This is a genomic window from Methanobacterium sp. (assembly GCF_038562635.1).
Lineage (GTDB): Archaea > Methanobacteriota > Methanobacteria > Methanobacteriales > Methanobacteriaceae > Methanobacterium_D.
In genome coordinates, this window is sequence record NZ_JBCFBO010000003.1 from 1 (window position 1) to 57,671 (window position 57,671).

Annotated in this window: 57 protein-coding genes, 2 tRNA genes and 1 rRNA gene; 18 read left to right on the plus strand and 42 right to left on the minus strand. The window is 33.1% G+C overall.

The window, feature by feature from the left end; translation table 11 throughout:
- Nucleotides 1-113 (minus strand): 16S ribosomal RNA (locus tag AAGU07_RS14760); the annotation flags it as partial.
- 752 nt (nt 114-865) lie between these two features.
- Here AAGU07_RS14760 and mer point away from each other — a divergent pair.
- Complete coding sequence (mer, locus tag AAGU07_RS14765; protein WP_342459860.1) at nt 866-1,831, plus strand: 5,10-methylenetetrahydromethanopterin reductase; 966 nt, start codon at nt 866-868, stop codon at nt 1,829-1,831.
- A 393-nt stretch (nt 1,832-2,224) separates the two neighbouring features.
- Nucleotides 2,225-3,289: an archaeosine biosynthesis radical SAM protein RaSEA gene (locus AAGU07_RS14770; protein ID WP_342459861.1), complete on the plus strand. Its 1,065-nt coding sequence runs from the start codon at nt 2,225-2,227 to the stop codon at nt 3,287-3,289.
- A gap of 23 nt (nt 3,290-3,312) precedes the next feature.
- Here AAGU07_RS14770 and AAGU07_RS14775 read toward each other — a convergent pair whose 3' ends face one another.
- The 8 genes from AAGU07_RS14775 to AAGU07_RS14810 all read right to left on the minus strand — a co-directional run bounded on the left by AAGU07_RS14775 (nt 3,313) and on the right by AAGU07_RS14810 (nt 15,660).
- Complete coding sequence (locus tag AAGU07_RS14775) at nt 3,313-3,615, minus strand: GNAT family N-acetyltransferase (protein WP_342459862.1); 303 nt, start codon at nt 3,613-3,615, stop codon at nt 3,313-3,315.
- The gene (locus tag AAGU07_RS14780; RefSeq protein WP_342459863.1) at nt 3,585-3,761 is read right to left on the minus strand and encodes a hypothetical protein; all 177 of its coding nucleotides are present in this window, start codon (nt 3,759-3,761) and stop codon (nt 3,585-3,587) included. The genes AAGU07_RS14775 and AAGU07_RS14780 overlap by 31 nt, the downstream gene beginning before the upstream one ends.
- Nucleotides 3,762-3,929: 168 nt before the next feature.
- Nucleotides 3,930-5,255: a sensor histidine kinase gene (locus tag AAGU07_RS14785; protein ID WP_342459864.1), complete on the minus strand. Its 1,326-nt coding sequence runs from the start codon at nt 5,253-5,255 to the stop codon at nt 3,930-3,932.
- A gap of 173 nt (nt 5,256-5,428) precedes the next feature.
- Entirely contained in the window at nt 5,429-10,087 is a 4,659-nt protein-coding gene (locus AAGU07_RS14790) for a PAS domain S-box protein (protein WP_342459865.1), read from the minus strand.
- A gap of 297 nt (nt 10,088-10,384) precedes the next feature.
- Entirely contained in the window at nt 10,385-12,373 is a 1,989-nt protein-coding gene (locus AAGU07_RS14795) for a PAS domain S-box protein (protein ID WP_342459866.1), read from the minus strand.
- Nucleotides 12,374-12,468: 95 nt separating this feature from the next.
- Nucleotides 12,469-14,157, minus strand: coding sequence for a thiamine pyrophosphate-binding protein (locus tag AAGU07_RS14800; protein ID WP_342459867.1), 1,689 nt, complete (start codon nt 14,155-14,157; stop codon nt 12,469-12,471).
- A 342-nt stretch (nt 14,158-14,499) separates the two neighbouring features.
- Nucleotides 14,500-14,823 (minus strand): hypothetical protein, encoded by a 324-nt coding sequence (locus AAGU07_RS14805; protein WP_342459868.1) that lies wholly within the window; start codon nt 14,821-14,823, stop codon nt 14,500-14,502.
- Between the two features lie 267 nt (nt 14,824-15,090).
- Nucleotides 15,091-15,660, minus strand: a complete 570-nt coding sequence (locus AAGU07_RS14810) for a class I SAM-dependent methyltransferase (RefSeq protein ID WP_342459869.1) — start codon at nt 15,658-15,660, stop codon at nt 15,091-15,093.
- Nucleotides 15,661-15,861: 201 nt separating this feature from the next.
- Between AAGU07_RS14810 and AAGU07_RS14815 the strand changes: the two genes are divergently transcribed.
- Nucleotides 15,862-17,148, plus strand: coding sequence for an adenylyltransferase/cytidyltransferase family protein (locus AAGU07_RS14815; protein ID WP_342459870.1), 1,287 nt, complete (start codon nt 15,862-15,864; stop codon nt 17,146-17,148).
- Between the two features lie 19 nt (nt 17,149-17,167).
- Here the strand turns inward: AAGU07_RS14815 and otsB are convergent, their stop codons facing one another.
- The 4 genes from otsB to AAGU07_RS14835 form a co-directional block, all read right to left on the minus strand.
- Nucleotides 17,168-17,974, minus strand: a complete 807-nt coding sequence (gene otsB, locus AAGU07_RS14820) for a trehalose-phosphatase (RefSeq protein WP_342459871.1) — start codon at nt 17,972-17,974, stop codon at nt 17,168-17,170.
- A 252-nt stretch (nt 17,975-18,226) separates the two neighbouring features.
- The gene (gene rnc, locus AAGU07_RS14825; RefSeq protein WP_342459872.1) at nt 18,227-18,880 is read right to left on the minus strand and encodes a ribonuclease III; all 654 of its coding nucleotides are present in this window, start codon (nt 18,878-18,880) and stop codon (nt 18,227-18,229) included.
- Nucleotides 18,881-19,052: 172 nt separating this feature from the next.
- A complete protein-coding gene (locus AAGU07_RS14830; protein WP_342459873.1) occupies nt 19,053-19,259 on the minus strand; it encodes a hypothetical protein in 207 nt (68 codons plus the stop codon).
- Between the two features lie 294 nt (nt 19,260-19,553).
- Nucleotides 19,554-19,778: a hypothetical protein gene (locus AAGU07_RS14835; protein ID WP_069581798.1), complete on the minus strand. Its 225-nt coding sequence runs from the start codon at nt 19,776-19,778 to the stop codon at nt 19,554-19,556.
- Nucleotides 19,779-20,061: 283 nt separating this feature from the next.
- On the opposite strand from AAGU07_RS14835, the gene AAGU07_RS14840 reads away from it, so the two are divergent.
- Nucleotides 20,062-22,260, plus strand: coding sequence for an ATP-binding protein (locus AAGU07_RS14840; protein WP_342459874.1), 2,199 nt, complete (start codon nt 20,062-20,064; stop codon nt 22,258-22,260).
- 3 nt (nt 22,261-22,263) lie between these two features.
- Here AAGU07_RS14840 and AAGU07_RS14845 read toward each other — a convergent pair whose 3' ends face one another.
- The 7 genes from AAGU07_RS14845 to AAGU07_RS14875 form a co-directional block, all read right to left on the minus strand.
- A complete protein-coding gene (locus AAGU07_RS14845; RefSeq protein WP_342459875.1) occupies nt 22,264-23,103 on the minus strand; it encodes an NAD(P)-binding domain-containing protein in 840 nt (279 codons plus the stop codon).
- Nucleotides 23,104-23,140: 37 nt separating this feature from the next.
- Nucleotides 23,141-24,001, minus strand: a complete 861-nt coding sequence (locus AAGU07_RS14850) for an ARMT1-like domain-containing protein (protein ID WP_342459876.1) — start codon at nt 23,999-24,001, stop codon at nt 23,141-23,143.
- Nucleotides 24,002-24,091: 90 nt separating this feature from the next.
- Entirely contained in the window at nt 24,092-25,105 is a 1,014-nt protein-coding gene (locus AAGU07_RS14855; RefSeq protein WP_342459877.1) for a site-2 protease family protein, read from the minus strand.
- A 134-nt stretch (nt 25,106-25,239) separates the two neighbouring features.
- Nucleotides 25,240-25,440: a MoaD/ThiS family protein gene (locus AAGU07_RS14860; RefSeq protein ID WP_342459878.1), complete on the minus strand. Its 201-nt coding sequence runs from the start codon at nt 25,438-25,440 to the stop codon at nt 25,240-25,242.
- Nucleotides 25,441-25,444: 4 nt separating this feature from the next.
- Complete coding sequence (locus AAGU07_RS14865; protein ID WP_342459879.1) at nt 25,445-26,374, minus strand: TIGR00269 family protein; 930 nt, start codon at nt 26,372-26,374, stop codon at nt 25,445-25,447.
- A gap of 67 nt (nt 26,375-26,441) precedes the next feature.
- Nucleotides 26,442-28,010 carry a dihydropteroate synthase-like protein gene (locus AAGU07_RS14870; RefSeq protein WP_342459880.1) on the minus strand — a complete coding sequence of 523 codons (1,569 nt, stop codon included), beginning with the start codon at nt 28,008-28,010 and terminating at the stop codon, nt 26,442-26,444.
- A gap of 243 nt (nt 28,011-28,253) precedes the next feature.
- Complete coding sequence (locus AAGU07_RS14875; protein ID WP_342459881.1) at nt 28,254-28,769, minus strand: hypothetical protein; 516 nt, start codon at nt 28,767-28,769, stop codon at nt 28,254-28,256.
- Between the two features lie 812 nt (nt 28,770-29,581).
- Between AAGU07_RS14875 and porC the strand changes: the two genes are divergently transcribed.
- The 7 genes from porC to AAGU07_RS14910 all read left to right on the plus strand — a co-directional run bounded on the left by porC (nt 29,582) and on the right by AAGU07_RS14910 (nt 34,141).
- Nucleotides 29,582-30,112, plus strand: a complete 531-nt coding sequence (porC, locus tag AAGU07_RS14880; protein WP_069581777.1) for a pyruvate synthase subunit PorC — start codon at nt 29,582-29,584, stop codon at nt 30,110-30,112.
- A gap of 8 nt (nt 30,113-30,120) precedes the next feature.
- Nucleotides 30,121-30,363 (plus strand): pyruvate synthase subunit PorD, encoded by a 243-nt coding sequence (gene porD / locus AAGU07_RS14885; protein ID WP_048082852.1) that lies wholly within the window; start codon nt 30,121-30,123, stop codon nt 30,361-30,363.
- A gap of 1 nt (nt 30,364) precedes the next feature.
- The gene (gene porA / locus AAGU07_RS14890) at nt 30,365-31,516 is read left to right on the plus strand and encodes a pyruvate synthase subunit PorA (protein ID WP_342459882.1); all 1,152 of its coding nucleotides are present in this window, start codon (nt 30,365-30,367) and stop codon (nt 31,514-31,516) included.
- 1 nt (nt 31,517) lies between these two features.
- Nucleotides 31,518-32,384, plus strand: a complete 867-nt coding sequence (porB, locus tag AAGU07_RS14895; RefSeq protein WP_069581773.1) for a pyruvate synthase subunit PorB — start codon at nt 31,518-31,520, stop codon at nt 32,382-32,384.
- Nucleotides 32,385-32,396: 12 nt separating this feature from the next.
- On the plus strand, nt 32,397-32,888 hold the full coding sequence (locus AAGU07_RS14900) for a 4Fe-4S dicluster domain-containing protein (protein ID WP_342459883.1): 492 nt from the start codon (nt 32,397-32,399) through the stop codon (nt 32,886-32,888).
- Nucleotides 32,889-32,898: 10 nt separating this feature from the next.
- The gene (locus tag AAGU07_RS14905; protein WP_048082856.1) at nt 32,899-33,330 is read left to right on the plus strand and encodes a 4Fe-4S binding protein; all 432 of its coding nucleotides are present in this window, start codon (nt 32,899-32,901) and stop codon (nt 33,328-33,330) included.
- Nucleotides 33,331-33,562: 232 nt separating this feature from the next.
- Nucleotides 33,563-34,141: an MEDS domain-containing protein gene (locus AAGU07_RS14910; RefSeq protein ID WP_342459884.1), complete on the plus strand. Its 579-nt coding sequence runs from the start codon at nt 33,563-33,565 to the stop codon at nt 34,139-34,141.
- Nucleotides 34,142-34,238: 97 nt separating this feature from the next.
- Here the strand turns inward: AAGU07_RS14910 and AAGU07_RS14915 are convergent, their stop codons facing one another.
- Nucleotides 34,239-34,592 carry a hypothetical protein gene (locus tag AAGU07_RS14915; RefSeq protein ID WP_342459885.1) on the minus strand — a complete coding sequence of 118 codons (354 nt, stop codon included), beginning with the start codon at nt 34,590-34,592 and terminating at the stop codon, nt 34,239-34,241.
- A gap of 205 nt (nt 34,593-34,797) precedes the next feature.
- Nucleotides 34,798-35,877 (minus strand): acyltransferase, encoded by a 1,080-nt coding sequence (locus tag AAGU07_RS14920; RefSeq protein WP_342459886.1) that lies wholly within the window; start codon nt 35,875-35,877, stop codon nt 34,798-34,800.
- 380 nt (nt 35,878-36,257) lie between these two features.
- Between AAGU07_RS14920 and AAGU07_RS14925 the strand changes: the two genes are divergently transcribed.
- Nucleotides 36,258-37,097 carry a fumarate hydratase gene (locus tag AAGU07_RS14925; protein ID WP_342459887.1) on the plus strand — a complete coding sequence of 280 codons (840 nt, stop codon included), beginning with the start codon at nt 36,258-36,260 and terminating at the stop codon, nt 37,095-37,097.
- Nucleotides 37,098-37,509: 412 nt separating this feature from the next.
- Here AAGU07_RS14925 and AAGU07_RS14930 read toward each other — a convergent pair whose 3' ends face one another.
- From AAGU07_RS14930 to AAGU07_RS14950, 5 genes are read right to left on the minus strand one after another with little or no spacing between them, the layout of a single operon-like run.
- Nucleotides 37,510-37,896 (minus strand): roadblock/LC7 domain-containing protein, encoded by a 387-nt coding sequence (locus tag AAGU07_RS14930; RefSeq protein WP_342459888.1) that lies wholly within the window; start codon nt 37,894-37,896, stop codon nt 37,510-37,512.
- Nucleotides 37,897-37,941: 45 nt separating this feature from the next.
- Nucleotides 37,942-38,292 carry a roadblock/LC7 domain-containing protein gene (locus AAGU07_RS14935; RefSeq protein ID WP_342459889.1) on the minus strand — a complete coding sequence of 117 codons (351 nt, stop codon included), beginning with the start codon at nt 38,290-38,292 and terminating at the stop codon, nt 37,942-37,944.
- Nucleotides 38,282-38,803 carry a GTP-binding protein gene (locus AAGU07_RS14940; protein ID WP_342459890.1) on the minus strand — a complete coding sequence of 174 codons (522 nt, stop codon included), beginning with the start codon at nt 38,801-38,803 and terminating at the stop codon, nt 38,282-38,284. The genes AAGU07_RS14935 and AAGU07_RS14940 overlap by 11 nt, the downstream gene beginning before the upstream one ends.
- Nucleotides 38,804-38,863: 60 nt before the next feature.
- Entirely contained in the window at nt 38,864-39,373 is a 510-nt protein-coding gene (locus AAGU07_RS14945; RefSeq protein ID WP_342459891.1) for a hypothetical protein, read from the minus strand.
- A gap of 13 nt (nt 39,374-39,386) precedes the next feature.
- On the minus strand, nt 39,387-39,761 hold the full coding sequence (locus AAGU07_RS14950) for a roadblock/LC7 domain-containing protein (RefSeq protein WP_342459892.1): 375 nt from the start codon (nt 39,759-39,761) through the stop codon (nt 39,387-39,389).
- Between the two features lie 415 nt (nt 39,762-40,176).
- On the opposite strand from AAGU07_RS14950, the gene AAGU07_RS14955 reads away from it, so the two are divergent.
- Nucleotides 40,177-40,719 (plus strand): hypothetical protein, encoded by a 543-nt coding sequence (locus tag AAGU07_RS14955; protein WP_342459893.1) that lies wholly within the window; start codon nt 40,177-40,179, stop codon nt 40,717-40,719.
- A 74-nt stretch (nt 40,720-40,793) separates the two neighbouring features.
- Here the strand turns inward: AAGU07_RS14955 and AAGU07_RS14960 are convergent, their stop codons facing one another.
- The 10 genes from AAGU07_RS14960 to AAGU07_RS15005 all read right to left on the minus strand — a co-directional run bounded on the left by AAGU07_RS14960 (nt 40,794) and on the right by AAGU07_RS15005 (nt 48,940).
- Nucleotides 40,794-41,030, minus strand: a complete 237-nt coding sequence (locus AAGU07_RS14960) for a PRC-barrel domain-containing protein (protein WP_342459894.1) — start codon at nt 41,028-41,030, stop codon at nt 40,794-40,796.
- A gap of 281 nt (nt 41,031-41,311) precedes the next feature.
- Nucleotides 41,312-41,527: a helix-turn-helix domain-containing protein gene (locus AAGU07_RS14965; protein ID WP_342459895.1), complete on the minus strand. Its 216-nt coding sequence runs from the start codon at nt 41,525-41,527 to the stop codon at nt 41,312-41,314.
- A 741-nt stretch (nt 41,528-42,268) separates the two neighbouring features.
- A complete protein-coding gene (phoU, locus tag AAGU07_RS14970) occupies nt 42,269-42,952 on the minus strand; it encodes a phosphate signaling complex protein PhoU (RefSeq protein ID WP_069584174.1) in 684 nt (227 codons plus the stop codon).
- A gap of 2 nt (nt 42,953-42,954) precedes the next feature.
- Nucleotides 42,955-43,407 (minus strand): DUF2226 domain-containing protein, encoded by a 453-nt coding sequence (locus tag AAGU07_RS14975; protein ID WP_342459896.1) that lies wholly within the window; start codon nt 43,405-43,407, stop codon nt 42,955-42,957.
- 46 nt (nt 43,408-43,453) lie between these two features.
- On the minus strand, nt 43,454-44,122 hold the full coding sequence (locus AAGU07_RS14980; protein ID WP_342459897.1) for a phosphate uptake regulator PhoU: 669 nt from the start codon (nt 44,120-44,122) through the stop codon (nt 43,454-43,456).
- A 63-nt stretch (nt 44,123-44,185) separates the two neighbouring features.
- Complete coding sequence (pstB, locus tag AAGU07_RS14985) at nt 44,186-44,941, minus strand: phosphate ABC transporter ATP-binding protein PstB (RefSeq protein ID WP_342459898.1); 756 nt, start codon at nt 44,939-44,941, stop codon at nt 44,186-44,188.
- Nucleotide 44,942: 1 nt separating this feature from the next.
- On the minus strand, nt 44,943-45,797 hold the full coding sequence (gene pstA / locus AAGU07_RS14990) for a phosphate ABC transporter permease PstA (protein ID WP_342459899.1): 855 nt from the start codon (nt 45,795-45,797) through the stop codon (nt 44,943-44,945).
- Between the two features lie 39 nt (nt 45,798-45,836).
- Nucleotides 45,837-46,709, minus strand: coding sequence for a phosphate ABC transporter permease subunit PstC (pstC, locus tag AAGU07_RS14995; protein ID WP_342459900.1), 873 nt, complete (start codon nt 46,707-46,709; stop codon nt 45,837-45,839).
- A gap of 455 nt (nt 46,710-47,164) precedes the next feature.
- Complete coding sequence (locus AAGU07_RS15000; protein ID WP_342459901.1) at nt 47,165-47,974, minus strand: phosphate ABC transporter substrate-binding protein; 810 nt, start codon at nt 47,972-47,974, stop codon at nt 47,165-47,167.
- 141 nt (nt 47,975-48,115) lie between these two features.
- A complete protein-coding gene (locus tag AAGU07_RS15005) occupies nt 48,116-48,940 on the minus strand; it encodes a phosphate ABC transporter substrate-binding protein (RefSeq protein WP_342459902.1) in 825 nt (274 codons plus the stop codon).
- Nucleotides 48,941-49,130: 190 nt separating this feature from the next.
- On the opposite strand from AAGU07_RS15005, the gene AAGU07_RS15010 reads away from it, so the two are divergent.
- Both AAGU07_RS15010 and AAGU07_RS15015 read left to right on the plus strand, forming a co-directional pair.
- On the plus strand, nt 49,131-49,916 hold the full coding sequence (locus tag AAGU07_RS15010; RefSeq protein ID WP_342459903.1) for a citryl-CoA lyase: 786 nt from the start codon (nt 49,131-49,133) through the stop codon (nt 49,914-49,916).
- A 259-nt stretch (nt 49,917-50,175) separates the two neighbouring features.
- Complete coding sequence (locus tag AAGU07_RS15015; protein ID WP_342459904.1) at nt 50,176-50,463, plus strand: 2TM domain-containing protein; 288 nt, start codon at nt 50,176-50,178, stop codon at nt 50,461-50,463.
- Between the two features lie 48 nt (nt 50,464-50,511).
- Here the strand turns inward: AAGU07_RS15015 and AAGU07_RS15020 are convergent, their stop codons facing one another.
- The 5 genes from AAGU07_RS15020 to AAGU07_RS15040 form a co-directional block, all read right to left on the minus strand.
- A complete protein-coding gene (locus AAGU07_RS15020; RefSeq protein ID WP_069584184.1) occupies nt 50,512-51,429 on the minus strand; it encodes a phosphate uptake regulator PhoU in 918 nt (305 codons plus the stop codon).
- Between the two features lie 8 nt (nt 51,430-51,437).
- A complete protein-coding gene (locus tag AAGU07_RS15025) occupies nt 51,438-52,106 on the minus strand; it encodes a hypothetical protein (protein WP_342459905.1) in 669 nt (222 codons plus the stop codon).
- A gap of 582 nt (nt 52,107-52,688) precedes the next feature.
- Nucleotides 52,689-53,495: a metallophosphoesterase gene (locus AAGU07_RS15030; RefSeq protein ID WP_342459906.1), complete on the minus strand. Its 807-nt coding sequence runs from the start codon at nt 53,493-53,495 to the stop codon at nt 52,689-52,691.
- 144 nt (nt 53,496-53,639) lie between these two features.
- Nucleotides 53,640-53,712: transfer RNA gene (locus tag AAGU07_RS15035), tRNA-Thr, on the minus strand.
- Between the two features lie 234 nt (nt 53,713-53,946).
- Nucleotides 53,947-54,029, minus strand: a tRNA-Leu gene (locus tag AAGU07_RS15040).
- Between the two features lie 346 nt (nt 54,030-54,375).
- On the opposite strand from AAGU07_RS15040, the gene AAGU07_RS15045 reads away from it, so the two are divergent.
- The 3 genes from AAGU07_RS15045 (at nt 54,376) to AAGU07_RS15055 (ending at nt 56,967) form a co-directional block, all read left to right on the plus strand.
- Nucleotides 54,376-54,552: a 4Fe-4S binding protein gene (locus tag AAGU07_RS15045; RefSeq protein WP_342459907.1), complete on the plus strand. Its 177-nt coding sequence runs from the start codon at nt 54,376-54,378 to the stop codon at nt 54,550-54,552.
- Entirely contained in the window at nt 54,549-55,724 is a 1,176-nt protein-coding gene (locus AAGU07_RS15050) for an NAD(P)/FAD-dependent oxidoreductase (RefSeq protein ID WP_342459908.1), read from the plus strand. Before AAGU07_RS15045 ends, AAGU07_RS15050 begins: the two co-directional genes overlap by 4 nt.
- A 94-nt stretch (nt 55,725-55,818) precedes the next feature.
- Entirely contained in the window at nt 55,819-56,967 is a 1,149-nt protein-coding gene (locus tag AAGU07_RS15055) for an NAD(P)/FAD-dependent oxidoreductase (RefSeq protein WP_342459909.1), read from the plus strand.
- Nucleotides 56,968-57,671: the final 704 nt, after the last annotated feature.

Genomic DNA, 57,671 nt, shown 5'->3' on the forward strand with positions numbered 1-57,671 from the left:
GGTTATCCACGTGTTACTGAGCCGTTCGCCACGAACCACCGAAATGATTCGTTCAACTTGCATGGCTTAATCGAACCCCAAAAGCAGTGGCCTCCGCCAGGATCAAACGGATTTACACGTTCAAATCACAAACGAAGAATATTTGCATTTCGGAAGTAAACAATAATAAAAAAACCTTATTCAACTTAAATTGAAAAGGGGGTACATTTTTTCTAGTAGCAACCAAAAATCACCACAAATCTACCAAACCAACATCAAACTCAAACAATCTTACAATTTCTTGCAACAAGTTTTTGAGTCCTCATATATTATAGCCACAATTGGAAAAACCAGTCTTCACAGAGTGATATTATCACACTCCAACCGACGCCTTAAACCATGGCACATTATAAGCGTAACAGCCGAAAATTTCTTTTCAAACCAACGCATACTATACTCAAAGGTTGTAGATTAACAAACATATTAGAAAATATTGCACAAATATTAATTTTATTAAATTTGTTGTGACACTTTAATTTATGAACCATCCCCTATATATTTTTTCTACATTTTATTAAACAGGATCATAATCTCCATAATTATATAACCAAATTCACAAGATTATGACTTTAAACTTATAAAATAATAATTGAAAATCCTACTTCACATAATTAGACATTTTTAAGTTAAGATGGCAAAAATTAGCCACAAATACTTCCATATTACATAGAAATACCCCTACTTTTAAATAATAGATACTATATATAGTGTATTTCCAAATAAATCTGCTAACATGGTTTTAAATCCACTATTTAAACCTTTCGATTGCAATTAAAAACACAAAGTATTTTTATAGTTCTGATAGATTTAAATGCGGTGATAAACTATGAAGTTTGGTATTGAATTTGTTCCAAATGAACCTATAGACAAAATAGTTAAATTAGTCAAACTAGCTGAAGATGTAGGTTTTGAATACGCGTGGATTACAGACCACTACAACAACAAGAACGTATACGAAACCCTGGCATTAATTGCCAACGGAACTGAAACTATAAAAATGGGCCCTGGTGTAACTAACCCTTACGTAAGAAGCCCAGCAATAACAGCATCTGCTGTTGCAACTTTAGATGAATTATCAAACGGAAGGGCCACATTAGGTATTGGTCCTGGTGACAAAGCAACCTTCGACGCATTAGGAATTGAATGGACAAAACCTGTCAGCACAATTAAAAATGCAATCACTATGATGGAAACTCTCCTCTCAGGCGGAAAAACAGAAAGCGGTGCAAGCTTAATGGGTACAAAAGCAGTCCAGGAAAAAGTCCCTATTTACATGGGTGCACAAGGTCCTATGATGCTTAAAACCGCTGGTGAAGTATCTGACGGTGCATTAATCAACGCATCAAACCCAAAAGACTTTGAAGCTGCAGTTCCTCTCATAAAAGAAGGAGCAGAAGCAGGCGGTAAAAGTATAAGCGACGTAGATGTAGCAGCATACACTTGCTGTTCCATAGACGATGATAAAGGTAAAGCTACAGGCGCAGCAAAAATTGTTGTTGCTTTCATTGCTGCTGGTTCACCACCACCAGTATTCGAAAGACACGGCCTACCTACCGACACCGGTGCTAAATTCGGAGAATTCTTAGGTAAAGGAGACTTCGGAGGAGCAATCGGAGCTGTAAACGACGATTTAATGGATGCATTCTCTGTTGTCGGAACTCCTGATGACTTCATACCAAAAATCGAAGCTCTCGGAGAAATGGGCGTAACCCAGTATGTAGCTGGTTCCCCAATTGGACCTGACAAAGAAAAATCCATAAAATTACTTGGAGACGTAATTAGCTCATTCTAATTCTCCATACTTATTTTATTTTTCATTTTTAAGTCATTAAAGCTATTTTTTAAGTGTGCTATTTTTCAACAAATTAATACTATACTTCAACATATTTAATTCAAGTACAACAAATTCAATGTTATCTACGTATTTTATGATAAGTTACACACCTCCAAAAATTTTTTAAATTTACAAAGGTGAAAATCAACCTTTCAAAAATTTAAAGAATTTTTGATGCCCGAAAAATCTTAGATTTTCGAGCGCAGTCGAAAATTGGAAATTTTCGTGCTTACAAAATCGAAGCATGCAAAAATCTGTGATTTTTGCTGCGTCAAATCAAAGATTTGACAGATTTTGTAAAGGTTGATAAAAACATACTATAAGCCAAATAAAAATAAACCCGTGAAAATTATGGAAATTCAAAACTTAATGTCAGACATCAGAAAAAATGCCATTAAAAGAATGGATAAACAATCACCATCTGATCTTGCAGTAACCTGGACCTCAGAAGACCTGCTCTACTCTGGAAAAGGAAACGCTGTTTTTATAATTATACCAACTCCCGGATGTGCCCATGCACTTTCAGAATCTGGCGGATGCACGATGTGCAGTTATATTGCAGATTCACCTCTTGAAGAAGTTTCTTCAGAGGAGTCAGTTCAAATATTCAAAAATCTCATGGAAAGACATGAAATAAAGCCAAAAACAGCTGTTAAAATCTTCGTTTCAGGAAGTTTTTTAAATGAAGAGGAATTGCCTAAAGAGGCACGTGATGACATCCTTACAATTTTAAATAATGAAGAGAATGTAGAAGAAGTTATAGTTGAATCTCGTCCAGAGTATGTAACTGAAGAAGTAATCAGGGAGTGCTGCAGTTTCCTGCCGGATAAAATATTTGAGGTAAGTATGGGGCTTGAAAGCAGCAGCGACTACATTAAAAAATACAGGATAAATAAAGGCTTTTCCAATGAAGACTTCGAAAGAGCCGTTGGTGTCATTAAAAAGATGAAAAATGATTACAAAGTTACATCCAAAGCCTATCTTTTTGTTAAACCAATTTTAACATCTGAAAAAGAAGCTATTGGTGACGCAGTTGCTTCAGCACAATATGCAGAAGAAGTTGGTGTTGACAGGATATCATTCTGCCCAGCAACAATTCACAAAGGAACTCTTATGGAACTTCTATGGCGCAGAGGTTCATACCAGCCGCCATGGATATGGAGTGTACTTGAAATCATAAAAAGAGTTCGTAGTTCATCTAAGATTCCTGTGATAATGGATACTTCTGGTTTTGGAACACGGAGAGGACCTTTTAACTGTAAAAAATGCAATAAGAAACTCAAAAATTTAATAATTGAATCCAATCTTAACCAGAGCATTCCTGAAGAATTTGAATGTGAATGTAAAAACAGATGGGCTGCAAATGTTGAATTTTGTGATGTGACTAGATCAACATGCAATATAATAAACAGATAGTTAAACTTTTTAAATTACTTTCTTCATTTTATAGTTAACAAAATTAACACCATAAAATTTTTAACTTGTTTTTTTATTACTTTAAAACCCTGCTTCAAAAAAGGTTTAGCTGTTATACTCGCTTCAGTAAACACTTCAGTAAAATTGAGTTTTTTGGCTTTTTTAATAAGACATTCCAGTAACATTTTCCCTATTTTTTGCCTTAAATAATCCATATGGACATAAATCATATCAATACAACCTAAAGGAGATAATTCAGCGAAGCCGACAATTTTATTTTTATATTCTGCCATAATTACAAAGTTATTTTTAATTCTATTTTCCATTTTTCAATGTCGATTTGCAGAGGGGCCCATGTATCCAGTTGGTTCTTTATATAATCATCTGCATTTACAGAATGGACAACTTCCCAAAAAAGACTGGTTAAATCTGAAAAATAATCTTCATTATATTCTCTAATTTCAATTTTCATCTTATCATCTATATAAATTCCACGAGAAAACAATGACAGGAATACCTAACACAAAAATATTTATAGCCGCTTTTAAAAACCATGTATCTGCAGATAATATAATAAAATAAATCCATAAATAAATATAATGAACGTTAATCCAGCTGTTCCTGTTAAATATTTATTCTATTAAATTCTTTCACGGTATTTTAACTCCTCAAACTCAATTCTAAATTCAGTTCCAGTTTCCGAGTTAAGTTCTATAGATCCATCTACCTGATTTATTAAGAGATTAACTAGTTGTAGGCCCAAAGATTCAGTATTTTTAAAATTTAATCCTTCAGGGAAGCCAATACCATTATCTTTTATTATAATGCGGAATTTTCCATTATCAGAGTATACTTTTACCCAAATTTTGCTTTTTTCATTTTTTTCTGTATCGAGAACTGTAAATCCTTCAAATCCATATGTCCTCAAAACCGGAGATTTTGACACTTCAGAAATACAATTTCCCTTTGCCTTGAATCTGTAATCTTGTTTTTGTTGTAAGTGCTGAATTTCATTCTTGAACCGCGAATCAGAGATCTGCAAACCACCATTTCCAAATTCGCTGTTTTCAGTTGTTAAAATAGTAGATTCAGAACATGTCCCATAATCTGTTGGAAACGCGTGCTTAATCGAATTAGTTACAAGTTCCGTTATAATAAGACCGCAAGGAATGGAAGTTTCAATGTTAAGTTTTATACTATCTAACTTCAAATCATATTCAATTAAATTTTGATTTACATCGTAGGTCTGAAATAAATTAGTTACAATATTAGAAATATAACTACCAAAGTCAATTTTATCAAGATTTTTTGATTGATAAAGTTTTTCATGAACCATTGAAATAGATTTAACCCTGTTTTGACTTTCTTTAAAAAATTCAACTGCTTGTTCATCTTTGATATACGGAATCTGGAGATTAAGAAGACTGCTTATTATCTGCAGGTTATTTTTAACACGATGATGAATCTCCCGCAGAAGCAGTTCCTTCTCTTGAAGCGTTGATAAAAGTTCACTGGTCCTTTCCTGAACTTTAACTTCCAGTTCATCGTGTGCGTTTCTTAAATATTGTTCAGCTTTTTTCTGTTCTGTAATATCCGTTGTAAGTGTTACATACAAATCATTAGCAGGTGCAAAAGCTGAAAATGAAAAATAGCTATCTATGGTTGGAGAATAAGTCTCATACTTTTTAATTTTTCCAGTGGAGACTATTTCATTCACTTCCATTATCAAAGAAGAAACAGCATTAGATCCATAGAGTTTAGTAATGCTTTTACCTCTAAAATTTTTATTAATGAACACTCTACTGGTTGAAGACGCAGGATTAGCGTACTTAATAATTAAATCAACTACTTTTCCATTTCTATCATACACTATCCTGTAAACAGTTATGCCTTCCTGCATATTTTCAAATATTGTATAATAATCTTCACTGGTAAGTGAAAATATATCTAAACCCGTATTTTTCATAAAAATCATTGTAATTTATTCATATTATTTTCTAAATATGTATTAGAAGAAGGTATAAAAAAAGTTTTCTTTAAGAAGTTTTGGAGACATAAATAATAGCTCAAAATACACTAAAATATTTAATAACAACCCAATTATTTCACTTTAAATTGCTATTATAAAATAGATCTTGATTAAAAACTAGATATTTCAGCCAATCTAATTGGTAAAGTGAAATAAAACGTAGAACCCCTATCTAATTCAGATTCAACCCAAATCCTACCCCCATGACGTTCAATAATTCTTTTACTAATTGCAAGACCTATCCCTGCTCCTTTATATTCATCCATGGTGTGCAGCCTTTTGAATACCTCAAATATTTTGTCTTTATACTGAGATTCTAATCCGATTCCATTATCTGAAACCGAAAATATAAATTCTCCTTTTTTTTCATCTTTTCTTGCAGATATATGAATTTTTGGAGTAACATCCTTCCTTTTAAATTTAATTGCATTTGATATCATATTCTGGAATAGTTGAATTAACTGGTTTCTATCAGCAATAACTGTTGGAAGTTTATCATAAGTAATTTTAGCTCCACTTTCAATAATTGCAGCATGGAGATTAGATAAAACAGTTATTAATACCTCTTCAATATCTGTAAAATTAAATTCACCGCCCTTTGTGCCTATTCTAGAATAATCAAGCAATCCCTGAATCATTTCTTTCATTCGTGTTGCAGCATCAATTATAAACTCAATAAATTCATCGGCATCAGTATCAAGTTTGTTTTTATAACGTCTTTCTAAAAGCTGTGTGAAACTTGCAATGGTTCTAAGCGGTTCCTGTAAATCATGGGAAGTAATATAAGCAAATTGTTGTAATTCATCATTGGAACGTTTCAATTCATGTATTGTTTCTTTTAATTTTTCTTCGGATTTTTTACGCTCGCTTATATCTCTGGCCATTCCCAGAACTAATTTTTGACCCCTTATTTCTATTGGATATCCAGTTATCTCAACAGGTACTTTTTTACCACCTTTTATAGTGAGAATAAATTCTTCAGGACCAGTAGCACGACCTTTAATGTTCCTACTCAATAAATCAAATGCTTTAATTATTTGTTCTCCAGTAATTAAGCCTAATTCAACAAGATTTTTACCTATAATTTTCTCCTTTTTAAAATTTATAAGTCTTTCAGCAGCTCTATTACCATCTAAAAAGTTTCCTTTCATGTCAGTGAGGAAGTATGGATCAGGAGCATATTCAAATAATATTTTAAGCCTTTCTTCACTTTCTTTAAGCGCTCCTTCAGCATTTTTACGTTCAGTAATATCTTCACATACAACATAAACTATTATATTCCCATTAGGTCCTTTAACAGCATGCAAAATCTCTTTTACCCACATTAAACTGCCGTCTCTATGGATTTTACGGATTTCCCAGTAAAACACCTTTCCATAGTTTTCTATACTGTATCTCAAATTACGTGCTGCATATTTCCGGTCTTTCTCGTAGAATACCATTGATATCAATGATTTACCCGTTAATTCCGAGACAGTGTAACCAAGTCGCTCAGCTCCAAACGGGTTTACAGATAGTATAGTGCCCTCAGTATCCACTGTAAAATACATAGAGGGATTATCATCATATAAAGCACGATAACGCTTTTCACTTTCTCTTAGCGCTTCCTCTGCCTTTTTACTCTCAGTAATATCCCTTGAAATTACAGATATTCCAGTAACTTTTCCCTCAACGTTTTTTACAGAGAATAGATTCATAGATACGTATATCTCAATACCATCTTTTCTCAGCCTTTTGGCTTCATAATGCATTATATTTTTTCCTTCTTTAAGTTCAGATATATATTCATCTACTTTTTTAAACTGCGAAGGATCAAATAAAGGAGAATATCCTTTTCCAACCATTTCTTCGGCAGAATAACCATATACTTTTTCAGCTCCCCTGTTCCAGCTTGTTATAATTCCATCAAGTGTTAAACCAATTATTGCATCATCTGAAGATTCAACAATATTTGCCAATCTCAGGATCTTCTCTTCTGCTTTTTTACTTTCAGTAATATCCTCTCCAGAAATAAGTGCATTTATGAAATTACCATCATCATCTCTAAGTACAGCAATATTCCATGAAATAAGTCTTTCTTCACCATTTTTTGCCAAAATAGGGCCTTCATAATACGTAAATTCTTTTAAATCGCCAGATATTATGCTGATAGCAATATCTGTTAATTCAGACTTAACTCTTTCTGGAATAAAATCAATAAAGCTCTTTCCTATAATTTCATCAGCACTATACCCCACAATTTCAATACCCTTCTTATTTATTAAAGATATAGTTAAATCCCTATTTATCGCGACCAGAACAACCCCTGCGATATCAAGATACGTCTGCGCCCTTACTTTTTCTTTATATAATGCCTTTTCTGCCTTTTTACGCTCTTCTATTTCCTGTTTTAATTGCTTATTAGACTCTTTAAGTTCTTTTGTTCGTTCCTGGACTTTAAGCTCCAGAGTATCATGTGCATCTTTTAACTCACTTTGAGCCTTTTTCTGTTCAGTTATATCAGCTGCAACTGAAAGTACTGATTTTACATTTCCATTTTTATCAAATTCAGGGATATTCCGAGAATCATAATATTTTAACCCTTTATAACCCAGTATTATAAATTCTAGATTTTCAGGCTTTCCAGTTTCAAAAATTCTTTTTAAGAGGGATTCAATGGTATTAGATAGCTCTTCAGGTATTCCAATTTCTGCAGGAGTTTTACCAATATAATCTTCCTGTGGTAATCCCATTACTTCAGCCCCAGCAGGATTAATGAAAACATGCCTCAAATTCTGGTCGTACCTTGTTATACCTAAAGGTGAATTTTCAATCAGGGTTTTGAATTCTTCCCTACTGTCTTTCAGGGCATTTTCAATTTTTTTACGGTCTGTAATATCTAAAAATGATGCTATACTCATTTTAGAGCCAGGGATCATAGATACAGTACCAAAAACGTTCCTAATATTCCCTTTTTTATTAACAGCATGAAATTCATATTCTTTGGGGGCAGATTCCGGATTTTCCCTACGAATTCGATGGTACATTTTCATTCGTTTTAAGTCATCATCACTGGCTACAAATTCTGTCCATTTCTTTTTACCCTCTACCTCTTCCTTTAAAAAGCCGAAAATTTTCTCAACTTCTTCATTTATCAAAGATATGGTCATATCTTCTTCAATAAGCATGAATGCAATGCCTGTATTTTCAAAAATAGTACGATACCTGGCTTCTGACTCCTTCAAAGCCCTTTCAATATTTTTACGATCTGTATTATCTAAAAAGGATGCTATAGTCTTTTTTGTACCTGGAATCATAGAAATAGTGATGATTATGTCTTTAATACTGCCCCCTTTAGTAACAGCTTGAAACTCATATTTTTTGGGCACTGCATCAGGAACAGCTCTCCGAAGCCTGTGATATTCTTCCATTTTATTTAAATCATCCTTTTTAGCTATAAATTCTATCCATTTTCTTTTTCTTTCTATTTCATCCTTGGAATATCCCATAATTTTTTCAGCTTCAGTATTCATTAAAGATATTGTTGTATCATCTTCCATAATTGCAAAAGCAATTCCTGTATTTTCAAAAATAGTACGATATTTAGCTTCCGATTCCATTAATGCATTTTCCGCTTCTATACGTTCAGTTATATCTTTAGCTATACCAAAAAGGCCCGCTATCTTTCCATTATGATCCCTGTAAACTCCTTTAGTTGACAGATAAATTGTTTTTTTCCCACCAGAAATGGTAAATTCGTCATAAGTTTTTGTCTGCCCACTTTCGATAACTTCCATATCATCTTTAATAATATTTTCAGCAGTTCCAGATGAAAATAACGCCCGATCGTCCTTACCAATGATTTCTTCTACAGATTTATTAACTAATTTAGCTCCTGCAGAGTTAATCATCAAATAATTGCCATTTAAATCTTTTAAAAAGACAGCATCAGTGGTATTTTCAATAATTGAATTAAAAATATTATAGCTGTCTTTTAATTCTTTTTCAGCTTTTTTACTTTGGGTAATATCGGTGTTAATTTCCATAAAACCCCGTGGTTTATTATTTTCATCCTTTTGCAGCGCCCACCTGCTTGAGACAATGATCTTTTCACCACTGCGCTTTGTATGAATTAATTCACCTTCCCAGTATCCATTCTTAATGAATTTTTCACAGGTTTCTTTTAGTGAATCTGGAAATTCAGTTTTAAGTAGATCATGAGTAATTTTTCCCAAAACCTCTTTTTCACACCATTCATATCTCTTCTCAGCTCCACGATTCCAAAAAGTAATTTTATCATCCATATCATGGACAATGATTGCATCATGAGTGAGATCAAGTAAATCAGCCTGTTTCTTTAATTGCATTTCAGTTTCTTTTTTTCGTGTAATATCTACGTCTATAGTTACACACAGGTTTTTATGTGGAGAAAAAGCAGTTATTAAATAGTATTTATTAAATTGTTGAAAGTGAAATTCATACTGCATGCTTTTTCCTGTTAAAACCACATCTTCAGCCATTTTCAAATAAGATGAAACATTATCAATTCCACATAGTTCAATTAATGTTTTATCAATAATTTCCTCGCGAGATCCAAATTTATTAAATATAGAGGAAAGATTTAGGTATATAAAGCGTAAATCAGAAATTTTATCTTCCTTGTTTAATATTACTTCAAAAATAGAAACTCCTTCACCCATATTTTCAAATATATTACAGTAACCATTAGTTAAATTACATATGGGTGGTGCAAATATACTATTTTCTTTTTTTTGTTCTTTGTATCCCATAAAATGCTTCCTTTACTTTTTAAATTTAAGATAGAAGCTCACAAAGATCGATTATTCCAGATATAAGTATTATTACTTTATTTAGTTAATTTATTATAAATATTTATTTTAAAATTAAGAATTATTCCCGATTGTAGTTTAAGCTTTTAAAAAAATAGATTATTAAAAATTAAAGATTTAAAAGTATCATGATATACGAAATTATTAAAGTTACACATTCATAACTGCATATCACATATAAAATCGCGTTTAATCAAGTATTTTCATTATCTAGAGAATTTAATTTAAGACAGACATTTATTGTTTCACATTGTTAATTGGTAAAGTGAAATAGAAAGTCGATCCAACATATGGCTCTGATTCAACCCATATCCGTCCACCATGGCGTTCAACGATCCTTTTAACCACGGATAATCCAATACCAGTTCCTTTATACGATTCCATTGTATGCAGTCTTTGAAATATTACAAAAATACGTTCCATATACTGTTCTTCAATTCCAATACCATTATCTTCAATAGAAAACATGTATTCTTCTTTATTTTCACGTGCCGAAATATCAATTATAGGAGAAATATCCTGTTTTCTAAATTTAATTGCATTCCCAAGCAGATTCTGGAAAACTCTTCTAAGCTGATCATAATCCCCCATTACAGTAGGAAGAGGACCATGATTAATCACAGCCCCATTTTCCTCAATTAAAGATCTTAAGTTTTCAATTACTTGATTTAAAACTATATCTAAACTTACAGGTTGAAATCCACTTTGATCTGTTTTAACCTTAGAATATTCAAGAAGGCCCTCAATTTGTTTCTTCATTCTAAAAGATGCACCTATAACATAATCCATAAACTCATCTGCATCTTTATCAAATTTACCCTTATAACGACGTTCTAAAAGCTGAGTAAAGCTTGCAATAGTTCTAAGAGGTTCCTGAAGGTCATGAGAAGCCACATAAGCAAACTTTTCTAATTCTTCATTGGAACGCTTCAAATCTTTAACAAGTTTTTCAAGTTCTTCCTCATGCTGTTTGCGTTCAGTAATATCCCTAGAAATAGCAAGGGATACCCTTTTCCCTTTTAAGGTAAAAACGTGATTAACAACCTCAACAGGTATTCTTTTACCTGTTTTGGTTTTATGGACTATTTCAAATCTTACACAGTCATCTTTGATCAGTTTAGCTGCATTTTCTGGGATTTCCATTAACTTTTCAGGGGCAACTATATCTGCAGGAGTCATATCCACAAATTCTTCCCTTGTATAACCTAATCTTTGACTTGCAACATTATTTACCTCAATAAAGCTACCTGGAATTCCTTTTTCATTCAATTCTACCAGAGTAATCATATCATCTGCCTTGTTGAATAATTCACGGAACTTTTCTTCACTCTCAGCCAATGCCTTGTTGACCTCTTCAAGTTCTTCTGTTCTTTTTTCTACAAGCTCTTCAAGATGAGTCCGATATTTCTCTAATTCTGCTTCATCTTTCTTAATTTCGGTTATGTCCATAAATGAGACTATACTCCTATTTCTTTCTGAAATAAGCCCAATAGTCATATAAACATCCATTATTTTTCCATTTTTATGTACTAAATGGGCCTCATATCTTCTTGGAGCAGCATCTTGTTTTATCCTTCTTAAACGGTGATATTTCATCATCTTGCCAATATCTTCTGTAGCTATCATTTCAGTCCAGCTAGTACCTTCTATTTCTTTTTTTAGATAACCTGAAACTTTTTCAAATTCATCATTTACCATGGATATAGTCATATCTTCTTCAATTATCATGGTGGGATTTATTGTATTTTCAAAAATAGTCCTGTATTTTTCTTCACTTTCTTTTAAATCATGTTCTAATTTTTTTCTTTTACTAATATCATGAAAATAAACAGATGCACCGTCTTCAAAAGGGTGAATATGCATTTCAAACCATTTATCTGAAATAGGAGAATACGCCTCAAATTTTATATGTTTCTTTTCCTGTTGGGCCCTACGAAAATTATCCCAAATTGGCTTGTTTGGAGGAAATTCATTCCAAAAAACTTTTCCAATTAATTCTTCCTTTTTTTTATCAAATTCAATCTCTGCATTATGATTTAAATCTAAAATATGCCATTTGTTATCCATTTCAAAATAGGATTCCATTATATTTTCAAGAATTTGTTTAATTCTTCTTTTAGATTCTTTTTCAGTTGTTATATAATACTTGAATTCACTAACTAAAGTTTCATTAACTTCTTCAAGCTTTTCCACTTCTTTAAGTAAATCCTTTTCTTTAATTTCCACCACGCCATATTCTAATTTTATACAAATTCATTAAACTGGATTTATTCCTGCTAATCCATTTAGTCTTCAAGTTTAACCTGTAATAAAAAATTACATTAATGCATTGGCGGGCGTTGATTTGCAATGCCTACCTTAGTTCCCCATTCCAAAAGTTCACGGCTGCAGTCTTCATGTTCAATCTGGCACTCTATTAATACAGAACCACCTTTATGGGCCTTCGCCTTTTTAATTGCTTCAGCAAGCTCACCGCCAGTACTGGCAGTTAATCCTAACCCCTGACCATCATCAGCGTTCAATACTTTAATTAGTCCCGCATAATCCCAATTTTTGAAGTAATTGTATGGGCCCTCGTGGATTTCAGATTCAACAACGTAACCATGATTATTAACTACAAAAAGAATCACATTGTCAAGTTCATAGCGGATCATGTTAGCAACTTCCTGTGCAGTAAACTGAAATGAACCATCCCCAATTAAAGACAACACCTGTTGATCTGGTTCAACAGCTAAAGCATAACCAAATGTAGACGGCACGGACCAACCAATGGATCCCCACTGCATTTCAATCTCAAAGTTCGCATTTTCGGGTAGCTCCATGAACATTCCGTTGAACCATGAATCCCCACTTTCAACAAATAATGTTGTTTTTGGGCTGAGTAAATCCTGAATTTGCCTTATCATTTCCATACGTGTCAGAGGTTTCTTGGGATTAGCCTGTTTAATTGGTTTTTGATCACGGCGAGTTTTATTAAATTTCATCAATGAAAAATCATTCTTCTTAACCTGTTTAGCAAGGGCATAAAGAAAATCACGTAAATTTAGTCCATTATGATCAAAATTAGGAGAACGTACCCTATTTGGCTCAATATTAATTGTTTTTCCATCAGACGGCTGTGCAGTCCAGCCAACAGTGGAGTAATCTGTGTATACAGCACCTGCAGCAATAATCAAATCCCCCCAGTCTACAATCTCTTCGCAGCCAGGACTGCTTACTGAACCCCAGTAAATGCCAATGAATTGAGGGTGATTTTCAGGGAAAAAACTTTTTGCACTTGGTTGAACTGCAACAGCGCAACCTACTGCTTCGGCTAGTTCTCTAAATGCATTGATTGCCCCATATGATCTTAAGTTTGGCCCTGCAAGAAGAATAGGCTTATTTGCATTATTTATTGCCTCAGCGGTGGAATTAACTGCTGCTTCAAGTACCTTTGGATCACTGGCAGGAGGTTTAAATAATGTTTCAAAAGGCGCTGGATCAGGGCACGGAGCATCTGCTATATTACATGGGATCTCGATATATCCCGGTAAACTGTGGCTTAGTGCGTTTAGTATGACCCTATCTATTAAATAAGGAGCATCCTTCTCATGAGTAATTTGTACTGCATCACATGTCACTTTACTGATCATTTCGCATTGATAATTCAAATCTTGAATACCTAAACTATGATGTGGGATGTGACCTGCATTTGGATCATTTGTATTGTAACTTCCAGAAACAAATATTACAGGTAAACGCTCGGCATAAGCACCTGCAATACCATTAATAGCAGAAAATGCACCAACATTAAATGTAATAATTACTGCACCTGCACCCTTTGCCCTTGCGTATCCTTCAGCGGCATAAGCTGCATCCAACTCATTACAACAACCTACCTGTTCTAAATTCTTATTTTTTAGAAGCTCATCCAGCAGGACAAGATTGAAATCACCAGGAACAATGAAATTATGCTCAATTCCCATTTGTTCAAAACGTTTTGCAAGATAGCTTCCTACGGTATATCCCATTTTATAAACACCTTCCGCAATTAATACATTTGATTATATAATATTGGTTTTTTTAAATAATAATATTTTTATATTAAAAATTATTAAGATTGGAAATAATAATTAAACTAGTTTTTAACTGTAAAAAATAGAATTATAACAATATTTTTCCCACACACCACATATTCCAAAAAACGTAAAAACAGCACTAACATATAATGCGCCTTAAAATATTAATTAATGATGACCTTCGGTCCTTTTTTAGGAATACACAATACCACCCCCTCATGTCATTCCATTCATTTTTAATTATTATGGGAGCATCAGATTTAATTATAATAATTAAAAAATAATTAAATTAAGTTAAACTAAAGTATCTTCATCCTCAGTTAACAATGAACCCGTTGGAGTATTTGCAAACTGTGCTGCAAGATATGGATCAAGATCTTTAAGTTTTTCGTAGTATTCACGAGCAGTACCTAAATCCATTACACCCGAATAAGCAATACACAAACCAACATATGCTTTAGCTTCTTCTGGATCTTCTTCAATACATCTTTTAAAAGATTCTATAGCAGGTTGAAAATCTTTATTTTCAACGTGCTCCTTACCTTTACCAAAATATTTTTCAATATCCGGATTCTTTTTATTATCCTCTTTAATTTTACCTAGCAGTTTATCTAACATTTCAACACTCCTCACAACAATCATTCATAATATGTTTTTATTACTAATTATTATTTATTAAAATTATCTCCCAATAACCTCTGTAAATTGCAAATTATTCAAAAATACCCAATTAATATTTTAATTAAAAATAAAGAGAATATAATGCTCTAATTTTAAAAATAAAAAAATTAGCTAATAAATATATTAAATGGATTTATAAGTGGATACACACGTAGTTTAAAATCATGGTAATTTAATATATTTCGTTATTTACTACAAAATAAATTATTTTTCAAATACCGCCTCAGTACTTTCCCCAACAAGCCGTACATTATTTATTTTAAAATTGATTTCATTTAATCCTGCTTTAATCATTAATTCTCTTATTTCGGCAGATTGCATTCCATGATTATCTGCTAAAGGCTCTCTGATGTAAACTTTTCCACCCTTTTTTAATTTTCTGCTTAGAGCTCTCACAATTTCTTCTCTTAAATTAGAATCGATATCATGCAGAACATAATGGATTACAACTGCATCATAAGAATTATCAGGAATATCCAGGTCAAAGATTGTTCCTAACTCGAATTCTACATTAGGATAATTATTCACTCTTTTCTGGATCGTACTCATCCATTTTTGAGATACATCAACACAGGTTAAACTGCCCCCACCTTTTAAAAGAATTGGAGCTATGTGTCTTGAAAGAGCGCCAGATCCAGAGCCGTATTCTAAAATTTTCTCATTTCCACTTAAATTGAGGCTTTTAACGTAATTTTTCCAAAAGAAACTGCCAAATGTATGGCCTATTGCAACTGTAAAAAATATCTGGGTTGAACTCGGTTCTTTAAAACTCATAAATAAGCATCCTCACTATTTAAATGAATTTAATGCAGAATGAGTATATAAATATTGCATTTAATAATGAGTAATATAATAAAACTTTTAAAATAATCAAAACTTTGAGAATATTAATTCAATAAAATCTAACTCAGTTAGATTAACCACCTATATAAAAATTAATTTAACTTATTATCTTGAAATAAAGGAGAAATTAACTTGATTGGAATAAGCGCTGATTTTGACCCAGTACATAACGGACACGCTAAACTCATAGAAAAAGGAAGAGACATTGCAGAGAAAACAGGAGATGAAGTTGTAATTTATTTAAATAAAGGTTACAGTGCTAATCACGCCCCATTTTTTGCAAGTTACGAAGCAAGACGCGAAATGGCACTTAAAGCCGGCGCTGATAAAGTTGTGCCAATTGAAGGACTTCACCACAGGCTGACACTAGCATACACAGTCCCAATCAGGATAGCAATGATGATCGAAGACGGTGTTGTGGATTACGTTGATGCAGCTAATGTATCAACCAGTAAAATCCAGAAATACGCCGCATCATTTGCAAAAAAAGGCATATTTAGTGGAATCCCGCGGAACCTCCCGAACCGTAACGTTATAAGGTGGTTTGCAGTGAATGATTTCCTCTACAAAAAGTATAAACGAAAAATGAAGTTCCATATAATTCCAGAACTTCAAATGGACGGTAAAATCTCAGGTAGGGAAATCAGGGCAAAGATAATTGAGAACAACTTCGAAATACCTGAAGATGTAAAAGAAGTCCTTCCTGACTCCACAGTAAAGATCCTTCAAAAAGAGATAAAAAAAGGAAATATTCCAGGAAAACGGGACATTGGAGCCATTACAAAACGGCTTAATAAATATTCAAGGGCAAAATTACTTAATATAGCTAATATAAACGCTGACGCTGCAGAGGCCATCATTAAAGGTAGACAATACCGGAACGAAGATCAGATTTGGGCGGCATTGAGAATGGCAGGATACGGCCCAGTTCTCACAAGGCTTGCAATAAGTTCAGTTGAGCAGGACGTGACACGTGAAGAGGTATTTGATCTTATTAAACATTATGAAGCAGAAGGAATTATTCCTCCAGATCAGACTGTAGAAAGCGTAATTGAAAGGGCATGGTTTGTATCGTCTAATGTTGAAAAAGGAGTTAAATCCTCAGATGCCCATGAAATGTTTAGAAAAGGGAAAAGAGGTGTAAAACCCCAATACACTATTGATGCAGGGCTTCACCTTAGAAGTTTTGAGGTTGAAGATTTAGAAGAGGGGATTGAGGCTTCTTTATTTGTTGATAAAAGGGAGAAATTAGCCTGCCAGATACGTACTGAAAACCGTAAAATAAAAAGTCCCCTGAAGTTGCCTGCCCAATCTGCAACATACCTGAGGCTTCTTATTGATTCACACTTTATTCCACTTAGCGCGAAATTAGTGCATAAAAAAGAAGGTTGGCGAGTCAGAATATTTATTGGAAAATGAAAATATTTTTAATTATAATTTAATTTTCCAGAAGCCAGTTAAAGAACTTCTGTACCTCATCAACCCCCTTAACATAGAAAGATGCATTTTCTTTAACAAATTCAGGGACTTCCTCCGAAACTACAACTATTCCTGCACCCTTGACTTTGCCATTTCCTTTGACTTCATTTAGTTTATTAAATGCATCAACATCAGTTACATCATCACCTAAATAAATGATCTTTTCAATTTTATTTTCAAAAATGAGTTTTTCAAGTATCGTGCCTTTGTCATGACCAATTTTAGGCCGTATTTCCACAACTTTACGTCCTTCTGTAACTTTAAACTTTTCCAGCCCTTCCATTTCATTAATAGCTTCTAAAATTTTTCTATGTGTTCCTTTCACATCTTCACATTTCCTGTAGTGAACTGTAAAGCAAAGTCCTTTTTCCTGGAACAAAATATTCTTAATATTAGATAATTCTTCTTCATTCTGGATGTTTTGAGCAATTTTTTGTATAAGTGGTAAATATTCTTCTACTTCAGGTTCAATATGAATTTCATCATCCTTTAAATATTCAAGCCCATGACTTCCAATATAAAGCAGCCCATCCACTTCAAGCATCTCTTTAGCATTTTTAACGTTTCTTCCAGTTATAATACCAACTAACTGGAATTTATCTACCAGTTTTTTAAGTGTAGCCCTCATAATCTGAGTTATAGTGGCTTCATATGGGTCTAAAACTATTTTACTTATAGTACCATCTATATCTGTTATAACTGCTGTTTTTTCATCTTTTCTGAAGTCCTCAAATTCATTTAAGTGATCAAAAAGATATTTCGGCAAGTTTTTCCTCCATCAAACCTGATTATATGTACTCCACACATAGTATTATTATTTGATTAAAAATTATTTACAATTTTTCTTTTTAAAAACAGACCATCCCAAAGATTAAACTAATTTGAAAATTATCCAGATGGATACAGATAATTAGAAAAATAAATAATATAAAACACGTTTATTTATTAAATTAAATCAAATACACACTTATTATATAAAAATAAGCAATATTACACAGGACAACGTAAATATAATAATTTAAAGATTATCCAGTGCAATTTTGGCAGCTTTTTGCTGGGCTTCTTTTTTACTTCCACCGGTACCTGTTCCATAGTTCTTACCGTTGATAACAGCAGCCATACCAAATGTCTTATCATGAGGTTCCCCTTCCTCCCGTATTAACTCATAAACCACATCGACACCACTTTGATCACATAACTGCTTTAATTTAGATTTATAATCACAAAAAAAGATGTCCTTATTTTCTATATGTGGCATAACTGTTTTGGAGAGGAATTCCTTCACAGCATCCAGGCCCAAATCAAGATATAAAGCCCCTATAAATGATTCAAATACATCGCTGATAATCGAATCAACTTCACGGCAGGTTAATTCTTGACCCGCCCCTAATTTTATGTACTGATCCATGCCCAGTTCCATAGAATAAACATGAAGTGCTTTTTTACATACATAATTTGAACGTAAACTTGTTAATTCACCTTCAGTTAAATTAGAATCCATATTGTATAAAAATTCAGAAACCGCTATCTCAAGAACAGCATCACCTAAAAATTCTAACCTTTCATAACATTCATCGATGCCGTTTTCATTTGAATAAGACTCATGAAGAAAAGCCAGCTCATAAAGGCTGGTGTTAACAGGTTCAATTGAAAATGTTTCTAGTAATTGCATATTATCTTAATTAATATTAAGACATAATAAAATTTTAGTTATCCAATTTCATAGAAAAAACGTTTATAATTTATCACAATAACAATTATTAAAAGTTTTAATATGTTTATTTATGATTAAAACCTTTAAATTTAGTATATTACCTTTTTGATATTTTAAATCGACCCCAATATTATATATTATGATTATCATCCTTGTATTGAGTAACTGGGCACTTCCAGTCTTTACAAAATATCATAACAAGCTCATCTTTATCTGTAGTTATAAAAAGTTTCCAGCAGTCGTGATTATATGGCTTAAATTTAATTTCAACAATTTTTTTACCTATAAGCTTTTCTAAAGCATTCTGACATTCTTCTACTTGTTCATCTACAACCATAAAAACCCTCTTGAAAACTCATGATAGCATTCTAAGCAATACATTATATAAAAAGCAATTCTTTTGTTATTTATATCTAAACAAATTAATAAATTTTTTCAATGTATATTCCACATTATTGGCTGATTCAAAATTAATAAAGCCTAATTTTATTTTAAAAGATAGCACAAAATGCATTGATTACTTTATCAAATTTAAATAATAAAAAGTAAAAAATAAGGATTTTTAAATTAAACAAGAAAAAATAATTATTAGATGTGTAATTTTCCGCCCAGATATCCAAAAGCAACTGCCCTATCTGTATTCTTCCAGTATTTTTTTATAAAGATCAATAATTTCATTTATAGCTGAAGACATGAAATTATCTGAAATTCCATCTACTTCTGCATTTAACTTATCCAGAATTTCATTTGCCTGATCCAAAGATTCATCTGATGGTTTTCCAGTATTTTTAATATCACTCTCTATTTCTTTTAAGTTACTTTCACTCTCCATTATCACATTTCCAATATTTTCCATTTAATCACCCTTACCTATAATTTAGTATTACTAACTTTTATATTTAGTCATAATAGTGCAACAGGTATGTAAATACATACAACTCTAAAGTAAAAAGTACTGACAATTCAAAAATGGTAATAAATATTATAAAAAAAATTAATAAAGTTTTTATACATTCAAAAAATGAATGCTTGAAGAATATATAGAAAAATAAATATACATAAATCAACAATTCTGAATTAGTTCAATCCTAATTCGCATATTGGGCTCTTTAAAATTTAAAATTGAGATAGGGGATAATATGAATTTATCAAATGAAATCTCAGGAAATGCTTTGATGCTGGAAACTATTTTTGACCATACACATTTTATGATAGCTTATCTAGACAAGGACTTTAATTTTATTGGAGTAAATAAAGCATATGCTAAAAAAAGCAATAAAACTCCCGATTTTTTTGTGGGAAAAAACCATTTTGACCTTTACCCACATAAAGGGAACGAAAAAATATTTAAAAACGTAGTTAAGAGTGGTAAGCCATATTTTGCATATTCCATGCCGCTCGAACATTCAGAATTAGGAATTACTTATTGGGACTGGGTAATTAAACCAGTTAAAGATGACAATGAGGTAACGGGAATATTACTTAGTTTAACAGATGTCACTGATTATAAACGAAATGAAGATACGATTAGCGAAAATCAACGAGATTTCCTGGATAAACTGGTAGAAAATCGTGCGCAGGATTTATTATCTAAACAAAAAGAATCCGAAAATTCTATCTTAGAAATTGAAGACCTTAATCAACAAATTAATGAACTCAAAAAAACCAACCAGGAATTTAAAGAAATTATTTCAAAATATGAAATTTCTGAAAGTGCAGAATCTGTTGGAAAACAGGTTAATGAAATCCTGGAGAAGCAAGTAGCAGCAGAAGAGTTGTTAAATATCAAAAATTTGGAAGCTAAAAAGAAGGATCAAAAAATTGCTGAGCTTGAAAAAACCAATGATAAGTTCAAAGAGATTATTTCAAAATATGAAGACTCTAAGATAGAAAATGAGAAATTTATTAAGAATTTAATTGAAACTCATGCTGAAGAGCTGGAAACTACTAAAAATGAAAATATGTCGAATCTCAATGAGGAAATCATCGATAATGTCAGTGATGCAGTAATTGTGGTTGATGGCAAATTACGCGTAAAAATGTGGAATGATGCTGCCCAGAATATATACGGCTGGAAAGAAGACGAAGTAATTGGAAAAGTTGTTTATAATGTATTTAAATCTAAAGAAAGTCCCATAGAACGTTTAAAAGTTTTAGAGTACTTGAGAACTAATGAATATTTAAATTCTGAGTTTATTCATTACAGTAAAGACGGCAGCCCTATCAATATAAAGAGCATAATTATAGCCAAACGTGATAATAACAGCCCTGCCATAGAATACATACTCATAAATCGGGATATTAGTGAACTTAAAAACTCTGCAGAACTAGTAGCTATCTCAAATTCAGAAATTGAAAACTTAAATCAAAAAGTTATTGAACTTGAAAAATCCAATGACGAATTCAATGAAATCCTTTTAAAGTATGAGAATTCTGAAAAATTATTTGAAAAACGCGTTAAAGAAGTTCTAAGGAAACAAAAAGAAGCCAAAGAGTTATTAGACGCTAAAAAATTGAGAGTTGAAGAATTAAATCAAAAGATAATCAACTTAGAGAATACCAATGAAGAATTCAGCATATATATTTCAAAATTAAAGGATTCTGTAGAATCTCAAAAGGATATTTATGAAAAACAGTTGAAAAAACTTACCGCTGATTTAAATCGTTCAAATGAAGAGCTTCAACAGTTTGCTTATGTAACTTCACATGATTTACAGGAACCGCTTAGAACCATTGCAAGTTTCACACAGCTTTTAGCAAAACGATATAAAAACAAAATCGACGAAGATTCTGATGAATTCATGGAGTACATCGTTGACGCTTCAACCAGAATGCAGGAAATGATTAAGGATTTACTGCAGTATTCAAGAGTAGTATCAAGAGGAAAAGTGTTTAAGCTAACAAACACTGAAGAAATCATAGATTATACTACCTCCAGTTTAAAAACCTTAATTGAAGATAATGATGCAGAAATAACCTATGATAAACTTCCAAAGGTAAATGCAGATTCAGGTCAGCTTTTACGGTTATTCCAGAACCTGGTTGAAAATAGCATTAAATTTAGACAGTTTGCAGTTCAGCCCAAAATCCACATCTCATGTAAGGAACATGGAAATGAATATGTATTTTCTGTTGCTGATAATGGTATTGGAATTGAAGAGCAATATTTTGACCGTATTTTCACCATATTCCAGAGATTACATACAAAAGAAGAATATGAAGGAAGTGGAATTGGATTACCTGTGGCCAAAAGGATCGTTGAACGCCATGGTGGACGGATATGGGTTGAATCAGAGCCGGATGTTGGATCGACTTTTTACTTTACTATTCCATATTAATTTCTAATTTTTTCTATTTTTATTATCCATAATTTCAAAAATTTCTTTATAATCCTCAGGCCGCTTGTCAATGCCGTTAATTTCACCATAAAGCTGTTTAAAAAACTCAAATGTTGCTTTAACCATTTTAGCATCACTGTTTTTTGAAATTAACTCAATAACTTCTTCCATCTCTTCAGCCCTTCGCCTTGAGTGTACTGCACTGCTTATTATACGGGATACTGCAGACTCCCTGAAGCCTTCACCTTCAGTTTCTGCAATGTATTTTAAAGTTTCTTCATCAATTCCCATTTTATAAGCAGAATAAAGCGTTTCAAAAAGTAATGCAGAAATTCCTTTAGTAAATGAACTTCTAAAGAGTTTAATAGCAGAAGCCTGCCCTATTTCACTACCTATAACAGATATATTCATCCCGTATTGGTTTAATTCTGCAAATTGTTTTGCAAATGGTCCCGATACAAGTATATGGGCATTCACCCCATTTTTTCGTACACTGCCTATTATTGAAGCATCTGCTGTTTTCCCATTTTCAATGTGCGACAACGCTTCTTCAGCAGTTGAAGGCGAAATATTATTTATATCAATATAAATCCCTTTAACATATTTTCCAACTTCTTTAGCTACTTTAACTGCCTGATGAGGAGTAACTACAGAAATTAAAATGTCGCAAGATTCAGCAAGTTCTCGATTTGATTTACATAGATTCAGCTCCATTTTCTTGGCCAGTTCCCTTGTTTTCAAGCTTCTGCCCAGAACACATGTAAACACATCGGCGCCGTTATTTAAAAGTCCTGCTGCCAGAGTCGAAGCAACTTCTCCAAACCCTAAAAATCCTATTTTCATCAAATCACCCAACTACAGTATCTTGATAATTTTACAATTAAAGTTCCAAAACAACGTTGTCCCCTACGTTAGCGCCAACGCTCTTTGCAACAGCATTACATTTAACGTTGAACAGACAGAATACGGGTTTATCCCCTAATTCCATTTCAGTTATACCTTCATAATTTCCAAGTCCTTTGCTGATTACAAGATCTGCTTCTTCAAAAATTTTTTTGAATTCTTCAGATATATCTGCATATAAAATACCTATTGAGTCCGTACCTGTTGATACAAGCTTTGCAACTTTATCAAGCCCAATTTGAACTGCATCTTCAATACATGCATCGTTAAGTATAGGTTTTTCTTTAAGAGCAACTGTAACATCTACATCGTAATCTTTAAGCTTTTCTATGAGCAATTTATCAAAGACTATTTCTCCACTGTTATCTGCCAGGTAAAGGACATTTTTTGCAGATTTGAGTTCATTTTCAAGCTTATCAATTTGATTTAATGCAATTTCTTTTTCCATATTCTTGCAAATAGCTTTTTCAACATCAAAGTTGACTCCAAGTGCCCCAAAATCTATTAGATTACCTGTAATAGCAGCTTTTATATATGTTTCAAGCCCATCTCTCCCATTTAATATTTTCTTAATTTTTGGGAGGAATTTTAACGCTATCTCATTCCCTTTCCGCTTCTCTAAAAGATAGGGGTCTTCATTTCCAGTTCTATCTTTAATAATTCGGTGTATCCTAGTTCCAACAACGTTAGAAACCGCCCCTTTATGAAAATCATTGTACACAACTCCTACCAGTTCTTCCATGATTTCCATTTTAAGTGATTGATTATCTGTTGCAAGATCAAGTGCTTCTTTGGCCTGTCTTAAAAAACAGGGCGCACATTCATAGTAAACTTTCATTTAAATTCCTCTTATTATTTTTTAAAAAATATTAACATGTATATTTTGTAATTAGCTTAAAATACTGAATTTTTTAATTTATGAGTTCTGTTAAAATGTTCGTGGTGCAGGTGTCAGGCAGAGGATGAAAATGGCAATTGTCAATACTGCAATTATCTTTCTATTTCTGCTGAGTTTAGAAACATTATCTAATGCACCAGGATGTGTTCTTGCCATAAATAAAATAAATACTGCCATTAATAATGCCATTGCATACCATCCAAGGAATACTGTTACGACTATGCCTGCTACAGATACATAATGATGAATTTTCGCATTGAAAATGGACCTTGAAATGTGACCTCCATCTAAAACTGCAACTGGCATTAAATTGAGCATAGTAATGATTGTCCCTACCCATGCAGCAAAAGCTACTGGACTCAATATTACACCATACCCGTTAGGTACAGCAGGAAATGCAAGGGCCATCGGGACATATATAAGAAGAGATGGAAACATCTGCATGGTTGTACTACTCATAGGGGCCAGATATGACAATGAAATACCAATTACAAGTACTGGAATTGTTACAATAAACCCTGCAATGGGCCCGCTGACTCCAAGGTCAAAAAGGGCATTTTTATCGGGTATCGCAGATTTTACATTTATAGCTGCTCCAAAAGTACCTATTGGAGGGATACCTGGTATAAAATAAGGTAGTGTAGCCTTCACACCATGTTTTCTTGCTGCAAAGAAGTGTGCAGTTTCATGTGATCCAATTATTGCCAATAACGCTATTGAAAAAGTTATTCCTTCCCAAATGTTCCCTCCAAGCATATATCCTGCAGATACAGTAGTAATAATTGTTACTAAAAAAAGGAAAATATTGAGATGAACCTTTGATTCAGCAGATTCAGGCTTATTAACTATATTTATTTTATAATTCTCCCCATATTCATCAATAAAAGGTAGGTATCCTATTTTATCAAGATCTTTTACCAGTTGAAGAAATTTCTCTCTGCGGTAATCATAAACTACAAAATAAAATGATTTTGGCTCTCTATAAACACTTTTTACATTGAAATGATTTGAAACGCAGTTTTCAATGGCATCAGTTGTTTCCACATATTCACATCCAAGTTAGGATCAAACTTTGTTATCTATATACTGGTTTTTATTATTTATAAATTCTATAAAATTTAAATTATGGGAGAAGAAACATTGAATCAACTTAATGCACTTAAAAATCATGAGAAATATTATCCCCCATATATAACACGTATAACTTCAATTACATCCCCATCTACAAGGGATTCTTCTTCTATCACGATTTCATTGTTTCTTTTGACAACAACTGTCTCAGAAGAAATATCCATTGCATCAAGTACTTCTTTAATGGTTGTTTTTTCCTGAATTACTCTGTTTTCTTCATTTTTTCCAAAGATCACTGTTACTTCCATGTTACTATTCTCCATTTAATGATTTAACAAACAGACACGCCCTGCATAATTCATGGGATGCTGGCTCACCGCATTGTATACAATTTCCCATATTTACTTTTTTGCCTGAAAATTCTTTTTTTATGGCAGGCTTTATCTTATCAAAGCCTTTAAGGGTCGAATACATTATAGTAGGGTGATTGGCAGATAGTTCTTTTACAAATCTTCCAACTTCTCCCCGGAATGATTCCTTTGAATAAGGGCACTCATCAAAATGAACATCCAGCTCACGGGCAATTACATATAACGCCACTTCTTTTTCTGGAATTTCCCTAATTGGTTTTATCTTGACGGTGAATTTATCATTTTTAGGTTCTGATTTTACCCCAATTCTTGTGAGGTTATCTATGTTACCTTCAAGATAATTCATTAGTATTGCTTCGGTTTCATCATCTAAATTATGGCCTGTTGCAATTTTGGTGGCATTTTCTTCCCTTGCCACCCTGTTAATGATCCACCTTCTAAATACTCCACAATAAGTACATGCACCGTGCTGCCTTGACTCATTATGCAGAATTTCATCGAGTGTTTTTCCAAAGTAATCCTTAAATGATGCTATTCTATGATCTATACCCAATTTTTTGGCGTTTTTCGCTGCAATTTCCACCCCATGCTTTCGGTATCCTTCTATACCTTCGTCAATGGTTATGGCGAAAAGATCTATTATGTTTCTTTCATGGAGCGAATTAACGATGTCAAGAACCATTACACTATCTTTCCCACCAGATAAAGCAACTGCAACTTTATCTCCACGTTCTATGAGCTTATTTCTGCGAATATTTCTTAAAACTTTTTCAGTTGCTGATTCAATGAAGCAGTCTTTACACAGCATTTGCCCCGAGGCTTTTCTATGTATTATTACAGGCGTCGCGCCGCATTTAGTGCATGTTTTCATGATTATAACCTAAAATTAACTTGTAATTTACATCTTGAATTATTGCTTTAAATAATTGGAAATTAAATTAATAATCTAAATTTTTAAATAATGGAAAATCCTGAATATAGTTTTTATTAAGTTTGGCTGCTATTTCAGCCTTTTGAAGCTCGGCACCAAGGTATGTTGCGTGTTCAATTCTTGAAACAAGTTCCTGTTTAATTATTTCATCATATACACTTTTTGCAGTCTTACCTTTAATGACCATATCTGGCTTCAAATGAATATAGTGCACCGCCTTTATAAAACCATTTTCAGCTATTATTTTAAAGCTCCCTTTAGGGTCCTGGGTGAATTTATAGTTTTCTGCACCTTCCAATACAGGCGCATCAACTTCTTCAATTAATGTTTCTCCCCTATGTTTATCCTTTAAAATTATAAGGTTTATACCCAGATCTTTTGCTGTAGAACCCCTGTGTTTTGAGAGAAACATCATTTTTGACGAAACTGAAAGTTCATGAACACTTCCAAGTGTTTTACCGCTTTCTTCAGGCGTAAATAAAATACTTGCCCCAAGTTCCATTGCAATTCCAGATAGCAGAGCATTTACCCCAACAGAATCTGTATCCAGGAGCTCAGTGACATTTCCGACTCCAAAGAATAAAGGCGCTTTGTTTCGTGCTTTGAAATCATGGCACGCTATTATTGACTCAACTATGCTCTTACTGTTAATAGGGTCCAGAATTAAATCAGCTATCACGTCGATTTTTCCACATTTTTGTACGAGACTTTCCAGTGAGTTAACACGTTCTTCCACAGTATGAGGTACCCAGTTCTTTCCGAAATCTGTTGGCAGTATAACTGCAGGAATCTGTTTTTCTTCCATCAAAGGCAGTACTTCCTCACAATTACCGTGATCAAGGCTTAAAACCATGTCAACCCCTGATTCAATCCCTGCTTTAATTTCTACAGGATTCAAAGTATCAACACTTATAGGGATGCCATTTAGATTTTCTTTCAATAATTTTACCATTTCTGGAATTTTATCGGCCTTATTTTCACCGGCAATCATTCCAATATCTATCATCTGAGCCCCATTTTCTACAAAATATTTTGCCCGCTTCAGGAGTTCGTCTTTACTGAGTAAAGGTGCATTTGCAATTTCAGCCAGTACCCTCATTGGGAAGTCTTCACCCACAGGCAGGTTACCTACAAGGATATTTTCAGGCTTTTTAAGAAGTTTTTTAGTGTTTTTTTCATCCTTCTCAAAGTCATCTATAAACTTCAAGGCCCGCTTCTTCAGTTCTTCTTCAATTAATTTATCTGCAGGTATCTGAGATGAAAGTTCCAGTTCATCCACCATTTCAAGGATTACATTTAAATCTGCAGCGTCTTTTGGGCCTTTATAGGTTGGAATTCCAGTTTCTTCACCTATAACACTTACATCTTTACGTATAAGTCCCGGAGTTATAATTGCATCATAAGACTGAACATCAACGTTTTCCAGGTTGTTCAGTTCTTTCAATATTTTCCGAGGAGTTAAAAATGCCGCAATTGGCGTATCTACTACATGAGTATACACTTCTTGCTTAGATTTGCTTGAAATATCCTTAACCAGCTTACCTGCAAGTTTACCTGTTACTATTAAGATTTTCATGTTACCACTTACAAATTAATTGAGAAGTATCGATAATCGCTCACGACCGGAGTGCAGTTTAAATTCTATAAATGATTTGGCCCTTAAATCAAAGGCATTTAACATAACACATCAAAATGTTACGGCCATGAGCTAACTGTAATTAAATTCAATAAGTAGTTTCTAATTATTAGATTTAACTACTTAAAAATAAATTAATTAATGTATCAATTTTAAGGAGCTAACTAAAAAAATAATCAAAAGTTATGTATCGTTTAGATTGCAGAGACTTTCTATTCCTGATTTTAAAAGAAGAATGAGTATTCCACTAATTATAGTTGCTATTGCAGGGATCCACAGCCCAGATATTCCCATTGGAATTAATATCAAAGTAATTGTACTTTTAAGTGCTTCATTCACTTTTCCATCCTTTATAAGTTTAATTATGCCTTCATTTCCACATATGTAAGATTTAGCTTTCTTTTTAAAAATTTCCCAGAAGTTTTTTCCTATTTTTTCTGCACTCTCAGCAGGAATTTCACGGGATATAGTATCTACAAATAACTTTCTGGAATTAAGAGGTTCTTTTTTAAAATCAAAAGATTCTCGAGGCTTTAATAAACACTTACTTTTAAAGTCACCATCTGCTTCTAGACCCATTGAAATTAAAGATGCACCAATTTCTGCATAAATATTCTTTTTATCAGCAACATCATAATTTTGCACAGCTTCATTAACCAGAGCATTTAATCTATTTTTATCTATTTCTGTTGAATTCATCAACCTCTCTCCATATAATGTAAGTAGTTTCTATCAATTATATCCTGTCAAATTATATAAAACCACTGGAAATTAGTACTAAAACTGTATTAACTATAGTTAAATATATTCTTGGATAATACTGAATTATTAAAAATTTATTTTACAAAAAAATAGCTATAAACATTTTTTTTATACCTATAAAATATAAAAGAGGCTAATTTTGCCCATCATATCTAAAACATATTGTTTTTAATTCATTTAACCATTTAAACAATTTTATAGTGAATGACCAAATATTTTTGGCTAATATCAAAATTGTTAATTTCGCAGGTGCATAAAACTTACAGTTTTTGCAAATTAGTTAATAGGGTAATTTGTTTATGCGTTTTGCATTTAAATACGTAATTACGGCCAAAAACTTTAGGAAACTTTCACAATTTGATTGTGATGCCGGAGGAAACGAAGTTTCCTCGGCCTGAACATGAAATGTTCGAGAGCATCGAAAATCTACGATTTTCGAATACCTAAAATTTATAAGTTAAAAAAGTTACATCATTCACTATAAAAATAAGTTAACAATTGCTATAATTTATAAAAAGATTGCATAACTATGACTAAAAATAGTAATTAGATATTTTTTATTAGGACTTCACATCTGTTTATTTTCATTTAACAGTTCTCTATTTATATTAAGAAAATATATTTAAGAATTGAATTTTTTTAGCCTCTAGCTATAATCAAATAATATTACAAAAATAAAATTTGTCATGATTAAAAATATATATATATCCTAATTTATAATGATTATACATGAGGAATGGAGGTACAGTATGATCGAAATTCGATTTCATGGACGTGGTGGACAGGGTGCAGTGACTGCTGCTGAAATTTTAGCAAAAGCAGCTTTTGAAGATGGAAAGTATTGTCAAGCGTTCCCGTTCTTCGGTGCTGAACGAAAAGGTGCACCAGTCATGGCTTTTACAAGAATAAACGATAAACCAATAAGAAGAAGATATCAAGTTTATAATCCTGATCATGTTATTGTATTGGATGAAACTCTCTTAGAAGCGGTAGATGTATTATCAGGGCTTAAAGATGGTGGAAAAGTAGTTATAAATACCACAGATGACGTTAATCTTGGAGAAAATGTAGACTCATATAATATTGACGCCACAGGAATTGCTCTGGATATTTTAGGAGTTCCAATTGTCAATACAGTTATGTTAGGAGCATTCGCAGGAGTAACTAATATAGTTTCACTAGATTCTCTTATTAAAGTAACTAAAGAAACTTTCCCCGGAAAAATAGGTGAAAAGAACGCTAATGCAGCTAAAATAGCCTATGAAAAAATTAAAAAATAGGTGATTTCATGACAGCCATAGGAGCAACTGTTAAAGAACCTGGAAGCAGTGTCAAAAATAAAACAGGAAGTTGGAGAACATTTAAACCTGTTTTAGATAAAGACAAATGTATTAATTGTGAAAATTGTTTTTTATTTTGCCCAGAAGGGTGCATAACTAAAGAAACTGATATAGATTATGATTATTGTAAAGGATGCGGGATTTGTGCCCATGAGTGTCCTGTAAAAGCTATTAAAATGGAGAGAGGATAAGATGAAAGTTATTACAGCAAACAGGGCTATTGCAGAAGCAGTTAAACTTGCAAAACCAAAAGTCGTACCTGTTTATCCTATAACTCCACAAACAACCATCTCGGAATATCTAGCAACCTTTGTTGCAAATGGAGATTTAAACGCAGAATACATAAGAGTTGAATCAGAACACAGTGCAATAAGTGCCGCAGTAGGTGCATCTGGTACAGGTGTTCGAGTATTTACTGCAACATCATCTCAGGGTTTAGCATTAATGCACGAGATCTTATTTGCAGCAGCTGGTTTAAGAAACCCAATAGTAATGGGAAATGCAAACAGGGCATTATCAGCACCATTAAGCATATGGAACGATCAGCAAGATTCAATCTCACAAAGAGACACAGGATGGATGCAGTTCTTTGCTGAAGATGCTCAAGAAGCTCTTGACTTTGTATTACAGGCTTACAAAATTTCTGAAAACGAAAAAGTCTTACTTCCAAGTATGGTCTGTGTAGACGGATACTATCTCACCCATACAGTTGAACCAGTAGATATCCCAACACAGGAAGAAGTTGATGAATTTTTACCTCCATACAAACCAACACATTCATATCTTGATCCTAAAGATCCGATGTCACTTGGAACATTTACAGATCCTAATTACTACATGGAAGCAAGGCATGACATGGAAGTAGCCATGGAAGGAGCTAAAGACGTAATAAGGGATGTAAACAAGGAATTCGCCGAAAAATTCGGTCGTAAGTACGACTTAGTTGAAAATTACATGTGTGATGACGCTGAAGTGATCATCATAGCCATGGGATCACTTTGTGGTACAATAAAGGCAGTTATAGACAACATGAGAAAAGAAGGACATAAAGTCGGTCTTCTCAGAGTAATAGCATTTAGACCATTCCCTAAAGAAGATATATACAATGCAATTAAGAACGCGGATAGAGTAGCTGTTCTGGATAAAAACATCTCACTGGGTATTGGAGGAGTCCTGTTCAACGAGATCAAAGCTAAAATGGATGTAGATGCCAGAGGCTTTATATTAGGTCTTGGAGGGCGTGACGTATCCAATGAAGATATAAGAAATATAATTGAAATTACCAAAAATTCTACTGAAAGCGATACAATTAATTGGATCGGCTTAAAAGAGGAGGAAGCATAAAATGGAAGTACCTGAAAAAGAATTTCTTGCTGCTGGGCACAGAGGTTGTGCTGGATGTGGTGCTACCATAGGCGCAAGACTTGCACTTAAAATGCTAGGTGAAAACACTGTAGCAGTATCTGCAACAGGCTGTTTAGAAGTTATTACAACTCCATACCCTGAAACATCATGGAACATCCCATGGATCCATGTAGCATTTGAAAATGCTGCAGCGGTAGCATCAGGTGTTGAAAGAGCTCTCAAAGCACAGGGAAAAGATGATGTTAATGTAGTAGTATTTGCTGGAGATGGTGGAACAGCAGATATAGGGCTTCAATCTCTTTCAGGAGCTATGGAAAGGGGACATAATATAATTTACATATGTTACGATAACGAAGCTTACATGAACACTGGAGTCCAAAGAAGTGGTGCAACACCATACGGTGCATCAACAACCACATCACCACATGGAAAAGAAAGCTTTGGTGAAGATAAGCCAAAGAAAAACATTCCAATGATAATGGCAGCTCACGGTGTTCCTTACGTTGCAACAGCATCCATTTCATATCCTGAAGATTTCATGAAAAAGGTTAAAAAAGCAACCGAAATCGATGGACCTGCTTATATCCACCTCCACCAACCATGTACAACCGGATGGGGATACGATCCATCAAAAACCATAGAACTTGGAAGATTAGCTGTCGATACTGGTTCATGGTTGCTTTATGAAATTGTAGATGGGGAATTTAAAGTAACATACAAACCACTGCAGAGAAAACCTGTAAATGAATATTTAGAAGCTCAAAAACGGTTTAGACATCTTGCGGATGAAGAAAAAGAAAAGATCCAGAATTATGTGGACAGTATATGCGCTGAACTTAAAATATAGGGGGATATATTCTTGGAAAAAGTATTGATTCAACCAGAGATTTGCGATGGATGTGGAGATTGTGAAGGAGCATGTGAAAAACTTCACGGCACATCAAGAATCATGGTAAGAGAAGTCGAAGGTGCTTATTACCCCATTATTTGTCAGCATTGTGAAGACGCTCCATGTATGAAAATCTGCCCTGTAGATGCAATTGATGAGGGATCAATTGACTCTGAAAAATGCATAGGATGTTCTCTATGTATGCTCATATGTCCATTTGGGGCAATTTCAATACATGAAAGAAAAGCACACAAATGCAGCCAGTGCCCTGATCTTGATACTCCAGCATGTGTTAAAGCATGTTCCAAAAGAGCCATTTCCATTGTAGATACTGAGAAAATGAAGCTAGAGAAACAGGCCGAACACATTAAAAAGTTATCAGGTATCGGTAAAAAGTCTAAAAAGAAAGGACTCGTAAGTGTTTTAACACACGGTACAAGGGCAAAGGATGCTCTTAAATAGGAGGCATGAAATGAGAGAATTAATTTCACGACCAGAACTTTGCGAAGACTGCTCAAAATGTGAAAGGGAATGCCCTCAAAATGCAATAAGAGTTATAGAAGGAGTTGCAATCCACTGTTTACACTGTGCACCAGATAGGGCTCCCTGTTTAAACATATGCCCAGAAGATGCCATAGAAGAAATAGACGGTGCAATTGTAGTTGATGAAGACGCATGTATAGGATGCGGCCTCTGTAAAACTGCCTGCCCTATTGGAGCCATCTACATAAATGAAGAAGGTATTGCAAAGAAATGTAACCTGTGTATTGATCAGGAAACACCTCGCTGTGTACTCACATGCCCAACCGGCGGTCTGAAAGAAGATTCATCAGAAATGATATTAGATAAGCGTGAAAAAGTCGCTAAGGAACTTGAAAGACTTAGGATGATCATGAGGTACTGACTTATTCAATAATGCTTAATCAGAATTGATTAAGCTTACTCTTTTTTATTAAAATTTATTTTATTTTAAAATAATTTATTAGCTGCAGATTAATTAAAATCATGCTATTTATAATTGTAGAATCCCCAAACAATATTTCCTGTCCTATTTTAATATCTTACTATAATCAATAATTATATTAAAGTTAATAGCAATATTTAAGAATTGATTTTACTTTGTGGAGAAGATATGAATGAAAGACCAATTAAGGAAGTCAGGTATTGAACTTATTGGAGAAGTACCATGGGGCACACATTTTTGTCAATTCTATCAAACTAAAGAAAACTTAATAGATATACTGATCCCTTATTTTCAAGCAGGGCTTGAAAATAATGAGTTCTGCATGTGGGTTACCTCACAACCCTTAACTACAGAAGAGGCTGAAGAAGCATTAAAAAATGCTGTTCCTTATGCAGATAGTTATCTCAAAAAGGGGCAAATTGAAATTATCTCCTACAAAGACTGGTATCTTAAGGAGGATGCCTTTGATTCAAATAGAATCTTAAATGGATGGGCTGAAAAATTGGATTATGCTTTAAAAAAGGGCTATGATGGTTTAAGGCTAAGTGGAAATACTTTCTGGCTTGAAAAAGAAGACTGGAATGAATTCAGCCAGTATGAAGAAGAAATAAATGATGTATTTGGTAAATCCAATGTGCTTGCCATTTGTACATATTCCCTTGATAAATGTAATGCAGATGATGTAATCGACGTAGTTAATAATCACCAGTTCGCCCTAACCGAGCTTGAAGGTGAATGGGCACTTATGTAACATGTAGCACTTGAAATTTAAAATAAAATTGATCATCATTTAATGTCTAAAACATCAAATGGATTATATAACTTAAAATTACTAGTTTGCCAATAACTTATTCATTTACACCATTTTGAAGTTCTTTTAAGTCTCCGTGAAGTAATTCTTCAAGTTCATCTGCCATTATGACCATTTCCAGATATTTATCAGTGTCATCAATTGTATAAATAATATTTCTTATTGCGGGAATAAATTCCAACATATTTTGTGCATCTTTAACTGTTTTAGGCTTATGTTTAGGGTTTTTATGTAATTCCAATACGAATTTAATTACTTCAGTCCAGACTTCATCGTAATTATATTCTTTCATGTTACTAATTATATTGAAAGTATTACATAAGTAATTTTCAATAATTTTTACTTTCCCATACAATATTTTAACAAAGCTTATGTCTAGAGTATTGTGCAAATATTTACCATTTAAATTATTATTTAATTTTTGATTAAATAAATAGAATTTTTTAAAACAAGTTACCTAAATTAACCAGTATGGAAAAATTTTGTTTTTTTTTTCAATATAACCTATTAATGAAGTATAAACTGTACACATGATATGGACATGAGCGTTAACAGAAATCAGATTATTGCTATAATTCCAATAGGCAGTGACCACATCAATGAAATATCTTAGAAATATCAAATGTGGGTTTTTGAATTATTTTTTTAGAAATGTATTCTTTGAATTTTATTTCCAGAATGAAAAATAAAGAACCCACTATAATCAGGATAATTATATTACTAATTAAAGAGGTTATTCCATAAATATGCTGTAATCCAAATTCTTCAATAGTTGAAGCCATTGAAAGTCCTGAACCAAAAACTATTATCTGCACTAAAAAAATGTGGTAAGAAGCTCTGCCAATGAACCCAAATAAACCAGAAATTTTTTCTGAAACTAATGGTAAATATCTCAAGCCGACTAAACATATAGCTAATGGGTAAAAAAAAGATAGAACGTTACGAGGTTGCCATGCAGGCTGGAAGTGTATAAAATTCCAATTAAAAACCGAAATTGATATCATATAAACAACACTTACAATTAGCCCCATTATTATAAGTTTTCTTTTAAACACCGTCTTTAAACTGTTAATATCAAAGTTATCTAAGGTCCAAACACCCAATGCTATTATAAATAAATACCTTAAGATACACGCTCTATAAAGATATGAATTATTTTCTAAAACAGGAATTTGATTGGCCAATATCTCAAAAACAAAAGTTAATACAAAGCTTAAAACTAAAGTAAATTTAGGATTTTTCTTGTATAAGTAATATAATATAGGAAAAACAAAAACAAACTGAAATATAATGGATACAAAATAGTTACCAGGCCCAGATAATGGTAAATAACCTAAAATGCTTAAAAATCCTATGTAAAGATCTCCCTTAAATAAAAGACCTAAAATTGCAGACAATATGAAAATAACAATGAATGGATAGAGTAATCTTTTAAAACGGCCCTTAATATAGTTCGTATTATATATTTGACTTAAAGTTATGTATCCCCTTCTTTTAAAGGACATTGCTGCATTTAAACCCATAATAACAAGAAATATTGGTACTGCTTGTTCTATAGTGAAAATAGATAGTGGAATTTTAGCTAAGTTTCCAGGTAATACATGTAAAGTTATAACTGCAATTATTGCAAGTCCTTTTATAATATCTATTTGAATGTAATGCTTGCTTTCATCCAATTTAAGCACCGATTAGTAATATTAAACCAGTAGTATTTTGAAAGTTTCTAAGATAATTAAACTTTATAAATCTACTAAAATAACTTTTATGAGAGTTTATACATTCTATTAGTTTGTTGAAAGTCTTTATAACCTGAAATTTCAATAATGCCTACAATTAAAATCAAAACTAAAAATAATGTCGTTCCCTTCAAATTATCCGCCCCCGCTATGCTGATTCAATATATTTATGGAAGATAATAATAATAGTTACTATTACAATCAAACAGAAAGGGTTATGTTTAGTTATAAGAAATAACTTAATATCTTCGTTTTTTTTAATACGCTTGAAAATAACTGATTTAAATAACAAAACATAATATTTATTAGAGAGGTTTATCATGATTACTCAAAGTACTATAGAAGATACAATATTTAACTTATTCAAAGAGGCCGTAATCAAGTTGCCTGATGATGTCAGGAAAGCGCTTGAAGAGGCATATAAAAATGAAGATGATGAGATTGCATGTCTAAATCTTAAAGCTATACTCGATAATATTGAAGCTGCTGAAGAACTTAACGTTCCAATGTGTCAAGATACAGGTCTCCCAATTATTTTTGTTAAACTTGGTAAAGTTGAAGTTGAAAACCTCTATGAAGGCATAAGAAATGGGGTCAAAAGAGCCACTAAAGAAATACCACTCAGGCCAAACGTGGTAAATCCACTAACAAGAGAAAATACAAGTACAAATACAGGCAATTTGATTCCTCAAATAGATATAGAACTTATTGATGAAGAAAAAATTGAATTTACAGTTTTTCCAAAGGGTATTGGATCAGAAAACAACAACGCCCTCAAAATGGCTTTACCAGGAGAAGGTATCGAAGGCATTAAAAAGTTCGTTCTGGATACAGTAATTGCTGCCGGTGGAAAACCATGCCCCCCAATAATTGTGGGAGTTGGAGTGGGAGGACTATCAGATATGGCCATGAAACTTGCAAAAAAAGCGCTGCTTGGAAAAGTTGGAGAACGGAATCCAGACAAGATGATTGCAGAACTGGAAGAGGATCTTTTACGCCAGATAAACGAAACTGGAATTGGTCCAATGGGCCTTGGAGGTAAAACAACAGCACTCGATGTGAAAATTCTAACTGCAGATACCCATACTGCAGGACTTCCAATAGGAGTATGTATTCAATGCTGGGCCGGAAGGCATGCAGAAGCTGTTTTACGGCCTTAAAATAAGATTTAAAAATCCTTTACTCTTTTTTGTTTTTACTTTATAAAAAATATCTTTTCCATAAAATGAGAAAGTTTAAAATTTCTAATCACAAACAGGCGATACCCTTACAAAAATTACTGCAAAACAGGCAAATAATAATTAGAAAGTAAATTTTGGTTCAAGGCATATATCCTGGAATTCCAACGTTATCACATCAAGAATCTCCATGAAGTTTCAAAGGATGATATACAGGATGTTCCAAGCGATAGATAGCAAACATGTTAGTGGAACCATAATAGACACTTAAACTGGTGCACATTATAGGAATTTAAATTTAGTTAAACAGCCACAAACTAATTAATAACGATTTAACTGTAACAAATCAAAGTATACATAATAATTTCACGACAAAACAAAAAGAGATATGACATTATATTGCATCAGATCCGTAAGCTTCCTGCATTATATCATATATTTCTTCTACTGCTTTTTTCATCCTTAAAAAAACCATACCCGTATTGACATTCGAATTCATAGAACATACCAAAGCTACAGATGAGAAACCCATAATAATTATCTGTATTTTCTCTCCAGTTATTAAAAGGCGCTTTAGCTCATCATTACCTACATCTTCAAGGGTTTTTTTACCAATTTCCAGTAAAGATGCAGACATTGCAGCTATTCTCTGGTTTTTAACATGAGGATTACTTGAAGTAAATATCAGTCCGTCCTTCCGGATAACATAGGACTCCTTGATATCAGCACGCTCCTGCATATCCTCAAGAACTTCATATATTTGCTCTGAAATTGGCCTCATTTTTAAATCACTGGTTTAATTGATTTTAGAGATGCTATAAACAGGTTAGTTATCAGCACAATCCCTAACTACTTTTTTAAGAGTTACCCTGATCATTCCAATATTAGCATTATTTTCTGTTAATACTATTATAACATGCTTGTTTCCAAATTCTTCTATAATAATCTTTCCCGAATCTGTTTCAACAATTAATTTCTCTAAATTACCATAACTAATACTTCTAATCATTTCTCTAACTGCACCAAGTGCTGCAGCAGTTGTAGCGCTCAAAATAGAAGTATTTTCATCTAATTTACTTACAGGAATACCATCTAATCCTGCTAAAATAGATTCTTTTACCCCAGTTATCCTATTTATAGAAATTAAAGCTTTTTCGAAATTTGTTTCAAGTTTCATTGGATTTACCCAAACTATTTAATTTTCTTTCAATATTTTCTATAAGACTGCCCATTATATTTTCAAGATCTTGATTTTCAAGTGCTGACGTGTTAACCACTGGAATTTCGTCAGGTATACTAAGTTCTTCCCTAATTTGAGAGTCTTTAATTTCACAAATATCCGTTTTATTGGCAGCAATTATATAAGGTACATCATATCCCGTTATAAACTTTACGAGTTCATGGTCAACGGGTGATATCCCTACAGTAGAGTCAATTAGGAGTATAGCTCCGTCCATTCCAGTAGCAAGAGTGTTCCACATAAAAGAAAATCTCCTATGTCCGGGACTTGCAAATAACTGTATTAAGAATCCCTGTTGTTCAATCTGGACAAAATCAAAGCTGGTTGTAATGCTATTAAAGTCTCCTTTAAGAAGCAGATCTTGCCCGCTTAATTTTTCGACAAATGTTGTTTTCCCTGCATTAAGAGCACCGAATACAACTACTTTAAGGATAGATCCCGCTGCCATTAACTATTAACGCCCCTTTTCTATGTTTGCTACAATTTATATCTCAAATTTTTTAGATCCCTAAAATTTTTTCAGGACAATTTTACTGTTTCCATCTTTAGAGTCTATACTGTCAACTATGAAAGGATCTCCAGTAACTTCTTCCATCATAGCTGCACATCCCAAAGCCAATGGACATCCAACAGAACGAGGGACATCATTTTCTTCCAGATAGTCCGTGTAATGATGAGCACGGCAGTTTTTAACAGTAATTTCTATGCTATTATCCGTTACATCATAATCCATACTATCAGCTACATTAAAACGTCCAATGAGATAACTGTCGTAAAATTCCATCGCTTTCTGGGGACTGCTTATATCTTGATCTACTTTAAGCATAGTTGATCCTATTTTAATAAGATGCCATATATCTTCTCCAAAAGCCCTAGTAACTCCTGCAGAACCTGCCCCTGATACTTTCCAGAGACCTTTAGTTAGCCCCATTAATGATGCTGCGTATAAAACATTTATAGGATCTGGCTGATCACGGAGCAGCGCTACCACTGTATCCATCTTCATATCTTCTGTCATTTAAAATCCCTTCTTATTTCTCCATTACGTCTCTTACTTTATCTGCTGTTCTTTCTACTTCCATGAGTACAAGCCCAAGATTAACTTCTTTAGGCGAAAGTACAGCTAAAATACCTTTACTACCTGCAAAAGAAAATGTAGCCTTACCAACACTTCCCTCAATTATGATCTCACCTAGATCTCCTCTGCTTAACTCATCACAAGTCCTTTGAGAAGTACCTACAATTGCCGCACCCATTGCAGCTAAACGTTTCTCATCAGTATCTTGTGGTAAAACAGAAGCTATCATTAAACCATCTGGCCTTAAAAGAGCAGCACCAGTAACATCACCAGGAGCTCTTTCCATAAGCTCATTTAAAATACCACCTACGTCTTCACGAATACCCATATTAAATTCTCCTCAATTTTTGTTTTTGTTAGATCCAATTCCTATCCTTTTTATTTTAATCTGCAGCGCAAAAGTATGGATTAATTTAAATTCCATAGTCATACCGCTGTATGTATCGATGATTACTTTAATTAAAGGAAATAATTATTTAAAGTGTGAATATGTGCTATTATCATATATGAGACAATGTGCATTTGCGAAAAGTATAAATACCATAATTAAAAATCAGCAATTTAACTGTAAAAATCTTAGTATTACCCAAATATGTAATAATAGAAGTAATATATTAATTTAATTAAAAATATTTATACTTGATGCAATTAACCATATAATTACAGCAATACACTTAATTCAAAGAATAACTAATTAAAATATTTTGATTCAGTGATTAAAACTTGTTATTTAAAGTGATCTTATGAATGAATTTACCGATCTAAAAAGAGCAACAGTATCTGTACCTCAGGACTTAGATTATAAATTCAAAAAGGTTGCCTCTCAAAAATTCAAATTTGAAAAGGGATGGTACAGCAAAGCAATGGCTGAAGCTATGGAAATATGGTTAAAATATAATAATCTTATTCAATTAAAAAATGGAACAAATTCCCTTGGCCGTTTCGTAGGTAAGCTGATATGGGATGAATGGAAGCAGAATTTTCAGAATATAGATTTCCAAACAGCTAATGAATCTACAAATCAAATTTTAAATCAGTTTAGTACTAAATCAACATATGTAGAAAATATAGATTATCATATTAATAATGATGACTTGAAAATCTATTTAAAGAGTTATACTATAGATGACAAACCCAATATGGTGGAAAACTTGTTAACCGAATATCTTCAACCAATTACAATAATTACCAGGGCCGGAATAGAGGATATTACAGGTGAACACTATAAAATAAATGAGTTTAAAGTAGGAAAATCCAGCAAAATACATTTAAAAAAAGTGGATTAAATACTAAACTCATAATTTAATTTTATTGACGCTAAAAAAAATAAGTAAGTGGATTCAATTTACTTTTTAATATTTTACATCATTCCTTTACTTTTTTCTCCAGATTTTTTTAAGAGTATCCTTTCGCCTACGGTTTCAATCATGCTGTAAGGAATAACCCTATCTCTTCCTCTAAGGCGTCCTCCTTCATGAAGAATAATAGAATCTATTTTGTCGGAGTCAAAATCAACATCAACATCGTCCACTTTACCAAGTTCGTGGCCTTTTGCATCTAAAACTTCTTTTCCAATTAATTCATCTTTTACTTTCAATTAAATCACCTCAAACTCATAACAAAGAACTATAATCACTGGCTATCAAAACCAGTGAAATAATTCACCCTATTTTCAAAAAATTTAATGGAATAACTGAACTGTATTATTACTATATTTAAAATTAGTAATATATTTTGTTATAAATTATACCTAAACGAAATTAGATAAATAAAATTCATTTAATTTGTAAAAAAAGCATTTAAATACCTATTTCTATAAAAACTAGACGTGTTAAAATTTCTTAAATTAAGATTAAAAAAACAAGATTTAGAGTCTTATTATTTTGACTCATTCTTTAAATTAAAAACTGTTTCTGATTTTATAAGGCCTTTATTTTCCAAATCATGCATTAATTGAGCTATTATTGCATATTCCTGGCCAGTATAATCAGCTAACTCCTCAATAGACGCGTTTCGTTTTCTGCTTAAATAATCTAATGTGTTCATCATTAATTCGCGCCTTAACTCCTCATTTTTCCATTTGAACATCAACATATCAATCCTCACATTTGGAATATGTATTTTGGCAACCTGCAAAAACTTCGTTTTTGCTGCCTGCAAAATCTGTGATTTTGCGGTTCAGGAAATCTTCGATTTCCTTCAACATCAAAATTCTCTGAATTTTAAAAGCCTGCAAAAACTTCGTTTTTGCTGCATCAAAATTCTCTGAATTTTAAAAGCCTGCAAAAGCAAAGCTTTTGAAAGTTTGTAACCTCTATCATTTATTCACTTTTAGTGTTTTATTTTACACTTGAAGTGTATGTCTTACTCCAATATATAAATTTTGTTGATTAGAACATATTGTATGAATAAATTGTAATTATTGTATTATAGTTAGTATAATAAAAATTTTTAGATCGCTGCATACTCCACTTTTAATATTAAATACTAAATCAATGAAAATCCATTATTATCCTACTTATAATATTAAATCAATTAGAATACAATAAAAAAAGGATATACTCCAAATTTCAGTATTTTTACCACACATTATGACTTAATAATTAGTATATTTAACATAACCCTATTCTAAATTAACAAACTGTCCTCATTTAAATAAATACAGTAAATAATTAAATAAAAACAATAAAAATTACTAGTTTAGATGATTGATTTATAGAATAAATACATTTAAGAGCCTATTTTACATATAGTTGGTGTAAATTAAGTTATAGAAAAAAAGGAAATATGTGCCTAAAGCACATGTATTTAAACAGAAAAAAACTCTTTTTGGTCTTATTTTTTTAATTCAAGTCTTTTAGGTTTTTCACAGGTTATCATAAATATTGTTCTATCCCCTAGACTTACCGCACGATCAGCAATTCGTTCAAGGAATCTTGCAATGAACAATAAATATATCATATAGGATATAGAATCCTTATTTTGAAACATACTGCTTGTAACATTCTCAAGGGACTGATCAAATAAATCATCCACTTTATCGTCATCATGCCTCAGTTCTCTTGCCATGTCCATGTTCTGATCGATAAATGAGTATAAACCTTTGCTGAGCATCATCTGCACAAGGTTAGCCATATGGTTAAGATCTTCCATAGACCTCGCTGGAATTTCTTCACCTTTTAAATTTTTAGCGGCTTCAGCAATATTTACTGATAAGCTGCCTATCCTCTTCAAGTGACTACCAACCTTAATACATGCTTCAATAAATCTTAAATCCATTGCAACGGGTTGTTCTGAAGCAATGATACTAATGCATTTCCTTTCTAAATGAAAACTCAATTCTTCTATTTTATCACGGGATTTAATAACGCCATCCAACAGATCTTTATCATAGTCATTAAAAGCTTTGATTGCATCTTTATGTGCCTGGATTGCTATCTGTCCAATTTCATTTACATCTTCTTTTAGCTCTTTTAGCCTTTTTCGAAACAGTATCCTGGGATATTTTTTTCTTTCCATTTTTAATCCTCCGTCTTGGACTTATAATCTTTTATTAAATTATCCACATCCATTACAGATAGTTCATTTATCCTATACTTAGACAACAGTTCTTCACGAGAATCGGTGGTATTTAAGCCAATTTTATCCCAAAACATATCAATACGTATAGGTAATGATAATTTACACTCCTCATTCAATTCAAGAATAGTTTTAAACAGTTTTTCACCTGTTTCATATATCTCAATTTTTGACTCGTCGAGGATTTTAACTTTTTCCATTGCATCGTTTTCATAAAGTTCATTTAAAGATTTAGCATTTAGATACCAGGCACCTACAACTAGATCATCGCTTAAAAATAATATAGACTCATAATTTTCATTTAAAACTCTCATATAACCTGATAAAGGTAGATATGATTTATCAAGTTTGTTTCCACACAGTTTATTCTTAGGTTCATCTGATGGGAGCCACATCTAAATCATCACATACTATTTTTGTATAATTTTTAAATATTAATTTTTACTTCATTAATACATTGTAGAATACTTTATGGTGTACAACCTTCATTCCTATTATAGAGTAAGCTATCCTGTCATCCATCCCCATTATATGATGCCCCATACTTAAGAGATTCCTTCCAATAAGGATTGAGTACATTGCAGCAGTTGAAGAATTGTCATCACCATATTCTAAAAACATCTGATTATAAAAATCCTGAAGAGCAACGAAATTTTTAGTTGAACGTTTCAGAAGCTGTATATCCTCACTTAAAAGTGATCCAACTCCATCTTTTAGCATGTTTTGCACTGTTTGAGACATGAATTTAATATGGGGCGGTTTGTATGAATCTGAACTTTTTTCTGCTGCATCTATAGCGTATCTGGATATATATGCTGAGAGAGTGTTTATTCTCTCAAGTTCAGTAGATGTTCTTAAAATTGCAGCCCCCAGTCTTAAATCTCTAGCAACTGGCTGATGTAATCCAAGTATTTTCAAACATTCATATTCAATATACTCGCTCTTTTTGTTTACTTCACTGGTAGCTTCAATTGTTTCTTTTGCTAAATCAATATCTTCCTTTAAGAAACTGCCAGTAGAATTTTTAATCATATCTACTGTTTCATTGCTGTAATCTAAAAGATCACCGCTTATTTTTTTTAATTTATTCTCCAGTATCATCCCATACATTGCTTCACCTTTAGTGCATATCCCATTAAAGAGATGGGCACATTAATTAAATAAAAAATTTATTTAACCAAATCTACCAGTTATGTAATCTTCTGTACGCTTATCTTCAGGCTCTATGAATATTTTATCGGTGAGTCCGCTTTCTACGATTTCTCCATGTAAGAAAAATGCTGTGTATTTAGAAACCCTTGTAGCTTGCTGCATGTTGTGTGTAACGATGATTATGGTGTAATCATTTTTCAGTTTGTGAATTAAGTCCTCTATTTTTGTTGTTGATATAGGATCAAGTGCTGATGCAGGTTCGTCCATTAATATAACTTCAGGATTTACTGCAATGGTCCTTGCTATACATAGTCTCTGCTGCTGACCTCCAGAAAGTCCCATAGCTGATTTATCCAGCTTATCCTTGACCTCATCCCACAGTGCAGCACCTTTTAAACTTTCTTCAACTCTTTCAGCCAGTACTGATTTATCTTCAATTCCATGTACCCTGAGACCATAGGCTACATTGTCAAATATAGACTTTGGAAACGGATTTGGCTTTTGAAATACCATTCCTACCTTTTTTCTTAAGTCAACCACATCTAACTTTGGATCGTAAATATCCTGGCCGTCTAAAAGAACACTTCCATCCAATTTGAATGTATCAATAAGGTCATTCATACGGTTTAAAGTACGTACAAATGTTGATTTTCCACAACCAGAAGGTCCTATAAGTGAAGTAACAGTATTTTTAGGGATTTTAATGTTGATATCCTTTAAAATATGTGCTTCGTCAAAGTAAACGTTTAAGTCTTCAACTTCAATTCGATAATCCATTCTATCTCCCCATCATCTTTTTAGAGTATCTTTCAACTAATGTATTTGTAACAACGGTTATTATGAGAACTATAAGCACCAGTACAGCTGCAGTTCCATATGCATTGTCAAGGGATATACCCTCAGTTGCTAAAATATAAAGGTGCAGTGGAAGAGGCCTTGCTGGATCAAAAATGGAAATAGGAACAGATAGTGCCGCACCTACTGCAAACATAATTGCAGCTGCCTCTGAAATAGCCCTTGCAAGTCCAAGTATCACACCAGTAGTAATCCCCGGAACTGCTGCAGGCAGAACAACATTATAAATTGTTTGCCACTTGGTAGCACCTATTGCAAGACTTCCTTCCCTGTATGATGCAGGTACAGCTTCCAGTGAAACTTCAGATACCTGTAATATTGTAGGGAGCGCCATAATTGCCAGTATTAAACCACCAGATAGTACACACCACCCGAGTCCAAGATAGACAACAAAAAATGCCAGCCCAAATAGCCCATATACAATTGAAGGAATAGATGCCAGTGTTTCTGCTCCAAATCTTATTAGTTTAACCAGATTATTTTCTCCAGCATATTCTGAAAGGTAAACTGCTGCCCCAACACCCAATGGAGTTGCAACAGCAACTGCTAGAAATGTCACATATAAACTTGACACTATCATTGGGAATATACCTCCAGATTTACCAGAATCTATAGGGTTACTGAATATGAAACTCAAGTTTACAACTGGCAACCCCTTATAAAGTATATAACCTATAATAACGAGCAATAGAATAACTGTTAATATCCCTGATGCCCAAAAAACTCCTTTCATGATTCTTTGTGACATTTTAGGAGACATGATTTTAATATTTAGCATTTAAATCACCTAAATAGCTGTATAAATCCTGATTAAGCATTATAAGTACCCTCCCCCAATTACAACCTTCTTCTTGTAGTGGAAGTAGTTAGCTATTATGAGAAGGATGATTATCATGATAAACAGAACTATTCCTGTTGCAAACAGTGCGCTGTAATGTAATCCTGTTGCATAACCCATTTCAAGGGCTATGTTTGATGTTAACGCCCTTACCGGGTCAAATATTGAGTTTGGAATCTGTGCGACGTTTCCTGCAACCATAATTACTGCGAGTGTTTCACCAATTGCCCTACCCATTCCCAATATTATTGCGGTTATAATTCCAGGAATAGCCGCTGGGAAAATAACATTTCTTATTGTTTGCCAGTGAGTTGCACCAAGTGCAAGAGATGCTTCTTTATATTCTACAGGAACAGATTTTAGTGCGTCTTCAGATATACTTATTATAGTCGGAAGAACCATTACTGTAAGAATTAAAGATGCTGCAAGCATGCTAAAACCAGTCCCCCCAAAATATACCCTCATAATTGGGACAAGTACTATAAGCCCAAAGAATCCGTATACAACAGAAGGTATACCTGCAAGAGTTTCAATAACTGGCTTTAAAATCCTTCTCACTGTACGAGGTGCAAGTTCTGCCAGAAAGATTGCACAACACAAGGATAATGGCACTGCAAATAGCAGTGAAAGGGCAGTTATACCCAATGATCCAATGATCATTGCAAAAACACCGTACTGGTCATCAGAAGGCGACCAATTCATTCCAAATATAAACTTCAAGATTCCAATCTGGTCCATTGCTGGGAAACCTTGCTGGAATATGAATCCTATGATCAGAACTATCACTACAATGGACAAAATGGCCATTATGAAAAGCCCTTTTTCCACTAGAAATTCTTCATACTTCTTCATTTCTTCAACCTCAAAAAACTGTTAAAATCTCTTAAAATTCTTTGAATTTTAGAAAATATTTCATATTTTCTAACTCCCAAAAACCTATGGTTTTTGAGGATTTTGGAGCACGAAACTTCGTTTCGTAAGTTTCAATTTTGACGCCACAAAAATCGAAGATTTTTATTGGCTTTGTTTTTTGGGTCCTCAAACGCTTTGCGTTTGGGACATGTGAAAATTGAAAATTTTCACGGTTGAAAATCTTTGATTTTCAAACATTGGAAATCAAAGATTTTCAAATGTTCAGGAAAAACATAGTTTTTCCTTCAACCTCATAAATTTCCAATTTTTGTGTTCGGAAAATACAGCTATTTTCCTCAACTCGGAATCTAACTTAAATAAATTTGACTATTATTCTAATTTTTTTTAGTATTCTACAAACTTCTTGTAAGTACATTCCAGATTACCGTGCAAATTTACATATTAACAGGAACAATATTCTGGCTCTTTACTATAGCCTGTCCTTCAGGACTTAATGTAAAGTCGATGAAGTCTTTAACTGTTCCCTGTGGTTCCCCTTTAACCACAAAAAGGAATGCTGTTTGTAGTCTATAAGATCCATTTGCCACGGTTTGTGTTGAAGGGCCAATTCCATTAATTTTTAAAGCTGTAACATCACTGCTCATATGCGCTAATGAAACAAATCCAATTGCACCTGGATCCTGCTTAACTACCTGTTTAACAGATTCAGTTGAACTCTGGACCACTGCATCAGACTTGATTTTTGTACCGTTCATTATTAAATTCTCAAAAGATGACCGTGTACCTGATCCTTCTTCCCTGGTTACAACATGGATCTGTGTGTCGGATCCTCCAACCTGATTCCAGTTTGTAATAGCACCGTTGAAGATACCTCTAACCTGTTCGGTACTTAATGTAGTTACATTGTTGTTGTTATTAACAGCGATGACAATACCTTCTTTTCCTATTTCATATTCTATAAGCCCTTCTTTTTCCTGTGGCGTTAAATCTCTTGAACTTGTACCTATTTCAGTTATACCTTGTGAAACACTGCTTATACCTAAACTGGATCCTCCACCCTGCACGTTTATTCTAACGTTAGGATGCTTTTCCATGTAAGCATCAGCTAATGCCTCAGCTACAGGTTGTACCGATGTAGAACCTGCAATTTGTATTCTTTCATATTGACTTGATGGGATAATTGTTAGATAAGCGATAATTATAATGATGGCAATTACTATTCCATACTTGTATTTCCGATTCATGTTCATCACCTTGAGTTACTCTTCTTCTTTGGAGTATTTAAATATGAAGTGATGAAGCAACGAATCAAATTTACATGATAAACTTCTCTTTCATGCCTTTAAATTATAAATAAACAAAAAAATAGTGGTTTTAAAAACCACTTAGCTAGAAGTCATTGGAACTGCTCCAGCTTCTTTAACTATTTTTTGACCTTCAGCACTCATTGTAAAGTCTATAAAGTCTTTAACGATGCCAGTAGGTTCACCTTTAGTTAAGAAAATGAAAGGCCTTACTATTTTGTAAGTATCGTCGCTGACTGTTTGTTCTGAAGGAGCTACTCCATTGATTGTAACTGCTTTAACATCACCGTTAAGGCTTGCTAAAGATATGTATCCAACAGCGTCAGGGTTTCCTTTAACTGCCTGTAAAACAGCTTCTGTTGAACTCTGAACAATTGCATTGTTTACAATTTTAGTTCCGTTTTTACCGCCCATTACTATGTTCTGGAATCCATCTCTGGTACCTGAACCATCTTCTCTGGTTATAACACTGACGGTACCTGATGAGCCGCCTACTTTACTCCAGTCGGTGATATTTCCGCTGAATAAATCTTTTGTCTGGTTAATTGTAAGTTCACTAACCTTATTAGCGTTGTTTACTATAACTACAATTCCATCTTTTGCAATTTGAGTTTGTACTAACCCTTGTGCATCACTATCTTTAGGTTTGGAAGATGCTGTACCAATATCCGCTGTCCCTTGCTGAGCGCTTGTGATACCTACAGATGTACCTCCACCCTGTACATTTATTTTAACATCAGGATGCTTTTCCATGTAAGCTTGAGCTAACTTCTCTGCCACTGGTTGTACGGAAGTTGAACCAGCAATCTGTATTGTTTGTTGATTTGAGCTTCCTGCAAGTGCAAAGTAAGCACCAATTATTACTACTATGGCTACTATTATTCCAATCAAATATTTTGAATTCATTTGATTCACCTCATCCTATAATAAAGGTTCCCCCCTATTTAAAGGTTCCTATTTGTGTATAAGTTATCACATTATAGGAACTAAGCCATTTTAGGCCCTAACAATTATCCCCTGAAATATCACTAAATGTGTCCAATATTGCACTAAAAGCGTTAAATTTAAATAAATTCATATTGTATAAATATCCAATATGATAACGGAAGAAGTGTTAAAAGATATATTCAAACCGAGGACTCTAAAATGGAGAACCTCCATAACAAAAGTTGAGCCCAATAAATTAACCACAAGGGGTTATTTACAGGAAGATCTTATAGGAAATATATCTTTTGCCGAAATGATACACCTGCTCATAAAAGGAGAGTTACCTTCCAAAAACGAAGCCAAAATGCTAGGGGCAGTTCTGGTATCATTTTGTGACCATGGCGTTACTCCTCCAAGTACACAGACTGCTAGGATCATGGCATCTACAGGATCTCCACTGCATGCATGCGTTGCTGGCGGCCTTCTTGCATTTGGTAAAAACCATGCAGGAGCAATAGAACATGCCATGAAAACTCTTCAAGACGGAATTAAAAGAACAGAAGAGGATACCTGCAAAATAGCAGAAGAAATAGTGAGCCATTTTTTAAAAAATAATGAAAAAATATGTGGTTTTGGACACAGATATCACAATGAAGACCCCAGAGCACCAAGGCTGATAGAACTTGCAAAAAAATACGGGTGCTTTGGTAAACATTCTGAACTTGCCACTGTAATTGAAGATCTGCTCTTTGAAAAAAAAGGTATTCGAATGAATATTGATGGGGCCAATGGGGCAATTTTATCAGATCTGGGGTTCAACTGGACAGTTGGAAGTGGCATGTTTATGATTGGCCGATTACCCGGTATTTTAGCACATGTAAATGAAGAAAATACAAGAGAATCCCCATTTAGAAAATTTTTTGAAGTTGACGAAATTTACTACGACGGCGTATAACCCTATCAAAATCACATTCTTTTGTCAGTTAAATATCCATTTTAATAAAGAAATCCCTATTTTTAAATACCAGCACCTATTTTGATTTTTAGCCTACAACGTATTATATTATTTTTAATCAGGCTATAAAACTTATTTAGCAAAGTAATCTTTTTAATAAACTCCCTTTTTTTAAAACAAACTTTAAATGCCTTAAAACATATATAATAAGTTGTATACTACTCCATAATTTGTACAATTCAAAGAGGGGGCTTACAAAATGGTTGATGAATCATACAAAAAAGATGCATATATCCGAGCTAAAAGAAGAGTTGAAGAAGTGAGAGGTTTTTACTCACATTTAATTAGTTATATCGTTGTGAATATATTCCTGGCAATCATTAATTTCTTTACGACTCCCGGTTTCTGGTGGTTCCTATTTATATCGTTTTTCTGGGGAATAGGTCTTGTTGCACATGGATCATCAGTTTTCATGAAAAGAGGAATCTTCTCTAAAGAATGGGAAGAGCGAAAAATCAAAGAATACATGGAAAAAGAGAAAGAATAATATACATCTCTTTTTTAATTTAAATGAAAATAAATTGTCAAAAGTTAGTTATTTTAAATTAGATAATTTAGGATTCCGTCTAAATCTTTCAGGAGTTGTAGTTCGGGGTATATTTTCATAAAATTCCCTTGAAACATCTATTATTTCAATAGATATATCTCCAATTCTTTCAAAGGCCTTAACTACCCTTGATAAAGACAGATAATATGTTGAACGTTCGGTATCATCAAAGGACGCTTCTGCCATTTGAGTTGCGATGCAGTTTAATGCTTTTTTCTGCAAAGCATGTATTTTTTCTTCGTAATCCATTACTTTACTCTTTAATTCAAGTTTTTCATTTAAGAAAATATCCATTGAGTAATTAACCATTTTCTTTGCAGTTTCATACATTTCCCCCAGATATAAAAGCATTTCAGAATCAACTTCATATGATTCCTTCATTGTAAAATTAGCAAATTGGCAGGAATGGTCTCCAATACGCTCTAAATCATATGCTACCTCACTGAAAGCCATTGTTTTACTGAATTCTGAAGAAGGGTTCATAGATAAAGCCATGTCTACAGAAGTTCTTACTTTTTCATGCATGTTATTTGTAATATAATCCATATTTAGTGCTTTACTTGCCAGTTCATCATCATAAGTTGAAAGCGCTTCAAAGGATCTGTCAAGCTGTTTACAAACATGATTAGCCATATTCTTAATCATTTCTTTGATGTATAATGTTCCAGCGTGTTCCCTTGATGTTTTTTCTTCTTCAAAAACTTCTGAAAATTCATCGAACTTTTTTAAATCAAGAGTATATGCCCTCTTTACAACCCCCTTAGTTATAAGAGGTTGAAGCAGTTTCGTAACGTATCTCCGAGTTATTCCAAGTTTTTCAGCGATTTCATCCTGAGTTGAGGGATGTTCATACAGGATGATATCCAGTATCGCTTTTAAAGTGCTATTTTTTGTTTTCTTAGTCATAATATCATCTAATGAGTATTACTATCTTTTTCACGGTTAATTACTATCGATTCTTGAATTATCGATAAAATCACATAGGATAGCGCTGCAATAACTGCAAGCGAAATTACCAGACCAAAATCTGCGAAAAGATTCGCATATAATTTTACAAATGGTGAATGTGTATCTACAAACCCATTTAAAAGTTTGATTATACCAACTGATAATATTATGTATCCGTATGATCTTTTTATATTCTCCGATTGTATTATCGGGTAGATCCCCATAATTAGAAGTCCAAGACCAATTGTTCTAAAAAGAGTTCCATCAGTTGCATGTTCCAGATAATTGAAAATTTGGTCTGGTTTCCAGTATACCGAAGAGAATAGATAAATTAACTCAACAGCGACTATAATTATAAGCGGAAACACGTAAACTATCTTAGTTTCAATTTTTTGTGTGTTTACACTCCTGTTTATGTTTACATTATTTCTTGTATGTACATTCTCTCTTGTATGTACCTTTTTTCTTGTATTCACATTTTCAAGCGGTTCTTTTATAAAATGAGACATTACCTGATACAGCATTGCCCCAATAACTGCACCAATAACAGTTCCACCTACTCCAAGTTTGGTGGTAGTAAGTGCAACTATTCCTGAAATTACACCCGCCATTATGACATCTAACATTTTTGACATTATATCACATTATCAGTTCTATTTTCTCCTTTTTGATAAAAAAACATTTATTAGTTATTATATATCTTTTGAATTTTGAGAATATCAAACACGTTTATGTTTGAGGCATATGAATCTTTCAATTCAAGTGGCGCAAAAATTAAAACATGCAAAAACTTCATTTTTACTTCGAAATTATAAATTTCGATAGATTTTTGCATGTTTTACCCAAAATATTAAGATCAATATATTGATTTAAAAGCTGTTTTGATTAAAATACTTTTTAGTAGTGTTTATTTTATCTTTCATGAAACAGCCCCCAAATCAAGTTAATTTAAATAATTTAGGGGTAAAAGTTATTAAATCTCAAAGCGTCAAATATAATGAAATTTAATTAAGACAGTAAAATTATTGCTATGTATTTACAGCCCATAATAAGTAATTATTCCAGAATTATACCCCAATTGGTACCAAATGTTTTAAAATTACTGTTCTTTCCTATCAAAAGAGTAAATTATCATAAAAACGAAATAAGGCATTATTTCACCATATAACAAAATTAAAGGTTAAAAAGAAAAATTTAAACTAAATTACTTGTTTAAATTACACTACAGGTAGTGAATTATGTTTATATGAACATATCATATACTCTTCTTCTTCAACCTTTACAGAGTAATTAGCTAATTCTCTTTTGTATCCTGTTTCTGTATTTATTAAATTGACAAGAATCTGGTCATCTTTAATGATTAATTGATTGTGTGACGGATAAGTATGGCCCCTCAGCTTTCTGGTTGTTGCAGTTCCTGAATTTAATGTAACCATTTTTTCTATCATCCAAACATTAGGAACATGTTTATGCCCATTTAAGACAAAGTCAACTCCATAATCTCTGAAAACACTTAATAAATCTCCAGAATCAAGTAAAATATTTCTTTCTCTCCCAGTTTGAGGTATAGGAAGTAAATGATGGTGGAAAGTTACTATTTTACACATATCACTTGGTATTTTATCGAGTTCACTTTTAAGCCATTCCATCTGATCAGTTCCTATCTGCCCGTCGTTTATATCAGGTTCTGATGAATCCAATCCCAAAATGGCAAATCCGCAGCTTTTGTCCATATGTAAAAATTTTCTCTCACCAATTTGCTTTTCAAAATGTAGTAATCCTACATTTCTTGCGTCATGATTTCCAGGAATTATATGGACTTCTGTTATTGCCCGAAGTTCATCTACAAAAGCAGCGGCATCATTGTATTCATGGACGTAACCTTCTGTAGTTAAATCTCCAGCTACAATAATAAGATCAGGATTTTCAACTTCCAGCTGCTTTAAAAGATTATTTTTTAAGTCATGTGAGAAATTTTTCTCACCAAAGTGTACATCAGATAACTGTGCTATTTTCTTTTCCATTACTGTCACCTAATAAAGATAATTATTGATAAATAAATTTACCACGATATAAACTTTACCAGAATTAGTTTTCCAAATAAAATGTAAAGTTTTTCATTTAATTTCTGCTTTAATTTAAGTCAAAGAGAAAAATAATATGATTAAAGCCCTAGGGGGGATTCGAACCCCCGGCCTATGCCTTACCAAGGCATCGCTCTACCGGCTAAGCCACTAGGGCATATTTATTATTTTATTTTTATAATTAAAATAGAGTTCTATTACTTAAATTTCCTTTTTAATTTATTAAATTAAGTGTTGTCGAAAATTCTCTAATTTTCGATACATGCAAAAAACAAAGTTTTTTTCTGTTCAGGAAACGCAGTTTTCTTCAACACAAAAAATTCTTTGAATTTTTAGAAAATATGAAATATTTTCTAACTCTCAAAAATCTATGATTTTTGAAGATTTTAAGTGCAGGGGATGGGATTCGAACCCACGAAGGCCTACGCCAGAGGATCTTAAGTCCACCCCCTTTGGCCGCTCGGGCACCCCTGCATAACATAGAAATTATTTGATGTCCTATATAACCTTAACGGTTTTAATAAAAGTGATGTTAAATTCATTAAAATTAAATCCAACATTTCTACTTAAAACCCATATTACATAGGTACACTATATAATAAACAATCTGGTATTTAAGTTTTTAGTATAAGAGTCCAAAAATTCCGGCACTCTAAATGAGTATCATATTTTCGCCCAATTTTATTCCACCTCCATATGGCAAAGAATTTAGGAGTCAATTATTATTTAAAAGCCTCAAAAAAGTATATATACACTAATTATACAATATTAAACATATAGTTATTTTTTCTTAGCTACTGTCTTAAATCGGTGATAAATAATGGAATTCAACACTGAAAAATGCGGATGCTGTGGAGCTTGCATCAGTGTATGCCCCAATAGATCTTTAGAACTTACAGAAAACAAAATAATCATAAATAAAAACAAATGCGACGACTGCGGAAGATGCACATATGTATGTCCTCTTGGAGCATTCTACATAGAGGGGAATGTATGAAATATGACGTAGTTGTGGTAGGGGGACGTATAGGAGGTTCTATTTCATCACTTTTTGCATCTAAAAATGATGTAGACGTTTTAATGATTGAAAAGCGTCAGGAAATAGGAGTTCCAGTTCAATGTGCTGAAGGAACAACCCATTCTACCTTCGAGATCCTGGAAATGAAACCGTCCTCTAAATATGTATGCACTGAGGTCGGAACAGGTACGATTCACGCACCTAATGAAACATACATCAATGCAGAAGATTTAGTAGAATTCAACAATTTAGACAAAAACATAGCTAAAGGGTATATCTTAGACAGAAAAGTGTTTGATAAACATCTTGCCATTGAATCAGCGAAAGTTGGGACGGATATAATGGTTAAAACCACAGTAAAAAATCTTATGAAAAAAGACGGCAAGATCTGTGGAGTAGTAGCCAAACATATGGGAAAAACAATGGAAATAAAGGCAGATGTTGTTATAGCTGCAGATGGTGTTGAATCAAACATGGCACAGATGGCAGGGCTCAAGGCACCAGATAATCCCCATGATATCTGTTCATGTGCCCAATATGAATTGGTATGTTCTGATTTTAATCCGGACAGAGTACATCTTTACTTCGGGAGAAAAATAGCCCCCGGAGGATATGCATGGGTATTTCCTAAAGGAGAAGGGATTGCCAACGTGGGGCTTGGGATAAGAGGCACAACACAAAATGCTTATGATTATCTTAAAAGATTTATATCTAAATTCGATGCCACACCCGTAGAATTAAATGTTGGGGGAGTACCGTTATCTGGACCTATTGATAAAACTTATACTGATGGTTTTATGGTAGTGGGAGATGCAGCCAGACAGATTGATCCTGTAACTGGAGGAGGGACATTTACAACAGTCCCATGTGCAAGAATAGCAGGTGAAGTTGCAGCAGAAGCTGTAAAAGAAGAAAATACTTCTGCAGCTTTTTTAAAAAGATATGATGACGCATGGCGGGCTAAAATCGAGGATATATTAAAGATGTCCCTGAAATGCAGGAAAGTTGCAGATAAACTCACAGATGACGAAATGAATGCCCTGGTAGAATTCCTAAATAACAGTAAAGGGAAAGAAATATCTAAAATAGCCTTTATTAAATTTTTAGGAAAACATCCGCGCCTTTTAAGGCTTGTAAAAGATCTTTTGTGACGCTGATCAAAAGATAAATTCCAGATAATCAATTCATACCCTATAATTGAAAAATTAGATCCTAATTGAAGATCCATATAATGGAGCTAAAATAATGAAATATGACGTAGTTGTGGTAGGGGGGCGTATAGGAGGTTCTATTTCATCACTTTTTGCATCTAAAAACGATTTAGATGTTCTGATGATTGAAAAAAGACAGGAAATTGGAGTTCCTCTCCAGTGTGCTGAAGCTACAAATGAAGTAACCTTCGAAACTGTTGGAATAAAGCCTTCCAAGAGATATGTATGCTCTGAAATTGTAGGGGCCGATCTTTATTCTCCCGATGGTACTCATTTTCAGATGACGCCTGATAATGAACGGGGTTTTATTTTAGACAGGAAAGTGTTTGATAAACATCTTGCCATTGAATCGGCGAAAGCTGGAACAGACATAATGCTAAAAACTACAGTGAAAGACCTGATTATTAAAGATGGAAATATTAAGGGAGTTGTTGCAAAACACCTTGGTAAAACCATGGAAATTGAAGCAGACATTGTTATTGCTGCAGACGGCATAGAATCAAATATAGCGCGAATGGCCGGTTTAAATTCAACACGCAGAATAAACGATATCTGTTCCTGCGTTCAGTATAAAATGGTAGGTATTGATGTAGAACCAAATTATATGCAGTTTTATTTCGGAAGTAAAGTCGCTCCTGGAGGATATCTCTGGATTTTTCCAAATGAAAATGGGGTGACCAATGTCGGAATTGGAATTAGAAATACTAAGGAAACTGCATATCATTATCTCCATAAATTCATATCAAATCTGGGCGGAACACCCGTTGAACTTAATATTGGAGGAGTACCAGTTTCAGGCAATATTAAAAAAACATATGCCAACGGATTGATGGTCGTTGGAGACGCTGCAGGACACGTAGATCCGTTAACTGGCGGCGGAATCCATTTAACCGCTGCAAGTGCAAGAATAGCTGGTGAAGTTGCAGCGGAATCCATAAAAAGTGAAAACATATCTGAAGGATTCTTAAAAATATATGAAAAGCGCTGGAAAGATCAAATTGGAGGCATTATTAACCAGTCTCTTAAATACAGAAAAGTTCTTGACAAAATAAACGATGATGAATTCAATGCACTTGCAAGATTCTTAGAAGACAAAGATATCTGGTCAATTTCAAAAAGGGAGTGGTTTGGGCTTTTAAAAGAATCTCCAAGCCTATTTAAGCTTATACGGGCGCTTATTTAATTTAATAAAAATATAATATCATCATAATCCAAAATACAAACAAACAGTTTTAAATCAGCACCACTATCTAATACACATAGGATTCAATTATGAAATAATACCTATATCTATTTAAATTATTCCAGAACATAAATAGAATCATCTGTAATTTAAAGTTGAAGTATTACATATAATAACTTTATTATTTATCATGGCATGAAAATTGAATGAATTCATAGAATTTCGAAAACTTCAGAAATCGCGAATTTCCGATGTTTACGAAACTGAAAGTCTTCAAAATCTACGATTTTAAGACTCATGAAACTAAGTTTCAAGAGTTAGAAAAATGTTATGCATTTTTTAACTGGAGGAAACTAAGTTTCCTCGGCCCAGAAAACGAAGCTAAAGAAAAATGCTTCGCATTTTTCTGTGCGTCAAAATTCAAAGAATTTTAGAAAATACGTAGTATTTTCTAACCTTTGGAAATCTTTGATTTCCAATGCTCAAACGCTTCGCGTTTGACAGTCCCAAAAAAATCAAAGATTTTTTGAGGATTTTGACAGTTTTCGAGGGCTCCCAAAAATCGAAGGATTTCGATTTTTGAGGTTGAAGAAAATCTACGATTTTCTGAACACTCAAAAATTTTTATAAAAATTTTCGGTGTTTGTGAAGCAAGCTTCACAACCGTAAAAACCGAAGTTTTTTACATGCCCCGAAATTCTATG

Bases quoted from the DNA above. Each gene is read 5' to 3' on its own strand.
- AAGU07_RS14905 (WP_048082856.1), top strand. From the start codon at position 32,899: ATGAGAGAATTAATTTCACGACCAGAACTTTGCGAAGACTGCTCAAAA.
- AAGU07_RS14780 (WP_342459863.1), bottom strand. From the start codon at position 3,761: ATGAAAATTGAAATTAGAGAATATAATGAAGATTATTTTTCAGATTTA.
- AAGU07_RS14865 (WP_342459879.1), bottom strand. From the start codon at position 26,374: ATGAAAACATGCACTAAATGCGGCGCGACGCCTGTAATAATACATAGA.
- pstC (WP_342459900.1), bottom strand. From the start codon at position 46,709: ATGAAGAAGTATGAAGAATTTCTAGTGGAAAAAGGGCTTTTCATAATG.
- AAGU07_RS14935 (WP_342459889.1), bottom strand. From the start codon at position 38,292: ATGAAACTTGAAACAAATTTCGAAAAAGCTTTAATTTCTATAAATAGG.
- AAGU07_RS14965 (WP_342459895.1), bottom strand. From the start codon at position 41,527: ATGTTGATGTTCAAATGGAAAAATGAGGAGTTAAGGCGCGAATTAATG.
- AAGU07_RS14930 (WP_342459888.1), bottom strand. From the start codon at position 37,896: ATGAGGCCAATTTCAGAGCAAATATATGAAGTTCTTGAGGATATGCAG.
- AAGU07_RS14840 (WP_342459874.1), top strand. From the start codon at position 20,062: ATGAATTTATCAAATGAAATCTCAGGAAATGCTTTGATGCTGGAAACT.
- AAGU07_RS14955 (WP_342459893.1), top strand. From the start codon at position 40,177: ATGAATGAATTTACCGATCTAAAAAGAGCAACAGTATCTGTACCTCAG.
- AAGU07_RS15010 (WP_342459903.1), top strand. From the start codon at position 49,131: ATGATAACGGAAGAAGTGTTAAAAGATATATTCAAACCGAGGACTCTA.
- AAGU07_RS15030 (WP_342459906.1), bottom strand. From the start codon at position 53,495: ATGGAAAAGAAAATAGCACAGTTATCTGATGTACACTTTGGTGAGAAA.
- AAGU07_RS15050 (WP_342459908.1), top strand. From the start codon at position 54,549: ATGAAATATGACGTAGTTGTGGTAGGGGGACGTATAGGAGGTTCTATT.
- pstA (WP_342459899.1), bottom strand. From the start codon at position 45,797: ATGCTAAATATTAAAATCATGTCTCCTAAAATGTCACAAAGAATCATG.
- AAGU07_RS14940 (WP_342459890.1), bottom strand. From the start codon at position 38,803: ATGGCAGCGGGATCTATCCTTAAAGTAGTTGTATTCGGTGCTCTTAAT.
- AAGU07_RS14770 (WP_342459861.1), top strand. From the start codon at position 2,225: ATGGAAATTCAAAACTTAATGTCAGACATCAGAAAAAATGCCATTAAA.
- AAGU07_RS14950 (WP_342459892.1), bottom strand. From the start codon at position 39,761: ATGGGTATTCGTGAAGACGTAGGTGGTATTTTAAATGAGCTTATGGAA.
- AAGU07_RS15005 (WP_342459902.1), bottom strand. From the start codon at position 48,940: ATGAATTCAAAATATTTGATTGGAATAATAGTAGCCATAGTAGTAATA.
- AAGU07_RS15055 (WP_342459909.1), top strand. From the start codon at position 55,819: ATGAAATATGACGTAGTTGTGGTAGGGGGGCGTATAGGAGGTTCTATT.
- mer (WP_342459860.1), top strand. From the start codon at position 866: ATGAAGTTTGGTATTGAATTTGTTCCAAATGAACCTATAGACAAAATA.
- phoU (WP_069584174.1), bottom strand. From the start codon at position 42,952: ATGGAAAGAAAAAAATATCCCAGGATACTGTTTCGAAAAAGGCTAAAA.
- AAGU07_RS14830 (WP_342459873.1), bottom strand. From the start codon at position 19,259: ATGGTTGTAGATGAACAAGTAGAAGAATGTCAGAATGCTTTAGAAAAG.
- AAGU07_RS14870 (WP_342459880.1), bottom strand. From the start codon at position 28,010: ATGAAAATCTTAATAGTAACAGGTAAACTTGCAGGTAAGCTGGTTAAG.
- AAGU07_RS14975 (WP_342459896.1), bottom strand. From the start codon at position 43,407: ATGTGGCTCCCATCAGATGAACCTAAGAATAAACTGTGTGGAAACAAA.
- AAGU07_RS14925 (WP_342459887.1), top strand. From the start codon at position 36,258: ATGATTACTCAAAGTACTATAGAAGATACAATATTTAACTTATTCAAA.
- AAGU07_RS14835 (WP_069581798.1), bottom strand. From the start codon at position 19,778: ATGGAAAATATTGGAAATGTGATAATGGAGAGTGAAAGTAACTTAAAA.
- AAGU07_RS14850 (WP_342459876.1), bottom strand. From the start codon at position 24,001: ATGAAAGTTTACTATGAATGTGCGCCCTGTTTTTTAAGACAGGCCAAA.
- rnc (WP_342459872.1), bottom strand. From the start codon at position 18,880: ATGCAATTACTAGAAACATTTTCAATTGAACCTGTTAACACCAGCCTT.
- AAGU07_RS14800 (WP_342459867.1), bottom strand. From the start codon at position 14,157: ATGGGATATACCGTAGGAAGCTATCTTGCAAAACGTTTTGAACAAATG.
- AAGU07_RS14910 (WP_342459884.1), top strand. From the start codon at position 33,563: ATGAAAGACCAATTAAGGAAGTCAGGTATTGAACTTATTGGAGAAGTA.
- AAGU07_RS14875 (WP_342459881.1), bottom strand. From the start codon at position 28,769: ATGAATTCAACAGAAATAGATAAAAATAGATTAAATGCTCTGGTTAAT.
- AAGU07_RS14860 (WP_342459878.1), bottom strand. From the start codon at position 25,440: ATGGAAGTAACAGTGATCTTTGGAAAAAATGAAGAAAACAGAGTAATT.
- AAGU07_RS14810 (WP_342459869.1), bottom strand. From the start codon at position 15,660: ATGAGTTTTAAAGAACCGAGTTCAACCCAGATATTTTTTACAGTTGCA.
- AAGU07_RS14805 (WP_342459868.1), bottom strand. From the start codon at position 14,823: ATGTTAGATAAACTGCTAGGTAAAATTAAAGAGGATAATAAAAAGAAT.
- AAGU07_RS14790 (WP_342459865.1), bottom strand. From the start codon at position 10,087: ATGGGATACAAAGAACAAAAAAAAGAAAATAGTATATTTGCACCACCC.
- pstB (WP_342459898.1), bottom strand. From the start codon at position 44,941: ATGGATTATCGAATTGAAGTTGAAGACTTAAACGTTTACTTTGACGAA.
- AAGU07_RS14775 (WP_342459862.1), bottom strand. From the start codon at position 3,615: ATGGAAAATAGAATTAAAAATAACTTTGTAATTATGGCAGAATATAAA.
- porB (WP_069581773.1), top strand. From the start codon at position 31,518: ATGGAAGTACCTGAAAAAGAATTTCTTGCTGCTGGGCACAGAGGTTGT.
- AAGU07_RS14845 (WP_342459875.1), bottom strand. From the start codon at position 23,103: ATGAAAATAGGATTTTTAGGGTTTGGAGAAGTTGCTTCGACTCTGGCA.
- AAGU07_RS15015 (WP_342459904.1), top strand. From the start codon at position 50,176: ATGGTTGATGAATCATACAAAAAAGATGCATATATCCGAGCTAAAAGA.
- AAGU07_RS14785 (WP_342459864.1), bottom strand. From the start codon at position 5,255: ATGAAAAATACGGGTTTAGATATATTTTCACTTACCAGTGAAGATTAT.
- AAGU07_RS15045 (WP_342459907.1), top strand. From the start codon at position 54,376: ATGGAATTCAACACTGAAAAATGCGGATGCTGTGGAGCTTGCATCAGT.
- AAGU07_RS15025 (WP_342459905.1), bottom strand. From the start codon at position 52,106: ATGTCAAAAATGTTAGATGTCATAATGGCGGGTGTAATTTCAGGAATA.
- porC (WP_069581777.1), top strand. From the start codon at position 29,582: ATGATCGAAATTCGATTTCATGGACGTGGTGGACAGGGTGCAGTGACT.
- AAGU07_RS15020 (WP_069584184.1), bottom strand. From the start codon at position 51,429: ATGACTAAGAAAACAAAAAATAGCACTTTAAAAGCGATACTGGATATC.
- porD (WP_048082852.1), top strand. From the start codon at position 30,121: ATGACAGCCATAGGAGCAACTGTTAAAGAACCTGGAAGCAGTGTCAAA.
- porA (WP_342459882.1), top strand. From the start codon at position 30,365: ATGAAAGTTATTACAGCAAACAGGGCTATTGCAGAAGCAGTTAAACTT.
- AAGU07_RS14980 (WP_342459897.1), bottom strand. From the start codon at position 44,122: ATGTATGGGATGATACTGGAGAATAAATTAAAAAAAATAAGCGGTGAT.
- AAGU07_RS15000 (WP_342459901.1), bottom strand. From the start codon at position 47,974: ATGAATCGGAAATACAAGTATGGAATAGTAATTGCCATCATTATAATT.
- AAGU07_RS14945 (WP_342459891.1), bottom strand. From the start codon at position 39,373: ATGACAGAAGATATGAAGATGGATACAGTGGTAGCGCTGCTCCGTGAT.